Raw genomic sequence first — 57,671 nt, forward strand, 5'->3', positions numbered from 1 at the left:
CCATGGGTCCGCCGTCGTTGCCAGACCTCGGTTACGCCTGCCTAGCGGCGACCAGCATGGGCTGGAACTGCAACCTTGCAGTCGTGCCCGGGACCGGCTTCATCAACGGCGGACCGAACCATCGGCTGCCGCAAAGCGCTGAAGGCCCCGAGTCCACGTCCTTCTACGAGCGCATTCCGAGCCTGCGCAGTCGATACGACGCTGACGTCGTCGTGATCGACGGCGGCCGCAACGACGTGGTGTACGGCGCTGAAAACGTCGCCAATTCCTTTGTCTTCACAGTCGAGCAGGTCAAGGCTGCGTGGCCGAAGGCTCGCATCGTTGTCGTTGCTCCTTGGTACCTGCGTGATTCGGCGCTCAAGGCCACCAACAACTCCGGCGTCGCAGTCCCGATTGCGGACTGGTTGCAAAAGGCGCTTCGCGCCAAGCCCGACCTCAAAGATGTGGTGTTCATCGACCCCAACGCTCTCGGCTGGATCGCCGGAATCGATGTCGCGCCCCTGATCGGATCGGACAACGTCCATCCGAACGCGGCGGGTAGCCGCTTCCTCGGCGACAAGCTTGCCGCCACGCTCGCAGCTGATGGCCTCGGCGACACCAGATGATTCGATGAACGAAACGCTCGGCGAATACTTCAGGATCCTGCGTGATCGATGGCGGTGGGTTGTCCTCGTCATGCTGATCATCATCGGTGGAACCGCTGCACTGCTGCTGGTGCAACCCAAGCAGTACGAATCGGTGTCGTCGGTGTTCGTGTCCACTCCGCGCGACGACGCCGATACCTACTACCAGGGTCACCAGTTCGCCCGTGAGCGGTCGCCTTCCTACGTGGCGCTGCTGCAGAGCGAGCAGCTCGCCAGGCGGGTCATCGGTGATCTCGGCCTCGACATGGAACCTGCTGAGCTGATCGCGTCGACGAAAGCAGCCGCCATCCCGAGCACCGTGTTGATACAGCTGACGACGAAAGCGAAGTCCCCGGGGTTGGCGCGACAGATCAATCAGACCTATATCGACGAGCTCGAGGCAGAGGTCGCGTCGATCGAAACGATTCCGGGAGCCCTCACGCCCCGCGCGGAATTGATCGTCGTCGAGCCGCCCACACTCCCCGCGAAGCCGGGCGGGTTTCCGCCGATCTTGCTGCTTGCCGCAGCGACCGGCGCGGGACTCGCGGCGGGTGCAGGGTTGGCCGTCGTTCTGGCCTTGCTCGACACGAAGATTCGCCGGCCGGAGGATGCGGAAGAGGCCGCGGGCGCGCCCGTTCTCGCTGTACTTGCTCCCGACGCAGACCCGGTTGAGCCCTATCGGCAGCTGCGCGGCAATCTCACGACGACGGTCACGGAGGGTTCGGATGCAGATTCCCACGTCGTGCTCATCTGTTCGACCGAACCAGGCGCGGGCAAGACGTGGCTCGCGCTGGAACTCGCGCGCGTGTTTCGCGACGAGGGCTCGCGCCCAGCCGTGATCGATCTCGATGTGCGCAATTCCCTCGTTGCCAGTCTCACCCGGTCGCTGAACCCCGTCACCGTTGCCGATGTGGTCATAGACCGAACGTCGCCCAGCGACACCGAAAGCAACAGGCGCGATGGGATGACGATCGTTCCCGTCGGTGACGTCGGCGCTCACGGTGGACGCATGATCGACTCGCCCCGAGTCGGTCTGTTGTTGGACCGAGTCAAACTCACCAGCAACTGGCTTCTCATCGACACTGCTGCCGCTGCGAAATACAGTGACGCACTTCGACTCGCGCGGCATGCGGACTTCGTCCTGGTCGTCGCCCAAGCCGGCCGGACCCGCTTCGATCGGCTCTCGCGATTGGCCGGCGAGTTCCGCGAGGCCGGTCACCCCATTGGGGGAATTGTGTTCAACGATCTACCTCCGGCGAAGCGCGCAACTGCGCGAGCTGCCAGGCATGCACGTGTAAAGGAAACGACGGCCAAATAATGAACTCGAACAAGGCTTTTGCCGCGTTGCGCGATCGATGGTGGATACCGGTGGTCGCGATGGTGATCGGCATCGGTGTCGGCATCGGGTTGACCTTCGTGCTGACGCCGCAGTACACGTCGTCGGCAAAGTTGTTCGTCAGTACCACTGGCGGCACGACGTCGACCGAGTCGTTCCAGGGCGACCAGTTCTCGCAACAGCGTGCCGGCTCCTACGCCGACATGCTCAGCAGCGAGATCCTCGGCAAACGTGTGGTCGACGCGTTGCGGTTGCCGCTGAGCGGATCGGAGGTGGCGAGCAAGGTCACTGCCACCGCGGTGCCGAAAACGGTACTGATCAACGTCAGCGTCAAAGACGATTCTGCTCAGCGCTCCGCTGCGATCGCGAACAAGCTTGCCGAAGAATTCATCTCCTACATCACACCGCTGGAGACTCCTGCCGGGCAGGCCCAAGCTCGCGTGGTCGTCACACTTGTCAGTCCCGCAGCGGTCCCCGACAGCCCCACCTTTCCGAAATTGATTCCGTTCGCGCTGTACGGGGCGATCATCGGTCTCGTAATAGGGCTCGCATTCGTCGCGTTTCGGCATCTGACGGATCGGTCGGTCGGCAAGGTCGGCAAGCTCGCGGCGGCATCCGGACTGCCCGTTCTGGGTCCGGTGACAGTCGTCGACCGAAGTCCGGACGAGCGTCGCGCTCAGATGAATTCGTGGGACACCCCCGAGGCCGAGGCGTATCGGAAGGTGCGGGTTGCGTTGCAGTCGATGGACCCCGAGCCTCGGATTATCGTCGTCACGAGTTCGAAAACCGGTGAGTCGACGGTCCACGCAGCGCTCGACCTCGCTATCGCGTTCGCCGAGACCGACCGCTCGACAGTGTTGATCGAGACAGATTCGGCGAACCCGGTTCTCGCCAGCGAACTTTCGTTGGCTCCCAGCCCTGGTTTGATCGATCTGATCAGTGTGAACCTGACTCTCGATCACGTCGTGCAGAAGACGATCCAACACTGCCTCAGCGTCGTTCCGGTCGGCACTGGCCGCGACGTCGCCCCGCTACTGCCGTCGCATGTGGTCAGCCAAGCGTTGTTTTCGCTTCTGGCCGAGTACAACTACATCGTGATCGATACCCCACCGATGGACCGCAGCAGCGCTGCTTCGGTGTTGGCTGCTGTGTCGGACGGAACCTTGTTGGTCGTGGATCCGGACGTCGCGCGTCGCAAAGATGTTGTGCGCGCGACAAAAGAACTGCGAACCTCAGGTGCGCGCCCGCTCGGTGCGGTGCTGGTCGGTTAGCAGCGCGATCGGGTCGGTGGTCACCATCCGCAGTGCCGCCTCGATCTTCTCTCGGGGAAAGACGTTGTCGTGAAACGATGCCGAGAACGTCCGATCGTTGTCGATCACGGTGGCCATGATCGTGAGCGCTTCCGGTCCGGCGGTATCCAGCAACCCGGTCAGCATCCGCCCTTCATCGACGACCCATTTCGACTTCGCGAGCGTCGGTGGCCGGCCGAGGTCGGTGTACATCATGCGCATGCGGGGGTGCGCGGGAACCGTATCGACCGGAACGGTCACGACCTTGCGCCGCACGCGGGTCACAGCGGAGGCGAAACCGAGCCACGCCAACGGCAGTCCTGACTCGTAGGCAGCGGACAAGGCGGCAGCGGCGTCGTCGAGCGGCGTCTCGCTGTGTATCGGGACACTCATCCCGAGCACGAAGTTTCCGTTGACGACACTTTTTTTCGGCAGGTAGCGACGACAGTCCACGGCAACGACGAGGTCGTCGGTCGCGTGCAGACCGACTGCGCGAAATGCTTTGCGGAAGAGCATCATCGCCAGGAGCGCGCCGCTAACGTTGGGCGCGTTGTGCTTTCGCCACTGCCTGAGTTCGGTTTCGACGGAACCGGGGGAGACGGCGAAACTGACGGCGTGCGATGGCTGCCAGGGGAGCAGCCCGGTGTCGGTGGGCGGCTCGGAAGAACTCGCGGATCGCATCTCGCGGAACGCACTCCGCACGCGTACCAGTTGGCGTACATGCTTCGGCCGCACCACGAACCAGCGAAACACCGCTTTGGCCAACGCATGCCGGGTTTCCGGGGTGTCCGCCCACGCACCGAGCGTGCCCGTCGACGTGTACTCGTCGACGGCCGTAATCAAATCGACCAAGAGCTTTCCGTCGCCGAGACCGTGGTCGGTGTCGAAGAAGAGATAGTTGCCGCACAAGATCAACTGGAACGACGGCTTTGGGCCGGTCTCTCGACGGACCGACTCGGCGGCGGCGGACAGTCCCGCGACGTTGGACGGGCCGGGGATCTCGCGGACCGCGTCCCTTCGCAGTACTGGATCGAAGGCCCAGGTGGCGCTCGACTGGCTCGATCGCAGGCCGATTCGCGTCTGCGTTCCCGCTCGAGCGATTTCGACCAACGCTTTCCGCACCGACTCGACCGATCGCTGCTCCACCGGACCGGTTATGCCGATGTAGCGGCCGCCGGACATGAACAGGTCGCCGCCGGAGGCCTTGAAGCGTTTCGTCGACTCGGCCATCGACTCAATCTACCCATCGAACGGCTGTGTTCGAGGGTCAGGCTCCGAGCATGGCCTGAACTGCGGCAAGTGACGGCTTGGGTGAGTAATCCGTCCGCACCAGGCCGAAGTTGAATTCGACGTTCGGACTTCCGGTGTTGAGGTCGCGAAAGTCGAAAAGGAAGATCGGTCCGGCGTTGGGCAGCGATCGCAGGTAATTGATGCCGTCGACCAAGATCTCCGATTGTCTGGCTTCGGTCACTCCGTATGGCTGGGTGGCCGACGTCGGGGCGCCGAACTCGGTTGTCCACAGCCGTCTTCCGCCGTCGCCGAAGGCCGTCAGCAACCAATTGATGACGGTGATCGCGTTCTTCGACGAGTTCCAGTCCGCACCCTGGCTCAGCAGGCCGGGGGCGCTGTATGGATGGATGCCGAGGCCGTCCAAGCTGCCCTTGGCGCCCCACCAGTACATGTACTGAACGAACATGTAGGGGCTGATGTTCGTGCCGTCGTCCATGGACGGGGAAAGGCCGCCCGAAATGACGGTGGCACTCGAATCAACCGCCTTGATTGCTGCATAAGACAGTTTCAGCATTGTCGTGTATTTCGCGGGATCGGGCTTCGGCGCGAAACTGGCTTGGATATTCGGCTCGTTCCAGATCTCCCAGTTCTTGATCGAGCCCTTGTACCGCTGGGCGGCAAGCTTGACGAAGTTGGCGAACGTTGCGGGATCAGCCGGAGCCGGGTGGATGAAGTTCCTTCCCTCTGCCGTCGCTGCCCAGGCAGGCGTGTAGGTCAGGAGGCCGAGGATGTTCAAGCCGGCAGCAGCGGCGGCGTTGACCTTTTGATCGGTTGTAGCCCAGTTGAATACGCCCTTGACGTTCTCGACGTCGGGCCATTCGATCGATAGCCGGACCGCCTTGAATCGAGCATTGGTGACGGCCTGGAAGTCCCTGGTTTGCGACGCCGCAGCAGCGCCGGTCGTCGTCACCGCGGTCACGCCGACGAGTCCTGGCGCCATGGGTCCTGTTGCGGCCGAAGCGGTCGGAGGGGCGATGAAACCCGCAGCAACGATGGCGGTCGCCGCCGATACGATGGTTACGGTGCGCCTAGCCGAGCGAATACGGTGTCGTGTTCCATGCAGCAGGAACTTCACGGGAAAACCTCACTTTGGGGCAAATGCAGAATGGGAATACGTGCGGAATCGATAAGGGCGCCATCGCTCCTCGAAAGGATGAATGGTCGTGCGGCGAAATTCAAGCCCCTGCAAACCGGACAGTGGGGGTAATCGAATGCGTTTCGCTGATCTCGGAACTTTCAGACCGATCGGAATCGTCTTCGCGGTGACGGTTTCGGTGACATCCTGCGCGTCGGGCGCGCCCGAATTCAGTCCGCTTCCCAAGGCTGCGCCCACGGCCTCCGAGGTCTACGGAGATTTCTCGCAGCTGCCCGACGGACCGGCTCCAGCAACCTTTTCCAACGGCGCGCCAGCCCATGTGGCCGAGTCGGCCGATCCTGGGTCGACGCCCCGAATTATCAATGGTCAGTTGACGTTTCGTCCGACCGGGTCCGCCAGTCCTGCCGCCGGATACTTCCAGACCGATGCGTTGGAGCGGGCGGTGACGCGAATCGGTTTCCGGTGGATCATCTCGCCCGCGAAGGGGAAATCTCCCGGCGTTGCGGCGGCTGCGGTGACCGGTGAGCTTGCGCACTTCATCGACGGATCGTCGCCGGAAATGCCGCTGCACTTTATCGTCGACAGCGACAGTTGGAACTACTCGGTGGCACCAGAAAGAGATAAAGGCGGCGTCGAATTGTTATCAATTGCGTCCGGGACATTTAATCCGCCACTCGCCGAAGATGGCAAGACGATTCATTCGGTTGAAATATGCGTGGCGAAAGATACCGCGACTCTGTCACTGCCGGACGGAACCGAGCAGACCGTTAGGGATCCCCGGATCAAGGCATGGGCTTCTCGGTTCGCATTCTTCGAGCCGTTCTCCGCTTCGGGCGATCCGTCGTCGATTGCGGGCTTCACCGAGGTGTGGGCCGATTCCAAACCTTGTCGAAATTGATCGTCGAACCGTTACGAGATCTCGACTTCGGCAGAGACGATGACCGAGCTGTTCATCGGCAAGCTCGCGACGCCGATGGCGGTGCGAGCATGGGCGCCGATGTCCGGGCCGAACAGGACGAGCAGGAAATCGCTGAAGGCGTTCAGCACAACCGTCGACTGGGGGAAGCCGCTGTCCGCGTTGACCATCCCGCTCACTAATAGCCAGGCGGTTATCCGGTCGAGGTCGCCTATGGCGCGCGAGAGGCTGCCGAGCATCGAGACCGCAACCAGGCGGGCACTGTCGCACGCGGCGTCGACCGAGACTTCCGACGGGACCTTCCCGAACGGTCCGGCTAACGATCCGTCCGGGTTCTGCGCGCCGTGACCGGCCAGATAGACCCGATTTCCCCGCACACGCGCCCATTCGAAGGCGAACTGAAATCCGGGCGGTGGTTCAGGGGCAGGGGGGAGTGCGAATCCGAGGTCGGCGAGCTTGGTTTCGATGTGCATATGCGTTCCTGCCTCACACGTCGACGCCGTTGATCGAGTGCACCAGCCAACCGTCGTCGTCGATGCTCAGAGTGCTGACCGCGGCGTTCAGAATGCGCGGCGACCGCATGGTGTGCACTACGTCGATTATCGCGCGGATCACCCCGCCGTGGGTGACAACGATGATGGCGGAATCGGGGTTGTCCGTCGCAAGTGCGCTCAGGGTGCGCAGCCCGCGCTCCGCGACCGAGCTACGTGGTTCCAAGCCGGGATACCAACCATGCGGCCACTCGTGATAAGCCTCCCAATCGGTCATTCCTTCGGCCTCGCCGAAATGCCGTTCGGCCAGGTCGTCGTAGGTAGCCGACCGCGTCAACCCGATATGTTCGCCGATGATGTCGGCTGTTTCGCTGGCGCGGGAGAGCGGTGAGCTGACGAGTAGGTCCCAGTTTCGGTCGGTGAAGTGGTGAGCTGCCTCGCGCGCCTGCGCTCGCCCAGTGCGGTTGAGCGGGATATCGGATGACCCCTGCAACCGGCCGTGCAGGTTCCAGTCGGTCTCGCCATGTCGCACGAGAGCGATGAACGTCATGGCCGAAAACTCCGTCCGTCGAGCGCATAGTTATGGTGGCATTTGGCGGCTGTCCGGCCACCATAACTATGCGCTCGCGAGGGGCCACGATGAAACTTGCGCTGACTGACGAAGAAGTCGCCTTCCGCGACGATCTGCGAAAGTTCTATACGACGGAGATCCCCGCAGAAATCCGTGACCGAGTCGGCCGTGGGCTGGAACCGCGCAAGGAAGATTGGGTCACCACACAGCGAATCTTGAACGCTGCGGGTCTCGCGGTCCCGAACTGGCCGGTCGAATGGGGCGGTAAGGATTGGACGCCGATCCAGCACCACATCTGGCTCGATGAGATGCAGCTGGCCAACGTGCCGGAGCCGTTGACGTTCAACGCGAGCATGGTCGGTCCGGTCATCGCGCACTTCGGGTCGCAGGAGTTGAAGGAACGCTTCCTCCCGCCGACCGCGAACCTCGATATCTGGTGGTCGCAAGGGTTTTCCGAGCCCGATGCAGGTTCGGACCTGGCATCGCTGCGCACCACAGCGGTCCGCGATGGCGACAGCTACATCGTCAACGGCCAGAAGACGTGGACCACGCTCGGTCAGTACGGCGATTGGATCTTCAACCTCGTCCGCACCGATCCGAATGCGCCGAAGAAGCAGGCCGGTATTTCGTTCCTGCTGATCGACATGAAGTCGCCCGGCGTCACGGTCCGGCCGATCAAGTTGATCGACGGCAGTTACGAGGTCAACGAGGTGTTCTTCGAAGACGTTCGCGTCCCGGCAGATCAACTCGTCGGCGAGGAAAACCAGGGCTGGACCTACGCGAAGTTCCTGCTCGGCAACGAGCGCACGGGTATAACCGGTGTCGGACGCACCAAGGTGAAGCTCGCGCACGCCAAGGAGCACGCCGCGCAGACCAAGGTCGGCGGCGGAACGTTGCTGGAAGAGCCGTACTTCGCTGCGCGCCTCGCCGAGATCGAAAACGAGCTGCTCGCACTGGAATTGACTCAGCTTCGCGTTGTCGCGGGCTCGGCTGACGGCAAGCCCAATCCCGCATCGTCGGTGCTGAAACTGCGCGGCTCGCAGCTGCAGCAGGCCGCGACCGAGTTGCTGGTCGACGTCGCCGGTCCGGATTCGCTGCCGTACGAGGCGGGTGACGACCTGGCCTCCGCCGAGTGGGCGCAGCTGGCCGCACCGCGGTATCTGAACTATCGCAAGACGTCGATCTACGGCGGCAGCAACGAAGTGCAGCGCACCATCATTTCCTCGACGATTCTCGGACTGTGAGGCAGGACAATGGATTTCGAGTTCACTGAAGAGCAGGAACTGCTGCGCGACACCGCCCGCGACCTCCTTTCCCGCAGCTACGACCCCGAAAAGCGGCTGAAGGTCACCGAGACGGACCTCGGCTGGAGCAAGGAAGTCTGGGGAAAGCTCGCCGAAATCGGTTTGCTCGGTTTGAGTTTCAGCGAAGAAGACGGCGGCATGGGCGCTGGACCGGTCGAGACAATGGCCGTACTGGTCGAGGTCGGTCGGCGGTTGGCGCCGGAACCGATCATCGACGCGGTGTTGGTGCCGGGCGGCCTTGTCGCCGCGGCCGGTTCCGACGAGCAGCGTGCGCGTTTGCTCGGCGAGGTTGCCGAGGGAAACACGTTGCTGGCCTTCGCCCATGGCGAGCCGGGAACCAGGTGGCCGTATCCGGAGGTCACGACGACCGCTGCCCAAGACGGTGATTCGTGGACGCTGACCGGTAAGAAGCATCCGGTCCTGCACGGCGATTGCGCCGACGTGCTCGTTGTCAGTGCGCAGCTGCCTGGGGGAGGGGTCGGGCTGTTCCTGGTCGACGCCACCGCGTCCGGCGTTGTGCGGCGCAACTTCGCGACGTTCGACAGCCTGCGCGGAGCGCAGATCGAGTTCGACAACGCGTCTGCCGAGCCGCTCGGCGAAGCCGTCGACGCGAGTGCGCACATTCAGGCTGCGATCATCGGTGCCCAGGCGGCGACCGGTGCCGAAGCCGTCGGTGCGATGGAAGAAATGCTCCGTTTGACGACCGACTACCTACGCACACGTAAGCAGTTCGGCGTGACGTTGTCGAAGTTCCAGACGCTCACCCAGCGGGCCGCAGATATGTATGTGTCGCTCGAGCTGGCGCGCAGCATGAATCTGTACGCAACGATGGCGTTGGCTGAGGGCATCGTCGATCCGGTGATCGCGTCGCGCGCGAAGCTGCAGATCGGGCGCTCCGCTCGCCACATCGGTCAGGAAGCAATTCAGCTGCACGGCGGCATCGGTGTGACCGCCGAATATCCGGTCGGCCATTACCTCAGTCGACTAACTGCGATCGAGCGCACCTACGGCGGCACCGACGATCACTTGCGCGTCCTCGCCAGTGGCGTTGCCGACTACGGAATGGTCGAGCTCTAGTTTTCGTCGGGATCACTTGCCGCAGGCAGGCTGGTCCGCAGGGTCGTCGTCCTCGGTGTGTAGGTGTAGGGCGTCCGGGACGGCCGCGTCGTCGTCTCCGGCGGCCGCGGTCGTTCGGTGGTTTCGGGCGCGATCTGCCACGTCGGTGACGGCGGGACCGTCACCGCCGGCGTCGTCGATGCAGTGGTCAGCGAGACGGCTGACGACAACCCGGATTTGAGCGGCGGCGGGACGACGTGATCATTTGCGCCGTCGCCGCACGCTGCGAGTACGGCGATGCCGAGCGCGATGGCGGACGTCGCTATCGCTGGGCCTGCAGCACCCCGCCATCGTGCGCTCATGTTCGTCCATCCTGATTTCGAGTTGAACCACTCTAAGCAGCGTGGCGCCGCTAGCACACCCGAAGTCTCGGAACGGTATCGAATCACAAATCCGCGCGTCGTGTCGCGCCGAAGTTTGCCCAGGACAGTCGTAACCTCTGTTACAGAAGTGAACCACTGAGAATCTCAATGGACGAAATGATCGACTTATGTGAAGGAGCATTGGTCATGGGGTCCGCACACTACAAACCCGTGTACTGGTTCGTATTCCTGGTCGGCATGATCGGGGCGGCATTCGGAGTCGTCGAACTTCGGGCGGAGATGGCAGTCTTCGGCCTGATCGTCGCGTCGACGTCGGGTCTGCTCCTGCTCAGGATTCGTGCCGAGGCACTCGGCCGTCTCGATGGGCTGGACCACCTCGAGGCTCGCGGCCGCGCGATGGTCGGAACGCTGACCGCTCCCCGCGTCTAGTCGCGGAGCTTGCGGAGCGACCATCCAACACGTTTGGACGGGTCTCGAAGAATGAGAGACACGGCCTAGTTCACCGCGTCGCGTAGATACGCGATGTCGTCCGCCAAGCCCTCGGCGGGCGTCTCGAGGATGATCGGCGCATCAGCGGTCCGGCAGACCTCGGCGAGAAGCTCCGGGTCGATAGTGCCGTCGCTCAAGTTCGCGTGCCGGTCACGTGCCGAGTTGAACTCGTCGCGCGACGAGTTCAGGTGCACCAGGTCGATTCGACCGGTGATCGCCTTGATGCGGTCGACGATCCCGACAAGATCCTCACCGGCCGCCCATGCATGACAGGTGTCGAGACAGAACCCGGCACCGAATTCCCCGACTGCGTCCCACAACTTTGCGATCGAGTCGAAATACCGCGCCATCGCGTGGTCGCCGCCTGCGGTGTTCTCGATGAGGATCGGCACAGGAAAGCCACCCTTTTCGGCCTGACGCTCGAACAGCTTGCGCCAGTTGTCGATTCCCGCGTCGATCTCACTGTCGTTACGAACGTGCCCGCCGTGCACGACCAGCCCGAATGCACCCAGGTCCGCGGCAGCCTTGGCTTGCTGCGCGACCGCTTGCCGTGACGGCATTCGCAATCTGTTGTTCGTGCTCGCCACGTTGATCTGGTACGAGGAGTGCACCACGACATCCACGGGACTCGCGAGGATCTCCGCTGTCTTCGGATGCGCCGCCGGCTTCTCCCAACCCTGTGGGTCGATCACGAACATCTGAATGAGATCCGCCCCCAGGCGCTCCCCATAGCCGATCGGATCGCCATCGAGGCGGACATGGGCTCCAATTCGCATGCATTCACCTTATCGGCGCCCACCGACAGGGCGGCCGGGGCGGCAGCATCTCGCCGAGGGGGCTGTTGCGCAAGCATCGGCCGAGAAGGAAGTCGCATAGCCGCCCCCTCGGCATGCGAGCCGCCGAGAACCCCTGTGACCTACGTAACGACAGTGTCACGTTTGTCCTATATGGTCGTTCGCGTCCTGACGGGTGAGGCTAAGGAGCGGGACCGATATGCAGCGTGCGGTGAAGGCGCTTTTCTTGATTCTGATAGGCGTCTTGCTCGGCGCGATAGTGCAACCAAGCTCGGTCGGTGCGGAACCGTTGTATCTGCTCGACGATCCGGACCCGTTCTTTCATGCGCCGGAGGACATCGGGAACTACAAGCCAGGTGACGTGGTCCGCGTTCGGCGAATCGACACGTGGATGTACGCGGGCACAGAGGGCTGGCACGTCGCATTCCGCTCGACCAACTCCGCGGGCAACCCGATCATGGGCATGACCACAGTGTTCATGCCGGTCGGGATCACGAACCCGCCGCTGGTGTCCTACCAGGCGATCATCAATTCGCTCGGCGTGAAGTGCAATCCGTCGCGGTCGCTGTTCAACGCCGAACTCAACGACGCTCCTGGCATGTACCTGCCGATCGGGCGTGGGTGGGCAGTCTCAATTCCCGACCACCTCGGACCGACGGGTGCGTACGGCGCAGCCAGGCTCGGTGGACTGGTCACGCTCGACAGCGTCCGGGCAGTCAAGCAGGTCACCGAGCTGGGCCTGTCGAACGCGCCTGTGGTGCTGGCCGGCTACTCGGGCGGCGGCATGGCGAGTGCATGGGCGGCCGCGCTGCAGCCCAGTTATGCGCCTGAGTTGAAGCTCGACGGCGTCGTCGCAGGCGGAATTCCGGCGGACCTCGAGGAAATGGCCCGCGGGCTCGGCTTCGCACCGCACCCCGGCTTCGGGTTGGCGTTCGCCGCCGCGATGGGCCTCGAGCGCGAATACCCGGACCGGCTGCCGATCACGAGCCAGCTCAACGACCAAGGCATGTTCTTGCGCGCGTTCATGGCAAACGAGTGCCGCCGGTTCCTCATCTTCCACGGACTGTTCCGCAGCGCCGGAGACGTAGCCGGGCGCACGGACCTGATCACCAGCCCCGCGGCGCTCGCGGTGTTGCACGAGAACAGCCTGAAGTATTTCCCGGACATTCCGAAGGTGCCGATGATGATCTGGCACGGACTGTACGACGGACTGACTCCATTCGACGCGGTCGCTGACACAGCGCGCCGGTACTGCGCGGCGGGCGCTAATCTCGTCTTCTCGCCCTACGACATTTCTGAGCACATGACCTGCGCCGCACTCGGTTTCCCCGCAGCGTGGGAGTACGTCGAAGCTCGCTTCCGAGGGGAGCCCGCGCCCACCCAGTGCTGATTGCGGCAGACATCAGGGTCCTCCCCGATGCGGAGATCGTGTGAACCGGACACTATGGACTCCGACGCGTCCGATCAACGAAAGGCGAACATGGCTTCGCTCTCTGTCGCTGCCCGCTCGGTAGACCTCGTCAAGACGTACGGCTCAGGCGATACGCAGGTCCGTGCGCTCGACGGCGTGTCCGCGGAGTTCTACAAGGGCGAGTTCACCGCCATCATGGGACCGTCCGGGTCGGGCAAATCGACGCTCATGCACTGCCTCGCCGGGCTGGACAACGCGACGTCGGGTTCGGTGTCGATCGGCGACACCGAGTTGACGTCGCTCTCCGACAAGCAGATGACCAGGCTTCGCCGCGACCGCATCGGCTTCGTCTTCCAGGCGTTCAACCTGGTCCCGACGTTGACCGCGATCGAGAACATCACGCTGCCCCAAGACATTGCCGGACGCACCGCCGACGCGGAGTGGCTCGACACCGTGCTGACGCGGCTAGGCCTCAAGGACCGGCTCAAGCACCGTCCGGGTGAGCTGTCCGGCGGTCAGCAGCAGCGAGTCGCGTGCGCGCGAGCCCTTGCCGGCCAGCCGGAGATCATTTTCGGTGACGAGCCGACGGGCAACCTGGACTCGCGCTCCTCTGGCGAGGTGCTGTCGATTCTTCGGACCTCGGTCGACGAGTTCAAGCAGACCGTCGTCATCGTCACACACGACCCCCGCGCCGCGGCCTACTCGGACCGAGTCGTGTTCCTCGCTGACGGCAAGATCGTCGACGAATTGCGTGAGCCGACAGCAGAATCGGTGCTCGACCGGATGAAGTCGCTGGAAACGGTCTGACGATGGCTGGCTCACCCATGCGCAAGGTCTCCCTGCGCAACCTCGCCGCACACAAAGTTCGCCTCGCGCTGACTTTGCTGTCCGTCGTACTCGGAACTGCTTTCGTCACAGGGTCGTTCGTCTTCACCGACTCCCTGCAGAAGACGTTCGACGGCATCTTCGCCAACGTCGCGCAAGGCGTGGACGTGCGCGTCAGCCCCGAAGACGTGCGCTCGCCCGGTGTTTCGCTCAGCGACGTCGACACCATCACCAAGATCGACGGCGTGCGCGCAGTCGCTCCCGCCGAATTCGGCACCATCGTCCTGCTCACCAAGGCGGGCAAAGCGGTGCAGAACGGCGGCGCGCCGAGCATCGGCCAGTCCTATTTGCCGCCGGACAAGGCACTCGAGAAGCTCGACCCCTACGTAGCCGGCGGACCGCCGACGAAGCCGGGTGAGGTATCGCTGAATCAGGGGGCGGCGACGAGGGCCGATCTTCAAGTCGGCGACAAGACCAAGATCCTGTCGGCGCGGGGGCAGCTGGAAGTCACGATCACCGGCATCTATCAACCGGCCAGTGATACCGGCGGTTTCATCGGTGCGTTCTTCGACGAAACGCAAGCGCGCCAGCTGTTCACCGACGGCTCCCACGTCGCCTACATCGATGTCGCCGGAAATGGTGTGTCGGCGAACGAGCTTCGCGATCGGATCCAGAAGGCGTTTCCCGATCTGAAGGTGCAGAACGGCGACGAGGTCCGCGAGGACGCGAAGGCGCAGATCTCGCAAGCGCTCAGCTTCATCAACTACTTCCTGCTGGCCTTCGGTGCAATCGCTTTGCTCGTAGGCACTTTCATCATCTACAACACGTTTTCGATGATCGTGGCGCAGCGGCTGCGGGAACTCGCGTTGTTGCGCGCGGTCGGCGCGAGCCGCAGACAAGTCGGATTCTCGGTGGTCCTCGAGGCGCTGATCGTCGGGTTGATCGGCAGCGCATTGGGTTTGGCTGCCGGCGTCGGTCTCGCGCTGGGATTGACCGGTCTGCTCAACGCCTTCGATCTCGGTCTGCCGACCGGGTCGTTGCAACTCGCAACCCGGACCGTCGTCGTCGCGTTGGTCGTCGGCGTCGTCGTCACGACGCTCAGCGCCTATGCGCCCGCACGACGAGCGGCGAAGATCCCGCCCGTCGAGGCAATGCGCGAGGAGTTCGCGTCGACCGGCGATTCGTTGCGGATGCGGACGATCATCGGCGCTCTCCTAGCCGTCGCGGGTGTCGTCGCCGTTGTCATCGGTGCACAGTTCACCGGCGCGGAGGGTGCGTCGACCGTCGGCGGCGGTGCGCTGGCCTTGGTGTTGGCTGTCCTGTTGGCAGCGCCATCGTTGTCGCGACCCATCGTCAGCGCCCTTGGGTCGGTCGTGACGCGGCCGTTCGGCCCGATCGGTCGGCTGGCTCGTAGCAACGCGGTCCGGAATCCGAGGCGGACGGCGGCAACAGCTTTCGCGCTCACCCTCGGACTGATGCTGGTGTCGCTGATCGCGACCTTCGGCGCGTCGGCGAAGGCGAGCATCGACACGCTGGTCGACAAGGGCGTCAAGGCGGATTACATGCTGACCGGCCCGCAAGGGTTCGGTGTGGTCGTGCCCGCGGAAGACGCGGCACGCAAGGTCGACGGCGTGGACCTCGCGGTCGGGCTGCGCTTCGTCCCCGCGCAGGTCGGTGACGAAAACGCCGGCAACGGAGTCTCATTCAGTGGTCCGGTCGATCCTGTCCTCACCATGGATTTGGTGTCGGGCGAGCGGGACATCGCAGACGACGGCATGCTCGTGTCGGAAACCCAATCGGACAAGAAAGGCTGGAAGCTCGGCGACACAGTCGAATTGACGAATTACGCCGACGAGAAGTCAGCCGTCCATGTGAAGCTCAAGGTCACCGGCATCTTCGAAGATTCGCAGGTGCTCGGCGACTGGATCGTCTCGGACAAGACCTACCAGGCGATGACGCCGGCAGACCGGCGCGCCGACTTCCTGGTCCTGATCAAAGCCAAGTCCGGGGCTGACATGACGTCGCTGCGAACAGGTCTGGAGAAAGCGACCGACCCCTACGTCGTCGTCCAGGTGCTTGATCGCGAACAGTTCAAGGGCGAGCAGGGCAAACAGATCGACACTCTGCTGGCTGTGCTCTACGGGTTGCTGGCGTTGGCGATTGTGATTGCGATCCTCGGAATCATCAACACCCTGGCCCTGTCCGTCGTCGAACGGCGCCGAGAGATAGGCATGCTGCGCGCAGTCGGTATGGCGCGCAACCAAGTTCGTCGCACGATCTACCTGGAGTCGGTCCTCATCGCGGTGTTCGGCGCGATCGTCGGCGTCATATTGGGACTCGGCCTCGGCGCTGGGTTCATCCGCACCTTGCGCGACCAAGGCCTCGGCGAAATCGCAATTCCCTGGGCTCAGGTGATCGCCATGCTCATCGGGTCCGCCGTGGTCGGCGTGCTCGCCGCGTTGTGGCCCGCCGCTCGCGCCGCACGGACCAAGCCACTCGAAGCAATAGCCGACCTCTGACCTGCTCGTGAGTCTTTTCGGAGTCCCTGACTCCGAAAAGACTCACGAGTTCACTTGGCAGTGGTGCGCTTCATCCCACGCTCGACGGCGGCGACGATGCTCGGGCGCAGCGTTGCGGCCGGGACGATCGAGTGCACGGACCCGACCTCACGAGCGCGGTCGATGTTGTGGATCGCCTCGAACTCCTGAGCCACCTCACCGAGCTTGTCCGACCGGACCGCTGTGCGAGCGGCAGACAGCTCCACGCGCAGGTGCGCACGCTCGGCGTCGTCTGTCGATGCGGCCAGCCGCTCCTCCAACGCCTTGACGGCGGCGTCTGCAGCGGTGCGTGCGTTGACCTCTCGGGAGAACACGACAGCCGCGGCGGGCGCGCCACCGATGACCGAGGCGAACGAGCCCTCGACGGCGAGCACTTCCATGTTGTCGTTGAGCGCACCGGAGAAGACGACGAACGCGCCGCCGTGGTAGCGCGAGATCACGCAGAAGACGATCGGTCCGTCGAAATTGACGATGGCCCTACCGATTTCGGCGCCGTATTCGAGCTGGATATTGCGCAACGATTCCGGTGAACCGTCGAAGCCGGACAGGTTGGCGAGCACGACTAGCGGCCGGTTGCCGCTTGCCGCGTTGATCGCGCGCGCCGTCTTCTTCGACGACTGCGGGAACAACGTGCCCGAGGTCCACTGGTCGGGTCCGTCGGCGGGGAACCAGCCCTTGCGGGGGATGGTCCGCGATTCGATGCCGACGACAGTGGCGGGAATTCCGGCCAGGTGGGCGTCGAAGACGACTGCGGTCTCGGCGTCAGCCATGTCGGCCCAGCGTTCGAGAACCGGGTGGTCCTGGTCGACGACCGAGTGCATCACGGTGCGAATGTCGAAGGGCTTCTTGCGTTCTGGGTTCGTCTTCGACGAGAAGATGTCACCGACCGTCGTGAAGTCGCTCGACGGGTGCACATGCGGGTACGTGCAGACGTCGCGGTCCAGTGGGTCCTTGGAATGTGCCCGACGCGGGAAGCGTTCGCCCGGAGCAACATACGCGTGTTCGTAGTGCGTGAACAGGATGTCGCAGGCTGCGGCGAGGTTCGGCGCCCAGTACTGCGCTTCGCCGTTGGGGCCCATGACGCGGTCGTAGCCGCCGATACCGAAGTTGTCTTCGGCAGAGACGCCGCCCGAGTAGTCGAGAGATTGCTTGCCGGTCAACACCATTGCGCTGTCGGGGGTCATCACGAGGATGCCCTTGGTGTGCGTCAGCATCGTGGCTTCGGCGTTCCAGTACGGCTGCGCGCCGACGTTGATTCCTGCGACGACGACGTTGATCTCGCCGCCGGCTTGGGTGAACGTGATGATCCGGCGCAGTGCGCGCGAGACCCAGTCCATGTTCTCGGTACCGCTGTCCATGGAAATCGTTGCGCCAGAAGACAACGTGAACCATTCGACCGGAATCCCGCGCTCTTCGGCGAGATCGATCGCGGCGACAACGCGAGCACACTCCGCTTCGGCAACTGTGCCAAGGGCTTTCGTCGGATCGCCGAACATGGCGACGCGGGTCATGCCCTCCGGGTACCGCAGCGTCGGAGTCGTCACCAGGCCGACGATGAGGCCGGCCTTGTTCAAGCCGTACGGCCGGTCGACGGGCACGAGGTTGTTGGAATCGTCGAAGTCGAGCTCGGTGAACGACCCGTCTTCCTGCGTCAGCAGCGGGATCAACTCGTACGGGTACACCGTGCCGCGAGCACGGGACCGCTGCACCTTCTGCGTGTACTCGTCGAGCGGTCGCAGTGGCTCGGTCGGCGGCTCGGTCACGCGGACGTGGACGCCCGCGCCGGACCGATACGAGAACCGCAGCGCAACCTCACGCGGCGAGCTCAGTGGTGTCTCGCGCAGTCGCGCCAACAGCGTGACTTCCTCGAGTCCGGCGCCCATGGTGAGCGGCGCGATGTACTGACCGATCGAGGTCAGCTGCTCGACCGGCTCCTCGATGATGGGCCAGATGTACAGCGCGACACGGTTGTTGTCGAGTCTGCGAGCACCGCGCTTAGCCTGCTCGCGGCGAATGCCGTCCATGCAGGCAGACAGCGCGCGCTCGATCGCGGGGACGGCGACGATGTTGCCGCCGCCGTCGCGCTGAACGGTCTCCTCGCGAATCTCGGCGAACGCGATGAGTCGCTGATCGGCCGGATTGTCTTTGGCGGACAGCTGATACAGATGCGTGTCAGCCGCAGACGACAACCGGATGCCGTCGAAATTCTTCAGGCGCCAGAAGTCGAACCGCTGACCGGTCAACGGGTGCATGTCCCGAATGATGCGGTCTTCGATGAGGTCGGTTCCGGTGCCGCGCAACGTGATCAGCTGCACCGAGTTCGGTGCCGCAAAGACGGTTACGGTGATACGACGCCACGTCGCGGCCTTCGAATGCTGGGCAAGAAGGCCCCGCAGCGCGTCGGCCAACTCGTCGCCGTCCGACGGAGCATCGGCCCAGGCGAGGTAGAGGTCGACGGCGAGATCTTCCGGTGCCTCGCCCGCCAGGTCGTCGATGATGTCGAGAGTTCGTAGTAGACCAGCGAATTGGGTGATCATCGAGACGAGATGCACCCGCTCGCCGGCCTGATCGAACGTGCCTGTCACGATCGGTCGATGGTCGCGGGTGAAGGCCTTGATGTCGTCGAGCGTGTGAATCAGGTAGTACTGCCGCGTCAAGACCTCGAGCAGCACGCCGGGATTCGAAATGCGCTGTGCCAGCAGGCCGATCAGCGGCTCAGGAGTTGCCGCGAGGGCTTCCATTCGACGCGCGTAGTCGGGCGCATCGGGACGTTCGGCCAGGTAGGCCAGGTTGCCGCGGACGTTGTCGTAGGCACGGTTGCGAATGTCGTGAATGGCAGGCGCGTCGAAGAACCGGAAGCGCAGGTTTCGTGCGACGTCGCCGACCAGCGGGTAGCGGACCTGGGTGGCGTCGATCAGTCGATCGAGCACTTCCGCCAACTCCGGCGACGACTCGGGCGCGGCGTAATCGTCGGTGAGCCAACGTTCGAGCAGCCCGACGATGACCGGTACCTGATTCTCGATTCGCTGCAACGCGAGGAAGAGGCGATACACCGCTTCTTCCAGGAGCGGTCCGGGCTCGAGGTCGACCACGTCGTAGTGGCCGAGCGCGCGGGAAAGCTTGTTGCGGAACGATTCCGGGAGGCGCTGCACGTCGACGTCCATCGACAGCAGATACGAATGAAAGTGCTCGCGCGGGCTGTGCGCCTGCTCGTGTGTCTCTTCCTCGTCGAAGCCGGTCGGCTTGTTGCGCGACAGCTCGCAGATGTCGGCGAACGTCGTGAGCAGGTCCAGCTCGGGCCCGACGAGGACCGTGCGCGGCACCTCGGCCCGCAGCGCGTGGTACTCGGTGAGCAATTCGCGCGCACGCGCGCCGCCGACGTCGAAGCCGGTGATCACCGCGCGCAGTGCGTCGAGGCGGACGATCGCTTCGGTGTGGTTGTCGGTCTGCAGCGCGGACTGTGGTTTCGCGAACTCGACTCGCGGTGCCTTCGTCGTCACGGCACCGTCTTCGAGCGGATCGACCCGGAGCAGGGGAGCGCCGGCGTCGATCTGGGAGTTGACGACCGCCAGCACTTCGCGGACCTTGCCCGCAAACGGTGCGCGGACCGCGGTCTCCATCTTCATGGCCTCGAGCACGACCAGCGTTGCGCCCGCAGCGACCTCGTCGCCCGGCGCCACCGGCACCGCCACGACGACCGCCGGGGCGGGGGCACGGACCACGCCGGCCTCGTCCTGGCTGATCTGGTGGGTGACGCCGTCGACCTCGACGAGGTAGTGCGCAGTGCCTGCAACAGACACGACATGGAATCGCCTGTTGCCGACGATGATTCGGCTCTCGAACTCGCCGAGTCGGTCGACGCTGACCTCGAACTCGCCGCCTTCGGTCTCGACGTTGTAGCGATGGGGGTCGATCTGGCCGACCGTCAGCTGATACGCCTGACCTTGGTAGGTGAGCTCGACGGCGCGACCGATCGAGTGCGTCGCGCGTGGCCGACCACCGCGCGCGGACCGCAGGAATGCGGCACGCTCACGCGCCTCCTGGGCGTCGTAGGTGTCGATCGCGGCGGCGATCAGGGCGATGTCCGCGACGCGGGTCGGTCCGTCGGTTGTTCCCGCGCCCGTCCGGTCCAGCCAGCCGGTGTCGGCGTCGCCCGAGATCAGTTCTTCGCGATCGAGCAGTTCGAGCAGGAACGACTTGGTAGTCGTGCCACCGTCGAGGACGACGGTCGTTTCGCGCAGCGCGGTCCGCAGCCGGGCGAGCGCCTCGGAGCGGTCCTTGCCCCATGCGATGACCTTGGCGACCATCGAGTCGTAATCGGGCGGAATGACGTCGCCTTGCGCGATGCCGGTGTCGACGCGAAGGCCCGAGCCGAGCGGGAACTTCAGCAGCTTGACCGTGCCCGGTGCAGGCGCGAAACCGTTGTCGGCGTCTTCTGCGTTGAGGCGCGCTTCGACGGCGTGGCCGAATTCTGCCGGGCACTCACCTTCGAGGCGTCCGCCGTTGGCGACGTGAATCTGCAGCTTGACCAGGTCGAGGCCGGTCGTCACTTCGGTGATCGGGTGCTCGACCTGCAAACGTGTGTTGACCTCGAGGAAGGTGAACAGTTGTTGGTCGGGCTGGTAGAGGTATTCGACGGTTCCGGCGCCGCGGTAACCGGCGGCATGCACCAGCTCGCTGGAGGCGAAACGCAGATGGTCCGCCTGCTCCTTGGTGAGCACCGGCGAGGCCGATTCCTCGATGACCTTCTGGTTCTTGCGCTGGATGGAACAGTCGCGCACACCGGGCGCCCAGACGTTGCCGTAGTTGTCTGCGATGATCTGCACCTCGACGTGGCGCGCGTCGGTGACGAGACGCTCGAGGAAGACGACCGGGTCGCCGAACGAGCGCTCCGCTTCACCCTGCGTGCGCTCGAGCGCGAGCTCCAGCTCGTCTTCGGAATAGACCTTGCGGATACCGCGACCGCCGCCGCCGCTGCGGGCCTTGATGATCAACGGGTAACCGATGGCCTGAGCGTGACGACGCGCGTCAGACCGCGTCTCGACGGGCCCGCCACTCCAAGGCGCGACCGGAACGCCGACCTTCTCGGCCAGAATCTTGGCGGCGACCTTGTCGCCGAGCAGCTTCATCGCCTCGGGGGTGGGCCCGATGAAGGTGATGTTCAGTCGGCCGCAGAGTTCGGCGAACGCCGGGTCTTCGGCGACGAAGCCCCAACCGACCCACACCGCATCCGCTTTCGCTTCGAGCAGCGCGCGTTCGAGTTCGGTGTGGTTGAGGTACGGGCTGCCGGTGCCGGTCGAGCGCAGCGTGACCGCCTCGTCAGCCTGCCGGACGAACATCGCACGGCGCTCAGCGTCTGTGTGAAGCGCGACCGTGCGGATCCCGTAGTTGTGCTCGGCGTTGAGCTCGCGAACGGCCCTGATAAGGCGTACGGCGCTTTCGCCTCTGTTGACTACTGCAATCCGAGTGAACATATCTCTCAATCGTCCGTCTTTGCGGTTTCGTTTGCTGAGCCGTCTCGTGGCCTGTCTGACGTTAGGCCATCTAGCAGCATGCACCAGCAAGCGCGGTCGGTGTGTGCATTCACGCCGACCTGGGCTACATCGAAATTTATACGTCGTCTAACGCGTACTCGCGAGTAGTCGTGTGGCCCAGTGAGAGTCGCTCTTTTCGGCGTTTATAGAGAACTCCTAAAAGGCTCGCCACCTTTTAGAGGTTGCGCATAAGCGTGAGTGCGACGAGTTTGGCTGCCGCGTCGCACGGATCGGGACCGCCGTCGACGGACTGCACCCACCACGTGATTACTCCCGAGTAGGTTGCGGACACTCCGCAGGTGGGAGGGTCGCCAGGGCGCAACGCGGAGAACCCCGCCGTGTCGTCCACAGCGACCGTCGTGACTCGATATCCGAGCTTGGTCGCGACCTCGCGTTCATGCAGCAATGCGTTGTTCTCGAACCAGCCGAATGTGACGTCGATCTCTCCGAGCGACGTCGCGACCGTCCACATGCACACAGCACCGAAGAAATAGCGCGTCGCAGAGCCGCTGCCGACCGTCTCGGCGATCTGCTCAGGCGTCACCGCCTCGCATTCCTGCAGGAGGTTCTCGAACTGGTCGGACTTGGCTTGGGAGTGCGTTTTGGGGGTGTCGGCTGGGGTACTGCACCCCGTGAGGAGTGTGAAGGCGACGAGCGCCGTGATCAGCCGCTTCATTTCGACCTGGCGATCGTCAGCTTGGCGAGTTCGCGCGCCGGCGTACACACGTCGGTGGGCTGCGGACCCGAGCGGTAGCTGATCACCCAGTAGATGAAGTCGGCGTGGTCTTCGACGCCGATCTCGCAGGTGCCGGGCGCTGCGTTGCGCGACGTGTACGCGCGTCGACCCTCGAATTCGAACTGTTCGACGTCGCGACCGATGCGTTCGGATCCCATCCGTTCACGGTCGATCGGACTGCCGCGATACCAATTGAACATCACGTACTCCAGGCCGACGGCCCACCGGCATTTGATGCCGTTCTTACCCTCGACGCGAAGGTCCTGGATGCCCGTGATCTGGGCGACCTCGTCGTCTGTCACCGAACCGCACTCGCCGTAGAAGGAGCCGAAGACGGCGTTGGTGGGCTTGGGTGCCGGATCGCCTGCAGTGGGCGTGCCGTCGATTCGGGTGCAGGCGGCGATGGTCAGCAGAAAGGCGCATAGGGTTGCCAACCTGCCGCTGGGGGTCACCCTTGCCAGGTTATCGGCTTTGACCAGCATTGACCTGAGCCCAGCGTGCGACATCGCCCTTGTCGAGAGCCACAGCAAGGAGGTCCGGGAACTGGTCGGGCGTGCAGGCGAACGCCGGAACACCCAGCGCGGCAAGAGCCGCGGCGTTGTCGTGGTCGAAACTTGGTGCGCCGTCGTCCGAAAGCGCAAGGAGCACGACGACTTGCACACCGGACAGTTTCATCGCCCCGACGCGCCGCAGCATCTGATCCTGAACGCCGCCTTCGTAGAGATCCGAGACGAGGACGAACAACGTCTCGGTCGGCTTGGTCACCAGCGATTCGCAGTACGCGATCGCGCGATTGATGTCGGTGCCGCCGCCGAGTTGGGTCCCGAACAGTACGTCCACGGGATCGTCGAGTTTGTCGGTCAGGTCAACGACGGCCGTATCGAACACCACCATCGACGTTTTCAACGACCGCATCGACGCCAGAACCGCCCCGAAGACCGACGCGAAGACGACGCTGCTTGCCATCGAGCCGGACTGGTCGATGGCCAGGATCACGTCCCGCTGCACGGCCTGCGACCGACGGCCGTAACCGACAAGTCGCTGCGGCACAACGGTTTTGTACTCCGGCAGGTAGTGCGCGAGGTTGCGACGGATCGTCTGATTCCAGTCGATGTCGCGGTACTTCGGGCGCGAGGTCCGGGCGGCGCGGTTCAGCGCGCCCGTGACCGCCGCGACGGTGTGCTGCGCAATTCGCCGCTCGATTTCGCGGACCACCTTCTCGACGACCATGCGTGCTGTTGCCTTCGTGGTTTCGGGCATCACGCGGTTGAGGCTGAGCAGCGCGCCGACCAGGTGGACGTCAGGTTCGACGGCGTCGAGCAGCTCGGGTTCGAGCAGCAGCTGCGTCAGGTTCAGCCGTTCGACGGCATCCTTTTGCATCACCTGGACGACGCTGGTGGGGAAATAGGTCCGGATGTCGCCGAGCCAACGGGCAACCCGCGGCGCCGAGCCGCCGAGGCCGCCGGCTCGTTTGGTGCCGTCGCCACCAGTGCCGTTTTTATCCGAGTCGTACAGCGCGGCCAGCGCGCCGTCCATCGCTTTGTCGTCGCGGTCGCTCAGGCCGCCGGTGCCTTCTTCCGCTGCGTGGCCGAGGACGAGGCGCCATCGTCTGAGTCGATCGGGGCTGGTCATGAGACACCGAGGATTTCTAGGACGGCTTTTGTTGCTGTTTTGCCACGTTCTTCGTCGAGTGTGGTTGCCGTCGTTGGCTTGTTGTCGTTGTTCGGATCCCGGACGGCTTGGCCCACCGCTTGCCGTTCGCCTTGGTCGAACGAGCCGAAGGTGCGACGGAGTAGCGGCAGTGCGTCGGTGAAGTCCTGTTCGCCGAGGCCGGAGAGCCAATCGTCGATGAGCCGCAACAACTGTCGGTCGTGGACGAGCAGGAGGCCGCCGCCGGACAGGAAGCCGTCGACCCACGCTGCTTTGGCTGCGGGCTCGGCTCCCACCGACAGAGCTCTGGAAAGTCTTGCCTCGGAGTCTTGTTGAGTAATTCGGTCGGCGTCGCGCAGCAGGCGGACGATGCGCCCGATCAGCAGACCGTGCACATCCTCGCGGTGGCTGATGGAGTGCAGCGTCGTCAGCCATTGTTCGGAGGCTTCGTGGTCGTCGCGGGTCATGACCGAGCCATGGGCGTCGTCTATCAGCCTGCGCATCTCCGCGGCGTTGTCGTCGTCCAAGCTCGTGACAGCGGATGGCAGACCAGCGCTGATGCGGACGAGGAGGCTGTCGGTGACACGCGTGAGGGCTGTGGCATCGGTGCCGCGGACGTCGCCGTACCGGATTGTCCTGGTCAGCGGCGGTATTGCGGCGAGGAGGTGGGCGACGTCGTGGTCCAACGCTGCTGCCGACTCGACTAGTTTCAGGAGGCTTGCGAGCACATTCGTGAGGTCGGCGACGAGGGCCTTCTCCAGGAGTTTGGTGAGGTCGCCGAGGGTGGCGTCGTCTCTGTTGGCTTGGTCGAGCACCTTCGCCTCGGCTGCCGCCAGGACCGTCGTTCCCCACATCGATGCCTCGACGATCGCGACCGCGTACTCCGGCTGCCATTCGAGCGTCCACGATTCGCGGAACGTACCCGTGCTGCGGACCTCGCTCGCTGTGACTGTGCCCCAGCCGATTCCGAGGAGTCTTAGTCGGTGTAATAGGCGGGATTTGGCCAGGTCGTTGTCTTTGCGGAGGTCTAGGTCTAGTTTGCGGGCTGCGGCTTCTTGGTTGAGTCTCAGGGTTTTGGCTTTGGCCCGCAGGTCCGCGTCGAGTGGGACGGTCGGCGTTTCCTCCGGCACGGCACCGAGTTTCTCGCCGACGACGAGCCGTGCGGACACCAGTTCCAGCAGTACTTCGTCGCCGTCGCACAACACGGCGCGCGTCGCTTCGGTGACTTCCGATAGCCCGGCGAGCGGTCGGGATCGCATGGCGGCAAGGGTTTCCGTGAGCCGGGCCGCTTCGATGATGTGCGCACTCGAGACGGGAAGGTCCTCGGTCCGCAAGACGCGTGCGACCTTCGTCAGCCAGCGCGTGATCGGCTTGTCGGTCTCGGTGAACAGGTGGTGATACCAGCCGGGGGAGGTGATTCCGGCGCCGTAGCCGGACGACGTTGCCAGGCGTGAATGGGTCCATGGCACCCAGGTCAGCGAGGTCTTGGTTTTGGGAATGCCTTTGAGCAGTCTTGCGTCGTGGGCGGCCGGACCGAGTTGGTTCAGTGCCGGTGCATGCCAGGCGCCGCAGACGACGGCGAGGCGTTCGGAGCCGTCTTTGAGTGCCTTCCGCATTGTTTGGCGCATGTACGCCTCGCGTTGCAGGGTCCGTTCGTCGATCGTGGTCGATTCTCTTAGGGATGCCATCGCCTCGTTGAGGGCATCGAACGTTCCTGCGTCGGAAGTGGATTCGACGATCGCATCCCACCACCGCTCGGCGTCGTCGTAGCCGGCGGCTGCAGCCAGATCTTCGAGGGGGTCGCCTTTCTCGCGGTGACGGTCCTTGATGTCGAGGGTTTGGGACGCTGGAAGGTCGCAAAACTTAGCTGGCACTTCGTGTTCCGCTGCCCACTGCATTGCCTGCCATTCGGGTGAGAAGACAGCGAAAGGCCAGAATGCGGCCTTGGCCGGCTCGGCAGCGACGTAAGCGAGCAGGGCTATCGGCGGGATCATCTCGGCTGATGCCGTCAGTGCGACCAGTGGATCGGCGTCGGCCGGTCCCTCGATCAGGATGGTGTCCGGATCGAATTCGTCCAGAGCCGCGCGGAGGGATTTGGCCGAGCCCGGACCGTGGTGGCGGATGCCGTAGATGCGTGTCGTCATGTGGCCTCGCGGCAGGCGCGGTAGAAGTCGGCCCAGTCTTTGCGTTCGCGGACAACGGCTTCCAGATACTCGTTCCATACGACGGCGTCGGCAACCGGGTCCTTGATGACCGAACCGAGGATGCCTGCCGCGATGTCGGATGCGCGCAGCACGCCATCACCGAAGTGTGCAGACAGCGCCAGACCGCTAGTAATTACCGAGATCGCTTCCGCGGTCGAGAGTGTGCCGGATGGTGACTTGAGTTTCGTTCGACCGTCTGCCGTTGCCCCGGAACGCAATTCGCGGAACACGCTGACCACGCGTCGAATCTCTTCTGCCGCAGCAGGAACGGGCGGCAATTCGAGCGAGGCTCCCAATTGCTCGACCCGTCGCGTGACGATGTCGATCTCTTCCTCCTCGGTCGCGGGGAGCGGCAGGACGACGGTGTTGAAGCGGCGCCGCAGCGCGGAGGAGAGGTCGTTGACGCCGCGGTCACGGTCGTTGGCGGTGGCGATGACGTTGAATCCCTTGGCCGCCTGGACTTCCGTCGCCAGCTCCGGGATCGGCAGTGTCTTCTCGGAGAGGATCGTGATGAGTGCGTCTTGGACGTCGGCAGGGATTCGGGTGAGCTCCTCGACGCGTGCGATGCGGCCTTCCTGCATTGCCGTCATCACAGGTGAGGGCACCAGGGCGCCGGCCGTCGGGCCTTCCGCCAGTAGGCGCGCGTAGTTCCAGCCGTAGCGGATCGATTCCTCAGCGGTCCCTGATGTGCCTTGCACGAGTAGCGTCGACGATCCGCTGACCGCGGCGGAAAGGTGCTCGGAGACCCAAGTTTTCGCCGTTCCCGGTACTCCGAGCAGGAGGAGGGCGCGGTCGGTGGCCAGCGTTGCGACTGCCACTTCGATGAGGCGGCGGGGGCCAACGTATTTGGGTGAGATGACGGTGCCGCCAGGTAGGACGCCGCCGAGTAGATAGGTCACTGTGGCCCACGGCGACAGCTTCCACGACGGCGGTCGTGGCCGGTCGTCTTGGCGATCGAGGGCTTGGAGTTCCTCGGCATACTCTTGCTCGGCGTGCGGGCGGAGGAGTGTGGTCTGGTCGATGGCCTGGGTCATTGAAGCTCCTCGAGCATCGTTTTGCGTTGGATGAGGCTGTGGGCGATCTCGGTGAAGGTCTGTGCCCAGGCGGGGTCCGGGCAGTGGTCGGCGGAGGCGCGCGCCATCGGGTACGCGTCGATGGGTAAGTGCGCGCAAGCCAGTCGGATGGCGCGTTGGGCTTCGTGGCGTGCGCGGTCTCGTTGTCGGAATGGCAGTTTGGCGGCGTTGTCTGCGCGACGCAGCATTTGCTTGAGCACATGCGCGGAGACTTCGCGTGACCACGGATGGTTCAGCGTCGTAAGCGGATTGAACGGTCCGGCGGTGAGCAGTTCGTCGCCGAGGCTTCTGACATACCGTTCGCGGGTTTGTTGGCTGGCGACTGGAAGTAGGTGCTCGGCATGCTTGGAGCCGGGCAGCAGCACGTCGGCCCATTCCTGATTGCGTTGCACTGCAGCAGCTTCGGACCACGCATCGATGATCAGAGGGCGGTCTTCTTCGGAGATCGACGCGCGGATCGCCTTCTCCGCGGAGCCGAACATGTCGTTCCAAAGGCTGAGTGGTGCCGAGCTGACGATTTGCCTGACTACGCCCTCTTCCGTGAGCCCGTCGCGTCGGTCTTCGTCGTCCAGTGCTGTGGGCGGTTCGACGGTGACGGTGGTGCGCATGAGGGTGCGTTCGGCCTTTATGGCTCGCTTTGCTCGCTCGGCCATTCGGGCTGTGTACGCCGAATCTGGAAGTTGCCGAAGGAAGTTGGCTGCGATTCGTCGGACGTCCGCGCGGCGGTCATCGAGGGTCGCCTCGAGGAATGGTTCGTCTTGCGGGTTTAGGTTCGTTTCGAGAATGGCAAGCAGCGTGGCTCGGTCGTTTCCGTTCTCTTTGTCCCAGGTTTGTTGGAGGTAGTTGCGGGCTTCATTGGGGTCTTTGGCCCGGAGGTTGGTCAGCCAGCGTTTGCGTTCGTTGGTCGTGCCGTACGTCCAGATGTCGGGATTGTCGGTCGACGGCTTGACCAGATCTGCCCATTCCGGATTCTGCGCCGCGAGCCATTGGCCGCGAGAACCCGCCAGTCGCAGGATGCTTGCGCGGTGCTCCTGCAGTGCTTTGGCCTGCGCGACAAGTTGGGCTGTCATCGATTCCGGTGCGCGATAGTCGTACTTCTGGGCGGCGTGGAACCATTCCGGCAGCAGCGGCGATCTGATCGCCAGCAGCTCGATGATGCGTGGAATCGCTTCTGCGGGTAGGAGGTAGCGCGTGTCGTCTTCGGCTGGCGGTGGGATGGTTGCAGTTGTAGGGGTTTGGGCGCCCCGGTTGAAGGCGTGCTGCATTGCGGCGGCTTCGAGCAGGACGGTGGCGGGGTCGCCTTGGAGTCTCGCTTCTCGTCCTTCGTAGGTCGGTTGCTTTCGGGCGGTGCCTAGTAAGGCCGCCGACAGGAGTTCGTCGTTCACAGATTTACCACCCGACCTGCGGAGAAGACCGAGCTTGCGATCACTCCGCCGCTCGTCCACTCGCCGATCACGTTGAGCGGATGGCCGCCCGACAGGCCCAGCAGTTGCCACAGCGCGAGTTCATCGATACTTGTCGACAGTGGTATCGCCTGGCCGTTCGTGTCCACGAGATGCCATGTGCCGTTGGTTGTTACGGGTACGACGTCGGCGAGGCAGACCGGCCATGAGCGGAGCCACGGGTCGGTGCCGATGGCGTGGGCGAAGTCTTCCAGGGCGTTGTCGATGGTTGCGCCTGGCAGGGTGGTGAATGGTTCTGGGCGGCTGTGTCGGTCGCCAAGCTTTGCTCGCAGTGGCGCTGCGCCGGGGTAGTAATGGACGTTTGCCTCGATCAGCGAGCCCGGCGGTGGGGTGTCGACGGGGAAGCTAGGGCTGCCGTAGGAGAAGTCGAGCAGCACAGCCCATTTGCGTGATTCGCGACCCCGCAGCCAGACCTTGCGGCTGTACAGACTGTTCTCTTCGGTGCTTCGCAGGCCGAGGACCATCCAGCGGTCGCGAACCGGTTGATTTGCGAGAACACTCTCGGCGCTGACGGGGTAGCCGATGTGCGCGCGGACGCTCGCTGCCAGCGGCTCGGGCAGTTCCGCGATCCGACGATGCGCCTTGATCAGCAGGTGGAGTTGCGCGTACTCAGCGAGGAGACGTTCCGGCCAGTCGGTGTGCGTCGCGATCATGGCGGGCAGGCGCCGCAAGGTCGACGCAACACCCGGAGCTTGCGAGTCGACCATCCTTGCCGCGACGGTTTCGAAGGCGACCCAGGAGCGGTCCGCCTGGGCCAGTCCGGTGCGGATCTGGTCGGTGAGCCAAACGTCCAGATCCTCCAGTCCGGAGGTGACGCGTTCGATCCGCTGGATCGCAGTTTGCGGATTGGCGGTGCGGGCTTTGGGGTCGGCTCGCTGGGCTTTGGATTCGCGGGCTTCGAGCCACTCGGTCGCGTACGGAGGTGGTGAGTCCTGTTCGGGGACAGTCCCTTCCGCCCACATGAACATCAGACTCAACGCATGTTTGCACGGGAACTTGCGGCTCGGGCACGAGCATTTGTACGCAGGACCGGACAGGTCGACGACGGTTTGGTACGGCTTCGCCCCGCTGCCCTCGCACAGACCCCACAAAGCCGTGGCGTGTGTCCCCGTGCGCGACCACCTGGCGCCCAGGCGCCGCGCAGCCGTGAGCGAGGTTGCGTCGGGGGAGAGGGCCGCCACTTGGTCGGCCGTCAGAGCCGGCTGCGACATTCCCCGACACTATCGGAACGGTCTGACAGGTCAGGCTCCGATGACCGGAGGTGTGGTCTTCGGAATCGGCCCGATCAGCTCGTTCCCGTTTTCCTCGTTGACCAGATAGCTCGGTGTCTTGTGTTCTTTGTCCTCGCCACCTTGCCGCCCCGCGCCGTGGGGCATCAGGCCGCCGGGCGCGGCTGTGCTGGACCGTGGCGCCGCGCTCGTGCTGATCGGTCCGGCGGGGGTGTTGGGGTTACTGACGTTCTGGGTGCCGAGCGGTGAGGGTTGGAGAGTGCTCGGTCCGGGATTGGTGGTCGTCGTATTCGGGCTCAGACCTGGGCTGATCGGCGTCGGTCCGGTTGGTGTCGTGGCGGCCGGTCGGATCGAGTCTTCTTGGTTGGGGTTGAAGGAAGTCGGCGTGACCTTGGCGTCTTGGTCGTTGTTTGACGTGTCGGTAGCTGTGTCCGTCGTGGGCCTGTTATTCGCCAAGGTCTGGGGGTTCGTAGTCGTCGACTCGTTGTCGGTATTGACAGCCCTGTCGTTCGAAGTCAGCGCATTGGGGTCGGTCGACGTGGATGTCGTTGATGTTGAGTTCGTGCTCGATGGATTGTCGCCGGTCTGCGTCGTACTCGAGGTCGTCGAGTGCTCGGTTGCGAGGTTGCGCCCGTAGTCGATGACGCTCTCAGCGCGCGGCAGGCGAGCGCTCCTTGAGAACTCGAAGGTGAGCGGCGTTGTGTACCCGTTGGCCATCTCGACTTGCGCATCCTGCTCCGCGTCGGAGATGACCTTCTCGCGCTCCGACGAACCGTCCGATTCCGGAACGTTCGGAATGTTCGCCTTGGTCCGACTCACGGAGTCAGCAGCGGAATCGATGCTCTTCACGACTCTGTCGATAGCGTCGTTCAACTTCGACGATGATCGCGTGTAGTCGGTAATCGATGAAGTGGCCTTCTCCGCTGCGACACCCTGCCAAGCGGCATTTTGTGCGGTCGCAATCGCGGAGCGGAAGGTCTCCAGCGCCGCCGTCCACTGGGTACCGGCGGTGACCCAACTGTTGCGCGTGAGGGTCCGTGCACTCTCGGGATTCATGGCCTCAAACGCAGCCTTGATCTCCTTGTGCGTGAAGCTGTACGGATTCTCCGCATTCATCGGGGACCGCTCTCAATCTCGGTGTTCATTTCGCGCCACTTGGCCGCGAACTCCTCATCGGTGCGGATGTAGTCGTCCCGGATCACTTGAAACAACGTCTGCATTTCCTGCGCAACCTTGTAGTGCTCTTCTAGCACCGCGTGCATGCTGTTGCTGTCGCCGGTAGCAAGCTCGCGGTACTTCGCGACGAGGTCAATTGCCGAGGAAAGGCGCCCGTTGTCTTCGCCGAGTCCCCACTGTGCGCCCGCCCTCCCAGCCTGCTGCATCGTGACTTGCACCCCGCGAATTGCGTCCTTGAACGCGACGCATGCCGCGTCCAGCGCGGAAAACTCAGTTGGGTTCAGCGCAACCGAAAGCGAACCCGCGCGCGCTTCGCCCGCGAGTTCGCGAAACGCGACCAGTGCCTCGGGATCTGGTTCCGCCATCAAGGCCCCTTCGCTTGAGTGCTGTTTGTTCTGTTAGACGGTCGCTGCACCGATTCGGTTCCATGTCGGCCCTATCCCGTTCTAAGCGGTCGGAAGCAGAGCAGCGACGTTCGTTGCTATGTCGCGGCTGATAGCGCACGTGTCTAAGTTGCCGGTCTTCTTGTTCGAACGCTCATTAAGTACGTCGAAGTCGACACTGCCTGCGCCCAGCTCGATGTTTACAAGACAGTTCGCGTCGCCGTAGTTCGGTTGGTCTCGGTACGTGACTGACGGCCGACCAGCGACAGAAATCTCTTTGTAGTCGTTGAACTTCTCGGATTTGATCTGGGCGAGAGTCAGATTGGTGGCCGCGATGCTCACGCTGTACCCGTCCGACATGAACCAAGTGCATCCGTGCCAAACGATTTTTCCGTCGACGGACTTGTTGTCGAACGGCTTTCCGACGCCATCGTTGACGGAAAGTCCTTGCCCCCGCATGAACTCGGCTGAAATGTCTTTGCAGGGATCAAAGAGTGTCGCCGGATCGACGGTTGAGATGGGGGTCGCAGTGATTGCTGCAGTCGGGTGGCCATCCATCCCAGTGCCACAGGATGTCGTCGCCATAATCAGCGCGCCAATGGCCGCCACGGTTCGCAAATGAGTCATCGCACCCCCCTCCCCAGAAGTTCTCTGCGCTGGACGATACCCGACTGACCTGGGTCGCCAGGAATTCGCGGGACCCGCCCGCCTAGTCGAACAGCCCCCGAATGTCGTCAGCGCTGAGGCTCGAGCTGAGCATGCTGTCGGCATCCATGACGCTTGAGAAGAGCTTGGCCTTCTTCGCTTTCAGTGCCATCACCTTCTCTTCGATCGTGTCTTTGGCGATCAGCCGGTAGACCATCACGTTGCGCGTCTGACCGATCCGGTGTGTGCGGTCGACCGCTTGCGCCTCGGATGCGGGGTTCCACCACGGATCGAGGATGAAGACGTAGTCGGCCTCGGTGAGGTTCAGCCCGAAGCCGCCGGCCTTCAGGCTGATGAGGAAGACAGGGACGTCGCCGTTCTTGAATTCCTCGACGACCTGCCCGCGATCGCGAGTGGAGCCGTCGAGGTAGCAGTACTTCACGCCCTCGGCGTCGAGTTGGGCCTTCACCTTCGCCAGGAACCCGGTGAACTGGCTGAAGATGAGTGCCCGGTGACCGCCGTCGATCACGTCGTACAACTGCTCGACCATCGCGTCGATCTTGGCCGACGGCACAGCCCCGTGTTGGTCGTCGACGAGACTGACGTCGAGGCTGAGCTGCCGCAGCAACGTGAGCGATCGGAAGATCGTGAAGCGGTTCTTGTCCATGTCGTCGATGAGGCCGAGGATCTTGGCCCGCTCGCGTTGTAGATGGGTTTGGTAGATCTTCTGGTGGCGTGGATGCAGCTCGAGTTCGAGTACCTGCTCCTGCTTCGCTGGAAGGTCGGCTGCCACTTGGTCTTTGGTGCGCCGCAACACCAGCGGCTTGATCCGGCGACGGAGCTGCGCGAGAAGCTCTGCGTCGCCTTGCTTTTCGATCGGCTTGCGGTAGTAGTCGCCGAACCGCTTGATGCTGGGAAACAGTCCGGGCGCGGTGATCGACAGCAGCGACCACAGTTCCAGCAGATTGTTTTCCATCGGCGTGCCCGTGATCGCGAGCTTGAATGGCGCGTGCAAACGGCGAACGGCCTGGTACGCCTTCGACTGGTGATTCTTGACGAACTGCGCCTCGTCCAAAATCAACGCTGACCAGGGCATTTCGTTGTAGGTGTCGAAGTCGAGTCGGAAGCGGGTGTAGGACGTGACCACCACGTCCGCGTCGACGATCTCACCCTTCAACTTCTCGTTGACCGCGACGACCTTCAGCCCAGGCGCGAACCGCGCGCACTCCGCGGCCCAGTTCGGCACCACGCTTGTCGGCGCGATGATGAGGAACGGGGGAGCGTACGGATCCGCTTCTCGCGCATGACATATCAACGCCAGCGACTGGATCGTCTTGCCGAGGCCCATGTCGTCTGCCAGGATCCCGCCGAGCTGGTGTTGCCACAGGAACGTCAGCCAGCGGAAGCCGTCCAGCTGGTAGGGCCGCAGATCTGCGTCGAGGGATGCGGGCGGTTGCGTCGACTCGACCGAGCCGAGCGTCAACAATCCCTGGACCTGCTGACGCCACGCATACGCCTGCTCTTCGACGACTCCGAGCTTCGCGAACTCGTCCCACAGTCCAGCTTGGAAACGACTGAGCCGTAGCGGTCCGTCAGCGTTGTCCTGCAAGCCTTTCGCCTCGTCGATGAGCCGCTTCAACGCCTGCAGCTCCGGCTTCTCCAACGAGAAGTAGGCGCCGTTCGGCAGGAGGAGATGCGTGTTTTCGAGCGACAGTGCAGTGAACAAGTCGGCGAACGGAATTCGGTTGCCTTCGACAGAGATGGTCAGGCCGAGGTCGAACCAGTCCGCATCCTTGCCTGTCGCTGTAGTCGACACGCCGATCTGCACGGAGTCGCCGGCTTCGCGGTAATCGGCTGGTGTTCCGTCGATGTCGACGAGGACGCCGTCGATGCCCGAGAGCAGAGGCAGCAGTTCAGTGGTGAATCGCATGGTGTCGATGCCGCCGAGCTCGCTGTGGGCACCGTAGTGCCCGAGCGGGAGGTCCAGTCGCGCAAGGACTTCGCGTTCACGGTCGAGGTCGCGGAATGCCGAGCCGGCTCCGCGCGAGTCGAGCGGCGCGCGCAGGTCGTGGTCACCGATTCGGTAGGCCCATTCCCAGTCGACAACGAGGTCGTGGTTGTCGCCGTACTTCGCTCGCATCGCCAGCACGGGATCGGAAATCTGTGGCGTCGTGAAGGTTTCGTCCGACGACACCAACGTCGCGGACCGCCTCAACGACGGAAAATACGTCGTCAAGAATCGTTCTTCTTCATCGACGGGGATGTCGAGCACCTGGCCGTCGATCATCATCTGCTGCAGCCGTGGCGGAACAGGGGTAGCGAACTTGGCCAGGCGAAGGCGAAGGTTGTTGGCCTTGGTCACCAGTCCGTGCCCGTTGTCACCGATGAAGGCAAGCGAGGTCGGCCCGATCAACTCACCGTCGATTCGGATGGCGGGCGTGATGAGCAGCGACGTCGAAGTTCGACGGACGTCGAGGCAGAATTCCGCTTCGGAGTTGTGGGCAACTGTTCCTAGTGGTCTGACGCTGTTGATCAACTCGATCCCAGCGGCAGTCGCCTCGTCGAGCAGCGGCCACAGTTGGCGACTGTCGAAAGTCGTGAGGTCGATGTCTCGCTGATCGCCGTATTGGTAGTAGTACGAACGGTTTCGGCTCGACGTGAAGACCGCGTACAGCTCGCGCAGGATCCGCAGCTGCTCGGCGGGATGGCCGGCTTGGGAGTGGATCTGCCCGATGCCGGACCACGACAACCCGCCGTTGATCCACCCGTTCTTGCCCTGCTTCATCAGCCGCGCATGCAGCGACGAGCGGCCATGGATCGCATCCGGCATCGACAACTCGATGGCGATCGGATTCGACTTCGTATGCCATTCATGGTCTGCCGGACCAAGGGGGAGCAACGGTTTCAGCGCCTGCTCCCATGTCGGCTTCGGCGGTGGCGCGGGCTTGGCCTTCCGTGTGTTCGCACCCATCGCCATCAGCACCAAGGCGACGACGTGCTTGCAGTTCTCGCCGACCGGGCACGAGCACTCGCCATGCCCGAAGAACAACTCCGTCGACCCCGGAAATTGGTCGAAGTAGGCCGTCGCTTCGTAGAGGTCGCCGCCACTACCACGCACCACGCCATCGAGTTCCTTGGTGGCAGGCGTCCACTGCGCACCGATCGCGGCCTCTGAATCGGCCAGGTGCGCTCCGCGTATGAACGTGGGTGACCCGACGACGTCCTCCAAGTCGGCTGGGTCGAAGTACTGGAACGGGGTGCGGGCCATGGGAGGACGGTAGAGCGGGGCACCGACAGAAACGACCCGGCGCGCGGTCGCGCCCGGAATCTGGTAGTCGAGTCAACTCGTGTGGCGGCAGAGGTCAGGCAGTATTGGTCGCAGTCTGTGAACGCGATGGCGAAGGAGCAAGCATGCTGATCGATCTGAGTGGCAAGACGGCGTTGGTGACCGGTTCGACGCAGGGGATCGGCTTCGCGATTGCGAAGGGGCTGGCCGCTTCTGGTGCGCGGGTGGGTCTGAATGGCCGGACGGCCTCGCGCGTCGAGAAGGCCGCAGACGAATTGCGGGCCGCGGTTGATGGCGCCGACGTGGTGGTTGTCGATGCCGACGTATCGACGGCGGAGGGCGCGGACCGTGCGGTCGAACTGCTGCCAAACGTCGACATCCTGATCAACAATCTCGGGATCTTCGGCACTGCGGATCCCTTGAGCATTTCCGACGACGAATGGCGGAAGTACTTCGAAGTGAATGTGCTTGCGGCGGTGCGTCTGACGCGGCTCTATCTGCCGGGGATGATCGAACGTGGCTGGGGGAGAGTGCAGTACATCGCGAGTGACTCCGCCATCGTGATTCCGGCGGAGATGATTCACTACGGAGTCTCGAAGACCGCGCTGCTGGGTGTGTCGCGAGGGTTCGCGAAAGTTGCGGCGGGGACGGGAGTCACGGTGAACTCCGTGATTGCGGGTCCGACTCACACGGGCGGGGTGGAGGACTTCGTCTACGAGTTGGTGGACAAGTCCCTCGACTGGGACGCCGCGCAGCGGGAGTTCATGCGACTGCATCGGCCGCAATCACTGATCCAGCGGCTGATCGAGCCGGAGGAGATCGCCAACATGGTGGTGTATTTGGCGTCGGAGTTGGCGTCCGCCACCACAGGTGGGGCCGTGCGCGTCGACGGCGGATATGTGGATGGGATTTTGCCCTGACCACCGCCGAGCGCAAGGCCGTCGAGGTCAGGCGTCGGGCATCGCCTGTGCGCGGTCGGACTCGGAGAAGCCTTCGACAGCGGCTCCCTTCGGTGCAGCGCGCAGCCGACTCGTGTACTTCGCCGCGGCTGCGAACGCGCCGGACACTCCGGCCGGTGACGGTGCATACGTGATCGAACTGGCTGGATTGAAGCCGAGTTGTTGGCCGATCGCGACGGCGTCGATGTTCGCGCCGAGGAAGACGAACTGCCATCCATAATCGCGTTCCTGGTGAGTGATGACCTCTCGCACGGCGGTGTGCGTCCAATCTTTGCTGGCGTTCTCGTGGCCGTCGGTCAGGACGACGACGATCACCGTTCCAGGCCGCTCTTGCTCGGGCTTGGCCGCCAACTCCTCACCGATTTCGGTTGTGAGACGACCGATCCCGTCGTACAGCGCCGTCACGCCGCGGGGTTGGAGGTCGAGCGGCGGGACTTTCTCGATCGGGGTGTTGGTGTAGACGCGGTCGTAGTGGTCGTCGAACTGGGCGAGCGTCACGACGACGTCGCCGGACTGCTTGCGCTGCTCGGCGATGTAGGCGTCGAACCCGCCCTCGGTGTCGGACTTGATCGAGTGCATGCTGCCTGAACGGTCCAGGAGCACGGCGATAAGCGTCAGATTGGGATTGGTCATGCGGCGGCTCCTGGGTCGTGGTGGTCTAACTCCACAGTGCCTGCAGGTCCGGATTGGTGCCACAAGGTTTTCGGGCTACTGGAGCCAGGAGGAGCGCCGGTAGTACGCGTCCTCATCCTCGGGCGGCGTCGTTCGCCGCGGCGACGGTGCGGTTGGCAGCGGCTTGGCCATCGCATCCTTCATGTCCGAAATTGCTTCGGCAACACGAGAATCGGACTTGACCTCGGCCAAAGCCCCAACGCTTTGTTCGCGCGCACGACTGAGCGCCTCTCGCACGAGAGTTGTGAGTTCAGCGGCTAAGCGCTCGCCATCACCGGACGCAAGCGAATCGTCGATGAACACGATCTCGATCTGGCCTGCCGCAGTCGCCTCGACGACCACAGATCGAAACGGGTTGGACGCTTCGCTGCGAGCAACAAGCAGGGTGTCGTTCAGACGTTGCAGACTCGTCGACAGTGGGTCAGTTGCATTGGTCCATTGAGATCGTGCGTCAGTCAATTTTCTCCCCCGAGGTAATTGCGGACCGTTGCCGCAATGTTGCTAAGATCCTACCGAGCAAGCCGGGGGCGGACTGTCAATTGGGGGGCGTAATGGGCGACCAGCTATTTGTTGTGCGCGACGAGGTCGGGGCGCTGGCTACGCGTACTTCGGGATCAGTGAATTCGGCGTCGGGGGTGACGTTCGATACCGCGGCACCTGCTGTGACGGCAGGACTGCACGGCGCGCAGGTCGGGGAGGTGTGCGCGGCAGTCGGTGCCGCAGCCGATGCGGCCGCCAAAGGATTGTCGGCCAAACTCCTCGCCCTTTCGGACAAGTCGATCGCCTCGGTCGAGAAGCTGGTAACCGTTGACGCAATCACGGTCCGCGATCTGAACAACGTCAATCCCGGCTCCCAGGAGCGTTGGGCCTGATGCCGGTTCCGACGAAAACGCAAGCGAAGACTTGGCGGGTCGATCCCTTGTACGCGCAAGCGCTGGAGTGGGAGACAGCCAGCACGAGCGTCGAAACTGCCACGAAGTCGGTCGTGCGGGACTACGCCGGTTCGACCGGGTACTGGTCAGGTACTTTGGGCGACACTGCACGTGACGACGCTGCTGCACTGGGCACCGAAATTCAGCGATTGCTCGACGTGCTCGATGCGGGTGCAGAAACTGCGCGCGCAGGTGCGGATGACATCGCCAGAGCTCAGCAGGTGGCGGTCTCGGCAATAGACGCCGCAGAATCGCGGACGTTTACGGTCGCGGAGGATGGCGCCGTAGCAGCGCCCGATGCAGCCATGTTGATGCCCGGTGCGTCATCCGAAGATGTGGTGACCGCCCAAGCGTCGCTGAATGCCGAAGCCGACGCTCACGAGCTGAAGATTCGGGCGGCTCTTGCAAACCTCGGTACTGCCGAAGAGAACGCATCGAAGGCCATCAAAACTGCGTTCACCGACTTGCCGTCGGCCGGCCACAGCAAGACCGAGTTCAGCTTCGTCGACAGGAAGACCGAGAAGCCGAACGATGCCGAGCTGTCGGCCGAGCAGGGGGAGGAGGACGGCCACACGGTTGCCGACGGAAAGCTATCCGACGAAGAAATCGAACGTGTCGCGAACAATCTCGCGAGGGCGGGTTTGACTCCCGAACAACTGGCGGCGCTCGAACGAGGCGAACAGGCCACGCTGCCCGCATCGACACTTGCGTACCTCGACAAGTTCTACAACGAAGCGGGTCGCGACGGCCTGCTCGAGGTGTCCGAGAAGCTGAGGAAGGATGGATCGCCGGACGCGTTGAAGTTCCGCGAGAACTTGGCCAACGGACTGCTGACAGTCTCGAACGAGAACGTCGTGTCGAAGGAACGAAATTCGAGCGGCTCTCCGGTCGCACGTGGCAGCTGGGACAAGCTCGATCCAGAAATCCGTGAACTTGTAAGTACCAGGCCGAATTTCGACAACGAGGTCTTTGGCTACAACGGCGCCCCGGACGCGAATACGCGCGACCTCCCCGATGACTACCGCGGCTTTCCGGAAAACGAGACCGGAGCTTGGTACGAGGACATGGGTCGCTTCAGCGATCTACTCAGCAGTTCTAATCCCGACTACCAACCCGGTGCGAAGTTCGGGTTCGAACTGGAACGTCAAGGCGCGCATCAGGCGTGGATCCTCGACAACAAGGACCTCGATATCGGCCTCGACCCGCAGCGTGGATGGCACAACCTTGTCGAACACAACGCTGAGCGTCTGGTGGACGTCGGCTCGCGAAATCATGAAGCTTCCCAAGCCTTGCTGACCGGCACGGACACCGCAAACATCGACGTGGAGAAGGGCTTCCAGCGCGACAAGGTTTTCATGCCGCTCTTCAACCACGAATGGGCCGACGAGGGTGCGGCGTTGCGCGGCGTCTACGACTGGATTCCCGACGACGCCAAGGTCGAGAACGCGACCGATCCATCCGACGTCGCGCGCGCCGAGAACGCCGGAAAGTCGGCTTATGCGTTGTCGCAGATTCTTGCCGACTCGGAAAACTACTCCAGCTTGATGAACATGCCGCACAGTGGCAACGAATCGCTCGGATATGTGAATCCGATAGCGGTGCAGGGGCTTTCCGACGCTCTTTCGCCCTACATCGGCAACATCGCCGGTGTTGCGCCGGAGCACTTGGCAACGCGCGGCTTTGGAGTCCTCGACAACGACGCTGCGTCACGCCTCTTCACAGTCATCGACACAGACCCCGAGGCCGCCAAGAAGTTCAACGGCGACGGATACGCGACGATCGCGGAACTCGAGGCCCGCTTTGCCACTTCAGTATTGGCGAACCCACAAGACGCTGCCTTCGAACTCGGCAACCCCGCAGGCCGGATCCAGGGGTACATCGAGGAGGGGTACGCGGCCGAAGCTGCAGATCGTGGGGCTGACGCGGAGTCGCAGAAGGAAGCGAGACAGAAGGCGTTCGACTTCGCGGTGGAATCGGGTGAGACTGCGTTGTCAGCCGTGCCTGGCAGCGACTATGCCGAACCACTGATTGGACTTCTGACGGGATCGCTCGAAGACACGATTGTTGGTGACGCCGATCATGCCGTTCCTCGCGACGAGGTCGCTGCGAATCAAGCCGACGCGATCCAGACCTACAACATCCTGAGGGCGCTCGAAGCGCAACAGCAGCTTGTGCCTTCGCCCTTGCCGGACGCCTATCGAGGTCCGGACGGCAGCCTTCTCCCGTACGACGAGGCGATTCAGGCGAATAATCCACTCGGGGATCCGCGAACTGGAAGTGACCAAGTCGGCGCCGCGGCATTGAATTACCTGCGAAGCCAGAACTTCCCGACGATCGAGTTTCTCGCGTCGATACGCGCCGGACGAGACGATGTACTTCGGTGATGAAGTCAGCAGGTCTGCGGAACGCCACGTCTGGAATTCTGTTGCTGTGCCTCCTAATTGCGAGTTTGGTGGCGTGTCATCGTTCGGACAGTCCACCTGGCTTCGATTCAGGGTGTCTTTTCCGCGAGGGTGATTCGGCGTTGTTCTATGGCGTCGTCGTCGACCGCGCAGCCGACGGTCAGCTTCAGCGATTTCCGAGCTTGGAGCCGTACTTCGGCGCGGACGGCAAGTTAGTCCCGTTTGCCGACGCGATCTGGATAGACAATCCTCTGCGGGATCCGCGCACTGGCCGCGACAAGGTAGGCGCGGCGTCGCTGAATTACCTGCGCTACAACGATTTTCCGACCGCGGCATTCGGGAACGCCTACTACGACATTCGCAATCGCACTGAGCAGGCCAAGTTGGACGATGCGGAGGTCTACTTTGCGCTTGCGCAGAGCCTCGAGCTCGACAAAAGGCTTCCTCAATCCGATTCGGCGACTCCGTACCTGACCGATTCGGGCACGCTCAAGAGGTACCAAGATGCACTTGGCGTGAACAATCCAGAGGGTGACCCGCTGATTGGCAGCACGAACATCAGCCGAGTGTTTGGAAACCTGTTCAATTCCAACGGCATTCCTGCGGACGCTCTCGTAGACGCATACGTGCAGCGTTACCGCGAATGCGCCGCGTAGGGAGTGGAGAGTGGGATCGTTCTCGAAAGTGAGTCAGCTAGCGTGCGCAGCCGGGCTGGTGGTCGTAATCATCTTCGCTGCTGCGTCGTCGATCGTTGGATGTGGGCGTCCATCCGAGGGATCGCGAATCGACAACGGTTGTTTGCTCTCGGATGGCAACGCGGCGCTGTACTACAACTTGACCATCGAAATGCAAGAACGGGGTCCGCTGGCGCAGTTCCCGCCCCTCCAGCCATATTTCGGCAGCGACGGCAGACTGGTCTCATTCGATGAGGCTCTAAAGATCGACAACCCGCGGGGCGGGCGGGAAGCAGGGGTAGCGGCGGTAAGCGAGGTCACGGAAAACTACCTTCGCGCACAAGGTTTCGCACAGAAGTCGTTCGGTGATGCATATCAGGATATCTTGCGGTTAACATCCGACGCTACCGTCGACGATGCGGTCATCTCCTATCGTCTGGCCGAGAAGCTGGCGACGGACGAGAGGCTTCCAGATGCGGAGTCCATCAGGAGGTATCGCGCTGGCGCCGGCATGCTGGTGAATTACGACGTTGCGCTCGAGCGTACCGAGGGGGATAAGTCGTCCGCCGCTGATAATCTTCGCCGGGCGTTCGGTGACATCTACGACACGAACGCCATCCCGATCAACGTGCTGGTCGACACCTACGACCAGCAGTACAGAAAGTGCGCAGCGAAAAGCGCGAACGAATAGGGCGAGAAGCGAACGGTTGCCTCTGGGAAGGCGTGCACGCCGAGCGCTACGCAATTAGTCCCGCGCGAAACGCCACGAGCGCCGCTTCGACGCGGTTCCGCGCGCCGAGCTTTCCGAAGACAGATGAGATGTGAGTCTTCACTGTCGTCTCGCTCAGATACAACTGTGCGGAAATCTCGGCGTTGGTGGCACCGGATGCGATGGCGCACAATATCTCTCGTTCGCGCGAGCTGAGGTTGGTTAGCGTCGAGGGAGCCGCTGCTGCAACCGGTGGCGACGATTGAACGATCCGTCTGAGTGCGTCGGCGCTGAACAAAGTGTTGTCGCTGACCACAGCTCGAACCGACAAATAGAACGACTCCGGGCTCGCGTCCTTGTTGAGAAAGCTATGCGCGCCAGCGGAAATAGCCTGCACGACAAGGTCGTCGACGTCCATAGCGGTCATCGCAATGACCTTGGCTGGCCGCGGCATCTGCATCACCTGTCGCGTCGCCTCCAAGCCGCCCATCCGGCGCATATTGAGGTCCATCAAGATCGCATGTGGGCGAAACCGTGAGACTGCCTGTGCCACTTTGTCGCCGTCGTCAACATCCGCGACGACGCGGATATCAGGCGTCGCGTTCAAGATGTCGGCGATGCCCCGCCGAACGAACGGATCGTCGTCGGCGACGAGCACGGTGATCATGGGCAGAGCTTAGAGTGCGGCACCGACAATCTGGTCCAGTCAAGGCCGCCACGGGAGCCAGCACGACACGACGAATTGACCTGGCCATTCGCGCGCGTCGAAGGTCCCACCAACACCGTGAACTTGTTCAGCGAGGCCGATCAAGCCAGTCCTCGATCCGTAGTTGGCAGTGGAGACGCCGATGTTGACCGAATTGCGGACATCGACGCGAACCCCAGTCTCGGCGGAGGCGTACACCGCCACGGAGACTGGCGAACCGTTCGCGTGCTTTTGCGCGTTCGTCAACGCTTCCTGCACAACTCGGTACGCGACGCGGCTGGCGTTGCTGCCCGGTTGTCCGTTCGCGACATCCGTGTACAACGTGACTCGCATGCCCGATTGCCGCGCGGACGACACCAAGTCGGGAAGATCCGCCATGCTTCGCGTTCCAGTGGAACCGGCGTCGTTGCCATCGCTCCGCAGCACACCGATGATTCGGCGTAGGTCGTCCAATGCGTTGTGGGCGGTGTCATGGATCAGCGTGGCTTGCGCGGCCACCTTCACCGATCCTTCGTTGCTGTTGACCTGAAGTCCACCGGCGAACAACGAGATTCGGCTCAGACTTGCTGCGAGCGTGTCGTGCATATCGCGGGCGATTCGGGCCCGTTCCGCAGTTCGGGCCATTTCTTCGCGCATGTTGTTGGACTCATGCGTTGCGCGGTCAAGCGTCAGCTCGGCTGCGGCTAGGTCGGATTGGGTCTTGCGGAGGAGTCCCAATCCAACGACAGCCAACACCATCATCACCGCGACGAACCACGGAATCCACAGCGGCAGATTCCACTCGGGTACTGGTTGACCCTCTTCGATCTTGCCGTGCCCGATCGTCAGCACCGAGTAGTCGCGTCGTCGAAAGGCGTCGTAGGTCAAAGAAACTCCGCACGCCAGGAACGTCACGGCGGCGGCTGCCGCGAGTTTCCACCCGCGAACGAACGCCGTGATGGCGAATAGTGCGAACAGAGATGCCGTTGCGTCGGTTTCGAAGACAATCGGCCCAGCGACCGCGAGAGCCAACGCGTGCCATGGGTACTGGTATCGCCACACCAGCATCACCGCCGCAGCGATGTTGAGCAAGGCTCCGAATGTCTGATTCCAACCCGGGGAATTTCCCGAGATCGACGCGAGAGCGACGGTCATCATCGTGCAGCAAATGCATAGCGACACGACCAGCGTCGTACATAGGCGCCGGCGAATTTTCGCCTTGGAGGTCGTGGTCACGTCGAGGAGAGTACGGCCGCCCACCGACAGGTCGGATCCGACGATCGGCCCGACCTTAATCAACCACCGACCAAAAGTATGAGGACGAGGGCCCTTACGGCCGACGCCGCGACGGTGGCACCTGCGATGAGCTGACCGGGCAAATATCCGATGAGAGGAATCGTTATGTCACACCCGCAGATGCCGTATCCGCCGCACTACCCACCGGTCGCGCCGCCGGCGCCCAAGAAGAACTGGTTCGCACGGCACAAGGTGCTCACAGTGCTCGCATTCTTGCTGTTGATCATCGTGATCGCCGTCGCGAGCGGTGGTGGCGAGAAGGCGGGGGATGACTCCGGACCGGGCGCCCAGGCCAAACCCAAACCGGGCATCGGTGTGCCAGTGCGGGACGGCAAGTTCGAGTTCGTCGTTCAATCGGTCGAGGCAGGAGTGGCAAGCGTGGGAGCGAGCTACGCCACCGAGTCGGCACAAGGTCAGTTCGTGCTGGTGAAGCTGTCGGTCCGCAATGTCGGGGATCGTGAGCAGAGCTTCTCGATGTCAGCGCAGAAGCTGCTCGACGGTGGGGGACGCCAATATTCGGTCGACGACATGGCCACGATCACCCTCGACAAGGGAACCGTCTACGAGCAGATCAATCCTGGCAATTCCGTTGACGCGACCATCGTGTTCGACGTCCCCGCGGGTACGATTCCTTCCCAGATCGAACTCCATGACTCCGTGTTCTCCGGCGGCACAACGGTGGCGCTGAAGTGAACCCGCCGCCCACCCTGGCGAGGGGTCGGGGTGGGCGGACTATTGAGTTGAATCGCGTCGGGGCTGACTGATTCGGGCAAATGCCGCACTCATGTCGAGCTTCGATACCGCCGGGTTGCTCAAGAGCGCAGTAGTCAATGTAATGATCCGGCCATTGACGTAGGCGCGATGGGGAAACAATGACTCGACGGTAGGTCGCGTCATCTTCAGCGTCTCCGTCAGGCCGAAGTCCGCGTCGAACACCACCACAACCACCGAGTCGTAGTCGGCGTCGCGAATTGCGCTGAGATTTCGTCGCTTGGTCGTCGCGGTCTTGCGCATTCCCTTCACCTGAACACGCTCTCCATCTGGAGTCCTTATGTCCCAACCCTTTTGGCTGAATCCTGCACGCTCTCCTCCCATGTGCGCGTGGACAATTGCTTCTGCAAGGTCGCCAACGGGATTGTTGTTAGTCCTGACCAACTCTCTGTCCTGTAACTCGGACATCGTCCCGGACCAAAGTTTGAGCAGCTCAGGAACTGTCAATGCGGCGAGATCGATGGCCATCATTGCAGTGTAGGGAGGTTCGTGGATGGGAGGCGCTTGCGGTCTACGACTGGCACGACATTCGACATCCGTGTTCGGGCATCGGTCAACTAGATTCACGACATCAGCCCGAAATGTTCTCCCTGCGTGTTGAATAGGCCAATTGATAGGCAAGGGATTGTTAGCGGAGAAGGACACTGATGCCTGCAACGCAACCGGCCAATCCGCGTTTCGCGAATGGCGCGGAGAAGCAGGTGTGGCGCGCGCTCGTCGATCAGCTCGGCGACGATGACTTCGTCGCTGCTGGCCAGCGGGTCACCGACCATTTGAAGGATCACGAGGCCGACTTCGTGGTCGCGATCGAAGGTGCCGGCATTGTCTGCATCGAGGTCAAGGGCGGTGAGGTTTGGCACGACGGCAGGAGCTGGCGCCAATTCCGTGGCGGGCGCGAAGTTGACATCGACCCCGTCCGACAGGCGCGCGACGCGTGTTACGCGCTGCGGAGTTTCGTCGAGTCCGACCCGCGTTGGAAAAAAGGACGCGTGCGATGGGATCACGTCGTTGTTTTGCCGAATACTGAACTCTCACCGGACTTCGCCCTGCCTGACTGTCCTCGATGGAAGGTCGTCGACCGCACTCAGCTTGGGCAACTCGTGTCCTTGCTGGGCGACGTTCTGAAGCAGCAGAAGCTGAATCGGCCGCTCCTGGGGTGGGTGGGGATAGAGCAATTGGAGACCGCGCTGAGTGGGCGAGGGCTACCTCAACGCGACGTTGTTTCGCGGGCAATCGCCAACGAAGATGCTGTGGATATCTTGACGGCGAATCAAGCAACGATCCTCGATGCGACGAAGTTATTGAACCGCGTGGAGGTACGGGGCGGTGCGGGGAGTGGGAAGACGTTACTTGCGCTCGAGCAAGCGCGGCGACTCTCTCGCGCAGGCAATCGTGTTGCGCTCATTTGCTATTCGCACGGACTTGCGTCCTATCTCGAACGTTTGACGGATGGCTGGTCGAGAAGGGAGCGGCCAGCGTACGTCGGCGAATTTCACGCACTCGGACTCCAGTGGGGTGCGCCGGTCGGGCCAGACGAGTCTGTGCGAAATTCCGACACAGTGCGGTTTTGGGAGCACGACCTACCGCTTCAGATGGCCGAGCTGGCCGCCACTTTGGATGTCAAGAACCGTTTCGACGCGGTTGTTATCGACGAGGCTCAAGATTTCGCGGACTCCTGGTGGGAACCAATTTTGGCGTCGCTCAGAGATCACGAGATCGGTGGGATCTACCTATTTAGCGACGAGGGCCAACGCGTTTTCGACCGGCAGGGTTCGCCGCCAGTTCAACTCGTGCCCTTGGTGTTAGACCACAACATTCGAAACACTCGACAGATTGCCGATGCGTTCACTCCGCTTGTAGGGCAACGTATGCGGCTGCTTGGTGGCGAAGGTCCAGACGTCACATTCGTTCCGTCTGCCGCTACGGACGCTCTCGATGCTGCCGACGATCAGATCGACAAGCTGATGGATGTCGGCTGGCGGCCAGAGGACATCGCGTTGCTCACGACGGGAAGCCGGCATCCCGAACAGGTTTCGCGTCAAACCGAAGGCCACGAGTCCTACTGGGCGAGCTTCTGGGACAACGAGCAGGTGTTCTACGGCCACGTGCTTGGATTCAAAGGGTTGGAGCGCCGTGCCGTTGTTGTTGCGGTCAACGAGACGACTATTCACGTGCGATCTCGCGAGCGCCTCTATGTCGGTCTGTCGCGGGCGCGAGACCAACTCGTTGTCTGCGGAGACCCAGCGTTTGTTCGGGACGTCGGCGGCCATGAGCTGGCCTCGAAGCTCGGGCTATAGCCTGCGGGATTGTCGATTCGGGGCTTTCGGTTCGTAGGCGAAACCGCAGCTGAATGTGTGACGACGGGTCATAGCCCGCGTCCGCCTTCACACCGGCAACCCACCGGAATTGACCGCCCCGTTCGTGGCGCCACAGACACTCGTGGATCGAATCCGGAGTTCGCCCGGCTTCGGCGTCCAGGCCGAACGCCCTCGTGCTCCGGGTCGCGGCGGAGACGCTTGACGCGTACAACTCGCGGGCGCTATGTGAAGCATTCGCGGACGAGCACACAGGTTTCTGCCGTTCGTCGTCAAGTATGCCCGAACACACTGCGCTTCGGTGCGCTGTCAAGGTTCCACGGGCAATGGCAAGATGCGGTATGCACCGTCGCCCTCGACTCTTGACAATGTGGGTCTGTCGATACCGAACGATGTCGCCGAGTGTGGCTAGAGTGAGGGCCTGGGGCCACCGCATAGACGGGTCGACAAAGAGTAACTCGCGAGTCCTCAAAGCCCTTCCGATCGCAGACATCCAGATGGGACACCGTTGATGGCCTTACCGAAGATCGTGAGCTTGTTCTCCGGCGCCGGTGGCCTCGATCTAGGGTTCTATGATACGGGCTACCCGATAGTTCTCGCGGTGGACAATTCTAGTGCGGCTGTAAAAACGCATAAACGAAACTTTCCGACCACTGCCTCGATTATGGCCGACCTCGCGCAGCTAGGGCCGACAGGTGTTCTGGATCATCTCAAGGATCTGCTCATTCCGGGCGAGCGGATCGGCGTTATCGGCGGTCCACCATGCCAGGGATTCTCTCGGGCCAACACGGCCTCGGTTGCAAACGACCCGCGAAACGAATTGCCCCTCCTATATCTGGAAATTGTTGAGGCATTGCAGGCTCGCTACGATGTCCAATTCGTTCTCTTTGAGAATGTATTGGGTATTCGAGACGCGAAACACTCCACCGTTTTTGAGGGAATTTTGTCCAAGTTTGAACAGATCGGCTTTGCTGCGAAGGCGGAGAAGTTCTCTGCCCTGGATTATGGGGTGCCGCAGACGCGAAACCGCATCATAATTTCGGGTTTCAGCGATCAACTGACCGCTGCTGCATTTCTTCCCATCCCCGTTATCGGAAAAGATATGACAGTCCGATCGGTCATCGGTGCTCTCCCGGCGCCGACGTTTTACTCCCGGGGGCTTCTCGCAACCGATATACCCCATCATGAGAACCACTGGACGATGCGTCCGCTGTCGAGACGATTTTCTGAGCAGGAGCACGAACGGAGGCCTAGTAGATGCTTTCGGCGCTTAGAGTGGGACAAACCGAGCCCAACGGTTGCATATGGTCATCGAGAGATTCATGTGCACCCCGACGGGCGACGTCGTCTGAGCATTTATGAGGCAATGTTGCTTCAGGGTTTTCCGTCCGAGTTCGTACTCGAGGGAACGCTTTCCGCGCAAGTCGAACAGGTGTCAAACGCCGTTCCGCCTCCGTTGGCGCGAGCTCTGGCCGACGCAATCGCGACGGCGATGAGCGCAGCAAGATTCAAGGCGGGCTCAGGTGAACGCCGACTGACCGCCTGACGCGCACTACGACCGCGTAGGCAACGACAATGTCGCGTGCTGCTGGCAATCGTGTGACAAAGTGCAATTATTTCTCGAGCGCACTATTACATCGGTATGGTCGAACTAGGATGGGGAGCAGATTTGGGCTCTCTCTCATCAAATCATGAAAGATGGCAATACCTCCGGTGAGCGCCAACATCTGGCAACGACACAGTGAGAATCCGGGAAGCTCAGAAATGATCGAATCGACCGACCGAATGCACCACCGCATAGTCGGTGGCAATGTAGTTTGTTGGAGTTCGCGCCTCAGACTGGCGAGTTTCAACAGGTCGGAGGCCAACAACGCGAACATAATCGCCGACCTCTGACTGAACGTGCGGTGGCAGTCGGGTGACCCAGGACGTACCCTCCCAAGTGTTCAGAAGGACGGCAGACGATTCGTTCTCTGCCTTAACCATTCGTTCCACGGTTCCTTCAACAGCATCTCGGCGTTTCCACAATCGGAGGGCTTGCCAACTGGGATCACAAATTGGGCGGATTCTGCAGCCGCTGCAAGTCCGGGGAGATGGTGTTGCTGGTCGAGCGCCGGCCATCCACGCCGAACGAACCCGAACTACGCGTTGCACGGCTTCATCTACTTCGTTGGAATCGACACGGAAAGTGGAAAGGCCGTCTTTCAGGCTAAACACGTCAGCGACAGCGGGAAGAACGCCGTAGGTTATGCGTACCAAATGGGCGTACAGCAACATACGGAATCGGATCCCAAGATCAGCCTGAAGATCGTTCCGAACATGTTCACCTGTTTTGAGGTCCACTAGCTGCGTGCGATGTCGGTCGATGACGACAACATCCGGACGGCCCCAGACGAAAAGCTTTGAGTCTTGCAGAATCGACTCGCAACGAAAGATCGCTGTACCCGAGGCGGATGCGAAAAGGGTGGCCAAACCACGTGCGCGCCGTTGAAGTCTCATCTGTGTCAATCGACCGGCGCGCAAGCGCGCCACATCGGCGCCCGCCTGCGCAACATTCACAAGGAAGCGATCAACAAGGCCGTCGCCGCTTACATCGTTTCGCCATTCCCCAGATTCGATCCACAGCTTGAGCGCGGCGTGCGCGATCGAACCCGAGTCAGCCGACATCGAGGCAGGGGGGAGCGAAGGCGGCCCCCATGTCGGCGCGCGAGCTTGGCACTCTAACAACGCGACCGCAGAGGTGGGTGTTAGCCAGCCCGGCCGAGTGTCGACCATGATCAGCTCCGGTCGGCCTTCTCTGCAAGTTTACGTACGGCGGCAGGATCACGGTCAAGCACGAAGCTATCAACCGCATAGATTGGGCAACTCGCGCCGAGAAGCTCCTCAGCGGCTGCGAAGGCAGTTGCCATCCGTGGAGAGATTAAGGCATTCTCGCCATGCTCGGCGGCCTCTAGAGGGTGTCTGACGATCACGGCCTCGCGTCCGTAAACGTTCGTCTCAAGAACTGCCAATGCCACCGGAACGTCAAATGACGCGACGACCTCGGCTCCGTAACCCTCGGCCCACACGCCGAGCACTGCGCGCTCCTCGGATAGGCGGTCAGGTAACGGTCGTCCGCGCAGACATCCAAACAAATCTGCCGCAAGCCTCCAATCGAGGAGCGCGTGGTAGGCCATATTTCCGTAGTCACGCAAGCATCTGTAGCAGGACGAGTTACATATAGATGAGTGCTCTGCCTGTCCGAGCTCTTCCAGATATTGTTCGACCTTGTCGAGAAACTTGGGTAGCTCAATCGAGGATCCTAGATGGCTGCTGAAACCGGCACCGTTCTCAAGCGTATCCGCGATGAAGGCGAACAACGACGGCTCTCCGTTCTCGAGTCCCGAATATATTCCTGCAGTCAGTTCAGCCGGCTGCAGGTCGAGGTATGCGGCTGCCACCGTCCGAAGCAAGAACGCCAGGGAATACCAAGCGGCGCGGCGTCCCTCAGATAGGTCAGGGGAACCTGACGGTTGTCGAGCTGCCCCGTGTAGATTGAGCCGGACTCCTGTGTCAGCGTTGGTAGGCGAAACCGACCCAAGAAACATGAAATCGGTTGGCTGAACAGAGCCGAGCGCTACGAGTTTCGGAGCTCCGGTGAGTGAACTGTCGCTGATGTCACCACGGCGGACTGCGTCGACGGAAACGTATCCGCCCCAGTACCCGTTGTCTTTTCTAAATTCGAATAGCTTGCCGCCTCGATCGTTCAATACAAATCGGTAGCCCGAACCTGAATACGCAACTGCGTCCCCGATCGGTTCGCGAGCGAGGCGGTCAAGGTCCGTCATGGCACGTGCAGCGGCCGCGCGGGAACTCCACGCAAAGTTACCGTCGAAGTCACGCTTCCGACCTGCGCGATACCCGAGCGGCTCATACATCGGAATTGTCTGAAACGAACCTGGTTCCGCACCGCAGCGCGGACATGGTCCAGATTCAGCGTCTCGATCAGCTGGCCGATCTGCCATGAACGAGCAGACTCGGCAGACGTCGAGTGGACGTAGTTCGCCAAGCGCATCGCCGTCTTCAGCGACCCGCGGACCAGCTGGCTTGAAGGCTGCGATGCCGACAACCGGATGCACCGATCCGTCTTTCACGAGTTCGCTCGTCGGGGAGAACTGCGAAACTGCCATAGCTGAATCTCGGTCGATGATGTTTCGCGGCGGCCATGGATACGCAACTGTCGGCCTTTTTAGGTATAGGTAGCGCACTTTAGATGGAAATCCGAACATGGGGAGTAGCCCGTGTTCGGCAAGTCGTTGGCTCAAGTGCTCCGATCCGGGTTTCGTTACCACCTCGTCGATCTCGCGCACCAACGCGTTCTGGCTTCGATCGACAAACTCATCGCACTTGGACTCAAGGCCCGATCGCTCGGCTAGCGCGCGCGTTACGTCCGCGAGTGCTTCACGGTGTTGCGACAGCCACGTCTGAACTAGAGCACTGACGGTCGGCCACTCAACTGCTGCGCCAAATTGGCCATGAGTGTTAGTGCCCACACCCGAGTAACCATCGAGGCTCGCCAACTCGTCTGACAGCCCAGCGAATGCCATGCGCAGCGATTCAGCGTTAAGGACCCGCTGAAGGATCGATTCTTGGCCAAGCGTCAGATATGGCGCCGGGGTGGCGTCGTTGGTGATCCGGTGTGGCCGATCGAAGTAGTACTCGTCGTGACTCCGTCCGCGACAGACTGTTAAGGCAATCGCGACGGGTGAATCCCGCCGCCCAGCACGTCCGACACGCTGTTGATAGTTAAAGCGACTGGGGGGCATGTTGCCGAGAACGACGGCCTCCAGCGAGCCAATGTCTACCCCCGCTTCCATTGTCGTCGTAACTGAAAGCAGGTCGACGGCGTCCGCTAGTTCATGCTGTCCCTCGTCCAGGAACACTCCCTGGAATCGCGCCTGGCGCGATTGCGCATCGAGACGGTCTGTCTGACCAGTCAACTCGGCGGTAGACAATCGAAATCTTCCGATGTGGTTCGTTGCCTTCCAGCCGTAGTATTCATCCGCAAGTTGAACTGGAACTGAATCGACTGGCAATCGGCGGGCACATCGGGTGCAAAGGCCCGCCCCTCTATGCAGATGCGGGCGGCGGCATTTTTCGCAGATCCACCATGCCGGCGACGGTGCGCGGAGAACGGCCAACTCATCGTTAATCAAGAATTCCTGGACCCCGTTGCTCCATTGTCGAAGTACCCGCTCCTGGACTTCCTCAAATGTCAGCGAGTGTTCTCGTCCAAGGGCTTCCCAGAACTTCTTCAGTTTGGCTGGTGGGTTGACTGCGGGATTGCGGAGACCAAAGAAGCGTCGCATATCACCTAGTACCCGCAAACTCGAGCGCGCAAGTGCAACACCAGAGGCTGGCTCTACTGCATCGCTCAGGGTGTCGAACTCGAACGCGAGCCACCCCAAACCTAGCGACTCGAAATCCCTCCCAGCGCCCGAGAACAGTCCGTCAAGTACTTCCTCTCGAAGTGACTGATCGATATCCCCGAGCAGGCTTTGTTCAAGAGATCCGAGTTGGGCCCTCGCACGGGGAGGGCCCGCAGTTCGCCAGTCGTATAGAGCTGGCCACCTTGTAGGTTTTTGAGCGATGATGCGGGTCTTCGTTCGAGGAGGCTCCGTGGCCGCCAGCGATGGCTTCGGACCACCCGGGTTGATTCCCATGATCAACAGCTGGTCGCGCACCGCCAAGGAAAGCGACGATAGCCTTGCCGGGCCTGTAAACCGGCGGACAAGCGATGCAACCTCCTCGTCAGTGGAAGTCTCGACGTCTTCCCAGTGGTCACGCAGCTTGTCGAGAGCGTCTCTATCGACTTCACGAAGTGCTCGCACCGCATCTGCTGTTTCGGATGATCTTTCGCCGTCCACGAATCGTCTACGTGCCGCGTCGATCAGAATCTGGCGGTCTGTCGATTCCCCTAAGGACTCGTGAAGAAGAATCCGAAGTAAGTCCTGGTAGTGTCTAAGCCCGATTCCAGAGGATAGTTTCGCCGCGTCTTGCCTGCTGTCGGTGAAAACAATCAGCCTTCTCTCTGGCTCCGGAAGTTGCTGAGCGAGCTCTGTGATCAGGACCTGATTTATCTTTTCGAAACCTGTTCTCATCGTCCGAATGGGCGAGCGCAGCCGTATTGGGTCGGTCAATTCTACAGCCCCCCGCTTCGAATACTTGACCTCCCGATCGTCGCTACAGTTCGGGCATTTCGTCGGCAAACCAGGAAGGCGGCTCGGATCGACTTTGTAGTCCCCGGCGTTTGGGCCCGACCTGTGCCGCTTGACGCTGATCCGAAACGTCCAACCAGTTTGCTTTTTTGGTCCCGCCGTTAGCTCGCCAGTCGATGCATTAAGACGGCAGGGAAGAAACGAGAACTCGACATCTCCGCCTTGTGCGGTCCATGTATAACCGACGTCCTCCACCTCGGGTCTCTTGGTCCGCGGCCAGTAGATCAAGTAGTTACTAGATGTCCTCTCTTGTCCGACCTGGTCAGGCAACTTGCTTAGGTCAGGGATATCCGCTAAAAGCTGGGCACGTAATTCCTTCTGCTGCGTCACCCCCTCGGCAGTAAAGCCTCCGAGGAACACATCGCCGCAGTTCTGACAGTAAAGCAATTCAAGGACCCGCGCCCCACACTCACACCGAGTTCGTGGCTCGCCGAACAGCTTTCCAACAGTACGATCTTCGTACGATCCGGAAGGTATGCGATCGCATCGCGAATCGCTGCACGCCCACACGCCGGGAACATTTCGGAAGAAGAGGTGGCTGCGCATGCGAGGCCAGTCGCCGTCTTCCGATGCAGCGCGAGCAAGCAGACGGTGAACATCAGCTATTCCCTCGGCCTGCACTTTATGGGGAGACAGGATTGCTGCCAACTCTGCTTCGGATTTCGCCTCGGTTGTCCGCTGCATTTGACGGTTCGCGTCAAAACGGAACGCATTCTCAAGCGCGACTCCGGGAGCGCTCTCAAAGTCGAGCTGCCTTGGATCGGACGGATTCTTCAAGTCACCTTCGAGGAACTCGAAACTTGCGGCGTCTACCCCGAAGAATTGTTCGAGATAAGCGCGGTCTCTCCTAGCATCTAGAGATGCTGATGCGGCGAGGACGCGCAGTTTCTCCGGCTTGCCCGCTATTCCCAGCCTGTGCTTTAGATTTCGTATGAGCAGTGCTACCTCGGTGCCGGCGGTGCCGCGGTATGAGTGCAACTCGTCGACCACTAGAGTAAATCTGTTCTCAGGTTTTTCGAAAAGCCATTCCCGAGTGCTCCGGAAGAAATGTGCGTCCCTTTGTCGGAGCAACATCACGTTGAGCATCGAGTAGTTCGTGATTAGAATGTCGGGTGGATAATCCTCCATGTCCCACCGCGAAGGCAGCTCGGCACCCCCAAAGCGCGGAACAAAGTATCGATGGCTCTCTTCAGCCGACTTTGCGGCCTGGTCGGCGAGCTTCGCGGTCTCCCGCATATATTTTGCCAGATTGTCCAGGTTCGGTTTCTGGTCGCGCGCGCCTGTAACCGGCGTCGCGCCAGTGTATCGGCCGAAATAGAACCGGTGGCCGCGACGATGCTCGTCTAGCCATAGCCTCGCCTCATTGCTGTCGAGGGCATTTCGCAGGCGGATGAGCTGATCATCAACTAATGCGTTCATCGGGTAAAGAATCATCGCGCGGACGGCAGCTCGTCTCCCGGTTTCTCCGGACCGCTGAGCTTCGAACGATCGACCTGTCATCGACCACCAACGGCGCTCACCCCGCGCTCCGCTCCCAGTCCACGACCTTGATTCGTCCACTAAACTCGCAATGATGGGTAGCAGAAACGACTCCGTCTTACCCGATCCGGTTCCCGCAGTTATGACTACATTCCGGCCGACCGTGGAGCCAAGGATGAGAGACTGTTCCTGGTGAGTGTATAAAGGGCGGCCCGGAGGAATGAGGCCCGTCGTTAGAAAGCTCGCACACTCGCCAGGTAATCCAGCGGTTGCAATGGACTCGGCGAGACTGCTAGTGGCGATTTGGTACTGGGGACGAACCTCAATCAGAGGCCGTCTGTAGATTCCCCCGGGCCGGTCGAACAGGTCGCGCCGCTCGTTCTGCAATCTTTCGTCCGCTAGCCCGAAAGGCGAATCATAGTAGCGAAAGAACGCCTCACGGAGAGCCTCGAACGTTCCGATTGCATCCAGTTGTTGCATTTTGCTCGCCATCTCGCCCTTCTTAATTCGCGACAGACATGATTTTTAATCGATGACCCAGGCTTTCAGTGACTTTTTCAGCAATATCACGCGGAATGTTCTCGTAAATCGCATTCTCGGAATACTCGCTTATTGATGGGCTGAGTCCTGAGCACATTCCCAATACTCTTCGATGACTGTCGGGGAGCGGTACCCCACTGTCGACGTATACCCGACCAATCCAGTCTCGGCCGACTTTGGATTCGGGACGCCATCTAACAAAGTCCATTGACATCCCCGTGGATGATAGATAAACGCCTTCTGAATAGCTCGTTCGGAACCATTTGTTCCCGACAAGCAAAGAGTACAGCGCCCGGCCGTTGACTTCCTGCCGGTACAAGCCACTTCCAGTCCTCGTCGGGTCGTCTACCGAGAATGCTCGCTTTGCCGGGCTCCATCGTTCAATCGGTGCCCCGCTGCGAACGGGAGGTGGACAAGGCGGTCCTGGTTTCAAAGGCGCCAGGTGGTCGGCTAGTAGCTGATACACCTGGGGAATGAACTGGACGTCCAGCATAGAGGATGCTGCTTCCAAGTCATAGATGGACAAGTACTCGATAAAGATTGACGATGGCGTCTCAAGGTCGCCGGATCGGGGTACCGCACTTACAGTTCGTCTGAAAATGTCGCTCCTGTCTGCCGCGTCTCCAAGCAACCGATCAAGTTTCATTGTTCGGCCGCCGACGAGAACCGCATATCCATCACCTGACGGAATTGTTGTTAAGATCGGGTCGGCGGCCTCCCACGTATCAACTTCCCAGTTCACGTCAAGACGTCCGACCGTCACATTGTCTCGAATCCACCGCCCGACGGCCTGTCGGAGCCTTCGGTCTGGCGCCGATCCGGATCCTGCGAACCAGCAGACCTGGTCTCGCAGTCTGCGCAGTGAACCTCGCTCGACTTCACTGATCCAGTTCAGCAGCACGTCAGCGTCCATTGGTATTCCACCTTAAAAAGGCCTCGACATGAAATCGTAGCTTTTGATCAGTTGTGTTTTTGCACTCATCCGCAATTAGATTCCAAAGCTTCCGCGAAACTAGGTTGAGATCTTGGAACTGCGGAGTTTGCGTTGCGGCAATGTCTATCATCCGAATGTTCGTACCGCGCTTGCGAACGATCCAGGCAGTATGTGGTTCAATATGAGGCTCGAAGAACGCCGGACTAATACCGCGTGATTCCATCCACGTTGCTACTGCAGATGCCTTTATCTCAATCGCGTGACCCAAAGAATTGACTGCCCAGGTTTCTGTGGATGTGTCCCGAGAAAATACAGGAGGGATGGTGCGTCGATGGGTATCCAAGCAAATTTCGGCAGTCCATTTACGCAAATGTTTTGCCTTCTCGTTCGCTGGCCTTCCTAGTGCTGAAACCCGCTCGCAAGTGTGAAACACAAGCGTACGACCATCTGCAACCAGTACATGCCGTCCAGGCGAGAGAGGGATCGTGCCTCGCAAACTAATCGGAAAGTCGCTGGTCATGAAGGTCTGCTCTATTCCGTCGAGCGACGCCGTCACGCGGCGCGGAGTCGCTCCGAGCGGAAGCAGAAGATCTGGCTCCCCTCCGCAAATGTATTGGTGATCGGAGAGCGTGGTTGCCAGCTTCAGCCCGTTGGCGAGGCGGGGCATCGGCGCGCGGTCTGGGCGGATTTGTTCACGTAGCGATGGGTCGACGCGCCGCATCGCTACAGCGAACGCGGATGAACTCGAAAATGAAACGTTCCGAAAGATCGTTGCACCGGCTACCAAAGGATTCGAAGGGAGCTGAGGTACCTTCCTCCATCCGTGATCGGCTGTCTGGTTAAGGAGATTCTCGACGTCGTGAGACAGCCCGCCGGTCACCACGAGCAGATGCGCCTCAAACGGTTCGATGCCAGTGGTCTCGATCCACTTGCCTTCAGACGGCTCGAAGGTTAGGACATAGATCGACTTCGCTTTATGCATCGCAACCGCATTGTCGCCGTCTGCTCTGAACCGCGTCATTAGCATTTCCGCGACCGACGGCAGATCGCCGTCGATTTCGTAGAAGGAACCCCACTCAGGTCTTGAGATACTTACACTCGTGCCGTCGCGAAATCGGAGTAAATCGCCTTCTAACCCGGCACGGATCTTCACAACCCATGACGCTTCCCCTTCTTCGAGATCGACTGCCAATCGAAACGGGAGCCAATGTCGGCCCCCGGATGCGACGACGGTG

General features: G+C 62.0%; 44 protein-coding genes (2 of these 44 cut by a window edge). 18 read left to right on the plus strand and 26 right to left on the minus strand.

Features of this window, described 5'->3' with window-relative positions:
- The 3 genes in view from FGL95_RS22480 to FGL95_RS22490 are tightly spaced (at most 4 nt apart) and all read left to right on the plus strand, a layout consistent with a single transcriptional unit that may run on beyond the window.
- Positions 1-605 carry the 3' portion of an SGNH/GDSL hydrolase family protein gene (locus FGL95_RS22480; protein ID WP_169590939.1) on the plus strand. It extends 202 nt beyond the left edge of the window, so 605 of the gene's 807 nt are visible here — the last part of the coding sequence; the start codon falls outside the window, past its left edge; the stop codon is at positions 603-605.
- Positions 606-609: 4 nt separating this feature from the next.
- Positions 610-1,941 carry a tyrosine-protein kinase domain-containing protein gene (locus FGL95_RS22485; protein WP_169590941.1) on the plus strand — a complete coding sequence of 444 codons (1,332 nt, stop codon included), beginning with the start codon at positions 610-612 and terminating at the stop codon, positions 1,939-1,941.
- A complete protein-coding gene (locus FGL95_RS22490; protein ID WP_169590944.1) occupies positions 1,941-3,230 on the plus strand; it encodes a tyrosine-protein kinase domain-containing protein in 1,290 nt (429 codons plus the stop codon). Before FGL95_RS22485 ends, FGL95_RS22490 begins: the two co-directional genes overlap by 1 nt.
- Here FGL95_RS22490 and FGL95_RS22495 read toward each other — a convergent pair.
- Both FGL95_RS22495 and FGL95_RS22500 read right to left on the minus strand, forming a co-directional pair.
- Positions 3,192-4,478, minus strand: a complete 1,287-nt coding sequence (locus FGL95_RS22495) for a hypothetical protein (RefSeq protein WP_169590946.1) — start codon at positions 4,476-4,478, stop codon at positions 3,192-3,194. The genes FGL95_RS22490 and FGL95_RS22495 overlap by 39 nt on opposite strands.
- A gap of 37 nt (positions 4,479-4,515) precedes the next feature.
- The gene (locus tag FGL95_RS22500) at positions 4,516-5,478 is read right to left on the minus strand and encodes a cellulase family glycosylhydrolase (RefSeq protein ID WP_169590948.1); all 963 of its coding nucleotides are present in this window, start codon (positions 5,476-5,478) and stop codon (positions 4,516-4,518) included.
- Positions 5,479-6,076: 598 nt separating this feature from the next.
- Between FGL95_RS22500 and FGL95_RS22505 the strand changes: the two genes are divergently transcribed.
- On the plus strand, positions 6,077-6,532 hold the full coding sequence (locus tag FGL95_RS22505; protein WP_169590951.1) for a hypothetical protein: 456 nt from the start codon (positions 6,077-6,079) through the stop codon (positions 6,530-6,532).
- A gap of 11 nt (positions 6,533-6,543) precedes the next feature.
- Here the strand turns inward: FGL95_RS22505 and FGL95_RS22510 are convergent, their stop codons facing one another.
- Together FGL95_RS22510 and FGL95_RS22515 are read right to left on the minus strand one after the other, a co-directional pair.
- Positions 6,544-7,023, minus strand: a complete 480-nt coding sequence (locus tag FGL95_RS22510; RefSeq protein WP_169590953.1) for a RidA family protein — start codon at positions 7,021-7,023, stop codon at positions 6,544-6,546.
- A 13-nt stretch (positions 7,024-7,036) separates the two neighbouring features.
- Complete coding sequence (locus FGL95_RS22515) at positions 7,037-7,591, minus strand: histidine phosphatase family protein (protein WP_169590955.1); 555 nt, start codon at positions 7,589-7,591, stop codon at positions 7,037-7,039.
- Between the two features lie 89 nt (positions 7,592-7,680).
- Here FGL95_RS22515 and FGL95_RS22520 point away from each other — a divergent pair, with 89 nt between their 5' ends.
- Positions 7,681-8,856 (plus strand): acyl-CoA dehydrogenase family protein, encoded by a 1,176-nt coding sequence (locus FGL95_RS22520; protein ID WP_169590958.1) that lies wholly within the window; start codon positions 7,681-7,683, stop codon positions 8,854-8,856.
- 9 nt (positions 8,857-8,865) lie between these two features.
- Positions 8,866-9,993 (plus strand): acyl-CoA dehydrogenase family protein, encoded by a 1,128-nt coding sequence (locus tag FGL95_RS22525; RefSeq protein WP_169590961.1) that lies wholly within the window; start codon positions 8,866-8,868, stop codon positions 9,991-9,993.
- On the opposite strand, the gene FGL95_RS22530 is transcribed toward FGL95_RS22525, so the two are convergent.
- Entirely contained in the window at positions 9,990-10,334 is a 345-nt protein-coding gene (locus FGL95_RS22530; protein ID WP_169590964.1) for a hypothetical protein, read from the minus strand. The genes FGL95_RS22525 and FGL95_RS22530 overlap by 4 nt on opposite strands.
- 207 nt (positions 10,335-10,541) lie before the next feature.
- Here FGL95_RS22530 and FGL95_RS22535 point away from each other — a divergent pair, with 207 nt between their 5' ends.
- Positions 10,542-10,784 carry a hypothetical protein gene (locus FGL95_RS22535; RefSeq protein ID WP_169590966.1) on the plus strand — a complete coding sequence of 81 codons (243 nt, stop codon included), beginning with the start codon at positions 10,542-10,544 and terminating at the stop codon, positions 10,782-10,784.
- 65 nt (positions 10,785-10,849) lie between these two features.
- On the opposite strand, the gene FGL95_RS22540 is transcribed toward FGL95_RS22535, so the two are convergent.
- Complete coding sequence (locus FGL95_RS22540; protein ID WP_169590969.1) at positions 10,850-11,620, minus strand: deoxyribonuclease IV; 771 nt, start codon at positions 11,618-11,620, stop codon at positions 10,850-10,852.
- 217 nt (positions 11,621-11,837) lie between these two features.
- Here FGL95_RS22540 and FGL95_RS22545 point away from each other — a divergent pair, with 217 nt between their 5' ends.
- The 3 genes from FGL95_RS22545 (at position 11,838) to FGL95_RS22555 (ending at position 16,393) form a co-directional block, all read left to right on the plus strand.
- The gene (locus FGL95_RS22545; protein WP_169590972.1) at positions 11,838-13,028 is read left to right on the plus strand and encodes a lipase family protein; all 1,191 of its coding nucleotides are present in this window, start codon (positions 11,838-11,840) and stop codon (positions 13,026-13,028) included.
- Between the two features lie 90 nt (positions 13,029-13,118).
- Positions 13,119-13,856 (plus strand): ABC transporter ATP-binding protein, encoded by a 738-nt coding sequence (locus FGL95_RS22550; protein WP_169590974.1) that lies wholly within the window; start codon positions 13,119-13,121, stop codon positions 13,854-13,856.
- A gap of 2 nt (positions 13,857-13,858) precedes the next feature.
- Positions 13,859-16,393, plus strand: a complete 2,535-nt coding sequence (locus FGL95_RS22555) for an ABC transporter permease (protein WP_169590977.1) — start codon at positions 13,859-13,861, stop codon at positions 16,391-16,393.
- Between the two features lie 50 nt (positions 16,394-16,443).
- Here FGL95_RS22555 and FGL95_RS22560 read toward each other — a convergent pair whose 3' ends face one another.
- The 12 genes from FGL95_RS22560 to FGL95_RS22615 all read right to left on the minus strand — a co-directional run bounded on the left by FGL95_RS22560 (position 16,444) and on the right by FGL95_RS22615 (position 35,793).
- Complete coding sequence (locus FGL95_RS22560) at positions 16,444-21,906, minus strand: ATP-binding protein (RefSeq protein ID WP_169590979.1); 5,463 nt, start codon at positions 21,904-21,906, stop codon at positions 16,444-16,446.
- Between the two features lie 235 nt (positions 21,907-22,141).
- Complete coding sequence (locus FGL95_RS22565) at positions 22,142-22,642, minus strand: DUF3558 domain-containing protein (RefSeq protein WP_169590982.1); 501 nt, start codon at positions 22,640-22,642, stop codon at positions 22,142-22,144.
- Positions 22,639-23,154 (minus strand): DUF3558 family protein, encoded by a 516-nt coding sequence (locus FGL95_RS22570; protein ID WP_169590985.1) that lies wholly within the window; start codon positions 23,152-23,154, stop codon positions 22,639-22,641. Before FGL95_RS22570 ends, FGL95_RS22565 begins: the two co-directional genes overlap by 4 nt.
- A gap of 10 nt (positions 23,155-23,164) precedes the next feature.
- A complete protein-coding gene (locus tag FGL95_RS22575) occupies positions 23,165-24,334 on the minus strand; it encodes a VWA domain-containing protein (protein ID WP_169590987.1) in 1,170 nt (389 codons plus the stop codon).
- Entirely contained in the window at positions 24,331-26,496 is a 2,166-nt protein-coding gene (locus FGL95_RS22580; RefSeq protein WP_169590990.1) for a DUF5682 family protein, read from the minus strand. Before FGL95_RS22580 ends, FGL95_RS22575 begins: the two co-directional genes overlap by 4 nt.
- Positions 26,493-27,590, minus strand: a complete 1,098-nt coding sequence (locus tag FGL95_RS22585; protein ID WP_169590993.1) for an ATP-binding protein — start codon at positions 27,588-27,590, stop codon at positions 26,493-26,495. Before FGL95_RS22585 ends, FGL95_RS22580 begins: the two co-directional genes overlap by 4 nt.
- Complete coding sequence (locus tag FGL95_RS22590) at positions 27,587-29,014, minus strand: DUF5691 domain-containing protein (RefSeq protein WP_169590995.1); 1,428 nt, start codon at positions 29,012-29,014, stop codon at positions 27,587-27,589. The genes FGL95_RS22585 and FGL95_RS22590 overlap by 4 nt, the downstream gene beginning before the upstream one ends.
- A complete protein-coding gene (locus tag FGL95_RS22595) occupies positions 29,011-30,303 on the minus strand; it encodes an SWIM zinc finger family protein (RefSeq protein WP_169590997.1) in 1,293 nt (430 codons plus the stop codon). The genes FGL95_RS22590 and FGL95_RS22595 overlap by 4 nt, the downstream gene beginning before the upstream one ends.
- A gap of 30 nt (positions 30,304-30,333) precedes the next feature.
- Positions 30,334-31,437 (minus strand): WXG100 family type VII secretion target, encoded by a 1,104-nt coding sequence (locus FGL95_RS22600; RefSeq protein WP_169591000.1) that lies wholly within the window; start codon positions 31,435-31,437, stop codon positions 30,334-30,336.
- Positions 31,434-31,862, minus strand: coding sequence for a hypothetical protein (locus FGL95_RS22605; protein ID WP_169591002.1), 429 nt, complete (start codon positions 31,860-31,862; stop codon positions 31,434-31,436). Before FGL95_RS22605 ends, FGL95_RS22600 begins: the two co-directional genes overlap by 4 nt.
- 81 nt (positions 31,863-31,943) lie before the next feature.
- Complete coding sequence (locus tag FGL95_RS22610) at positions 31,944-32,507, minus strand: DUF3558 domain-containing protein (RefSeq protein ID WP_169591005.1); 564 nt, start codon at positions 32,505-32,507, stop codon at positions 31,944-31,946.
- An 82-nt stretch (positions 32,508-32,589) separates the two neighbouring features.
- A complete protein-coding gene (locus FGL95_RS22615) occupies positions 32,590-35,793 on the minus strand; it encodes a DEAD/DEAH box helicase (RefSeq protein WP_169591008.1) in 3,204 nt (1,067 codons plus the stop codon).
- 143 nt (positions 35,794-35,936) lie between these two features.
- Here FGL95_RS22615 and FGL95_RS22620 point away from each other — a divergent pair, with 143 nt between their 5' ends.
- On the plus strand, positions 35,937-36,731 hold the full coding sequence (locus tag FGL95_RS22620) for an SDR family NAD(P)-dependent oxidoreductase (protein WP_169591010.1): 795 nt from the start codon (positions 35,937-35,939) through the stop codon (positions 36,729-36,731).
- Positions 36,732-36,758: 27 nt separating this feature from the next.
- Here the strand turns inward: FGL95_RS22620 and FGL95_RS22625 are convergent, their stop codons facing one another.
- Positions 36,759-37,403: a vWA domain-containing protein gene (locus FGL95_RS22625; RefSeq protein ID WP_206072187.1), complete on the minus strand. Its 645-nt coding sequence runs from the start codon at positions 37,401-37,403 to the stop codon at positions 36,759-36,761.
- A 75-nt stretch (positions 37,404-37,478) separates the two neighbouring features.
- Positions 37,479-37,901 (minus strand): hypothetical protein, encoded by a 423-nt coding sequence (locus FGL95_RS22630; protein ID WP_169591013.1) that lies wholly within the window; start codon positions 37,899-37,901, stop codon positions 37,479-37,481.
- Between the two features lie 92 nt (positions 37,902-37,993).
- Between FGL95_RS22630 and FGL95_RS22635 the strand changes: the two genes are divergently transcribed.
- Genes FGL95_RS22635 through FGL95_RS22650 form a run of 4 tightly spaced genes read left to right on the plus strand, consistent with a single transcriptional unit; the run spans position 37,994 to position 42,141 of the window.
- A complete protein-coding gene (locus tag FGL95_RS22635) occupies positions 37,994-38,314 on the plus strand; it encodes a hypothetical protein (protein WP_169591014.1) in 321 nt (106 codons plus the stop codon).
- Positions 38,314-40,758, plus strand: a complete 2,445-nt coding sequence (locus FGL95_RS22640) for a TPR repeat domain-containing protein (RefSeq protein ID WP_169591017.1) — start codon at positions 38,314-38,316, stop codon at positions 40,756-40,758. The genes FGL95_RS22635 and FGL95_RS22640 overlap by 1 nt, the downstream gene beginning before the upstream one ends.
- Positions 40,758-41,432 carry a hypothetical protein gene (locus FGL95_RS22645; RefSeq protein ID WP_169591019.1) on the plus strand — a complete coding sequence of 225 codons (675 nt, stop codon included), beginning with the start codon at positions 40,758-40,760 and terminating at the stop codon, positions 41,430-41,432. The genes FGL95_RS22640 and FGL95_RS22645 overlap by 1 nt, the downstream gene beginning before the upstream one ends.
- 10 nt (positions 41,433-41,442) lie before the next feature.
- A complete protein-coding gene (locus FGL95_RS22650) occupies positions 41,443-42,141 on the plus strand; it encodes a hypothetical protein (RefSeq protein WP_169591021.1) in 699 nt (232 codons plus the stop codon).
- A 46-nt stretch (positions 42,142-42,187) separates the two neighbouring features.
- On the opposite strand, the gene FGL95_RS22655 is transcribed toward FGL95_RS22650, so the two are convergent.
- On the minus strand, positions 42,188-42,826 hold the full coding sequence (locus tag FGL95_RS22655) for a response regulator transcription factor (RefSeq protein ID WP_169591023.1): 639 nt from the start codon (positions 42,824-42,826) through the stop codon (positions 42,188-42,190).
- 39 nt (positions 42,827-42,865) lie between these two features.
- Complete coding sequence (locus FGL95_RS22660) at positions 42,866-44,080, minus strand: sensor histidine kinase (RefSeq protein WP_338079980.1); 1,215 nt, start codon at positions 44,078-44,080, stop codon at positions 42,866-42,868.
- Positions 44,081-44,245: 165 nt separating this feature from the next.
- On the opposite strand from FGL95_RS22660, the gene FGL95_RS22665 reads away from it, so the two are divergent.
- Positions 44,246-44,833 carry a DUF4352 domain-containing protein gene (locus FGL95_RS22665; protein WP_169591026.1) on the plus strand — a complete coding sequence of 196 codons (588 nt, stop codon included), beginning with the start codon at positions 44,246-44,248 and terminating at the stop codon, positions 44,831-44,833.
- Between the two features lie 39 nt (positions 44,834-44,872).
- Here FGL95_RS22665 and FGL95_RS22670 read toward each other — a convergent pair whose 3' ends face one another.
- Positions 44,873-45,379, minus strand: coding sequence for a hypothetical protein (locus tag FGL95_RS22670; protein ID WP_169591028.1), 507 nt, complete (start codon positions 45,377-45,379; stop codon positions 44,873-44,875).
- Between the two features lie 179 nt (positions 45,380-45,558).
- On the opposite strand from FGL95_RS22670, the gene FGL95_RS22675 reads away from it, so the two are divergent.
- Together FGL95_RS22675 and FGL95_RS22680 are read left to right on the plus strand one after the other, a co-directional pair.
- Entirely contained in the window at positions 45,559-47,208 is a 1,650-nt protein-coding gene (locus FGL95_RS22675) for a nuclease-related domain-containing DEAD/DEAH box helicase (RefSeq protein WP_169591031.1), read from the plus strand.
- A gap of 529 nt (positions 47,209-47,737) precedes the next feature.
- On the plus strand, positions 47,738-48,772 hold the full coding sequence (locus FGL95_RS22680) for a DNA cytosine methyltransferase (protein ID WP_169591034.1): 1,035 nt from the start codon (positions 47,738-47,740) through the stop codon (positions 48,770-48,772).
- A 212-nt stretch (positions 48,773-48,984) separates the two neighbouring features.
- Here the strand turns inward: FGL95_RS22680 and FGL95_RS22685 are convergent, their stop codons facing one another.
- The 3 genes from FGL95_RS22685 to FGL95_RS22695 all read right to left on the minus strand — a co-directional run.
- Positions 48,985-50,001, minus strand: coding sequence for a PD-(D/E)XK nuclease family protein (locus tag FGL95_RS22685; protein ID WP_420838075.1), 1,017 nt, complete (start codon positions 49,999-50,001; stop codon positions 48,985-48,987).
- A gap of 2 nt (positions 50,002-50,003) precedes the next feature.
- A complete protein-coding gene (locus FGL95_RS22690) occupies positions 50,004-55,454 on the minus strand; it encodes a DEAD/DEAH box helicase (protein WP_169591040.1) in 5,451 nt (1,816 codons plus the stop codon).
- 950 nt (positions 55,455-56,404) lie between these two features.
- Positions 56,405-57,671: the 3' portion of a hypothetical protein gene (locus FGL95_RS22695; RefSeq protein ID WP_169591043.1), read on the minus strand. Its footprint extends 764 nt past the window's final position; 1,267 of the gene's 2,031 nt are visible here — the last part of the coding sequence; its start codon lies beyond the right edge, outside the window; its stop codon occupies positions 56,405-56,407.

The organism is Antrihabitans stalactiti, assembly GCF_012932915.1.
Lineage (GTDB): Bacteria > Actinomycetota > Actinomycetes > Mycobacteriales > Mycobacteriaceae > Antrihabitans > Antrihabitans stalactiti.

Bases quoted from the DNA above. Each gene is read 5' to 3' on its own strand.
- FGL95_RS22665 (WP_169591026.1), top strand. From the start codon at position 44,246: ATGTCACACCCGCAGATGCCGTATCCGCCGCACTACCCACCGGTCGCG.
- FGL95_RS22545 (WP_169590972.1), top strand. From the start codon at position 11,838: ATGCAGCGTGCGGTGAAGGCGCTTTTCTTGATTCTGATAGGCGTCTTG.
- FGL95_RS22550 (WP_169590974.1), top strand. From the start codon at position 13,119: ATGGCTTCGCTCTCTGTCGCTGCCCGCTCGGTAGACCTCGTCAAGACG.
- FGL95_RS22605 (WP_169591002.1), bottom strand. From the start codon at position 31,862: ATGGCGGAACCAGATCCCGAGGCACTGGTCGCGTTTCGCGAACTCGCG.
- FGL95_RS22675 (WP_169591031.1), top strand. From the start codon at position 45,559: ATGCCTGCAACGCAACCGGCCAATCCGCGTTTCGCGAATGGCGCGGAG.
- FGL95_RS22615 (WP_169591008.1), bottom strand. From the start codon at position 35,793: ATGGCCCGCACCCCGTTCCAGTACTTCGACCCAGCCGACTTGGAGGAC.
- FGL95_RS22610 (WP_169591005.1), bottom strand. From the start codon at position 32,507: ATGACTCATTTGCGAACCGTGGCGGCCATTGGCGCGCTGATTATGGCG.
- FGL95_RS22575 (WP_169590987.1), bottom strand. From the start codon at position 24,334: ATGACCAGCCCCGATCGACTCAGACGATGGCGCCTCGTCCTCGGCCAC.
- FGL95_RS22645 (WP_169591019.1), top strand. From the start codon at position 40,758: ATGAAGTCAGCAGGTCTGCGGAACGCCACGTCTGGAATTCTGTTGCTG.
- FGL95_RS22680 (WP_169591034.1), top strand. From the start codon at position 47,738: ATGGCCTTACCGAAGATCGTGAGCTTGTTCTCCGGCGCCGGTGGCCTC.
- FGL95_RS22635 (WP_169591014.1), top strand. From the start codon at position 37,994: ATGGGCGACCAGCTATTTGTTGTGCGCGACGAGGTCGGGGCGCTGGCT.
- FGL95_RS22655 (WP_169591023.1), bottom strand. From the start codon at position 42,826: ATGATCACCGTGCTCGTCGCCGACGACGATCCGTTCGTTCGGCGGGGC.
- FGL95_RS22510 (WP_169590953.1), bottom strand. From the start codon at position 7,023: ATGCACATCGAAACCAAGCTCGCCGACCTCGGATTCGCACTCCCCCCT.
- FGL95_RS22565 (WP_169590982.1), bottom strand. From the start codon at position 22,642: ATGAAGCGGCTGATCACGGCGCTCGTCGCCTTCACACTCCTCACGGGG.
- FGL95_RS22670 (WP_169591028.1), bottom strand. From the start codon at position 45,379: ATGGCCATCGATCTCGCCGCATTGACAGTTCCTGAGCTGCTCAAACTT.
- FGL95_RS22585 (WP_169590993.1), bottom strand. From the start codon at position 27,590: ATGACCCAGGCCATCGACCAGACCACACTCCTCCGCCCGCACGCCGAG.
- FGL95_RS22690 (WP_169591040.1), bottom strand. From the start codon at position 55,454: ATGGCGAGCAAAATGCAACAACTGGATGCAATCGGAACGTTCGAGGCT.
- FGL95_RS22495 (WP_169590946.1), bottom strand. From the start codon at position 4,478: ATGGCCGAGTCGACGAAACGCTTCAAGGCCTCCGGCGGCGACCTGTTC.
- FGL95_RS22520 (WP_169590958.1), top strand. From the start codon at position 7,681: ATGAAACTTGCGCTGACTGACGAAGAAGTCGCCTTCCGCGACGATCTG.
- FGL95_RS22560 (WP_169590979.1), bottom strand. From the start codon at position 21,906: ATGTTCACTCGGATTGCAGTAGTCAACAGAGGCGAAAGCGCCGTACGC.
- FGL95_RS22625 (WP_206072187.1), bottom strand. From the start codon at position 37,403: ATGACCAATCCCAATCTGACGCTTATCGCCGTGCTCCTGGACCGTTCA.
- FGL95_RS22600 (WP_169591000.1), bottom strand. From the start codon at position 31,437: ATGAATGCGGAGAATCCGTACAGCTTCACGCACAAGGAGATCAAGGCT.
- FGL95_RS22555 (WP_169590977.1), top strand. From the start codon at position 13,859: ATGGCTGGCTCACCCATGCGCAAGGTCTCCCTGCGCAACCTCGCCGCA.
- FGL95_RS22535 (WP_169590966.1), top strand. From the start codon at position 10,542: ATGGGGTCCGCACACTACAAACCCGTGTACTGGTTCGTATTCCTGGTC.
- FGL95_RS22580 (WP_169590990.1), bottom strand. From the start codon at position 26,496: ATGACGACACGCATCTACGGCATCCGCCACCACGGTCCGGGCTCGGCC.
- FGL95_RS22490 (WP_169590944.1), top strand. From the start codon at position 1,941: ATGAACTCGAACAAGGCTTTTGCCGCGTTGCGCGATCGATGGTGGATA.
- FGL95_RS22485 (WP_169590941.1), top strand. From the start codon at position 610: ATGAACGAAACGCTCGGCGAATACTTCAGGATCCTGCGTGATCGATGG.
- FGL95_RS22595 (WP_169590997.1), bottom strand. From the start codon at position 30,303: ATGTCGCAGCCGGCTCTGACGGCCGACCAAGTGGCGGCCCTCTCCCCC.
- FGL95_RS22530 (WP_169590964.1), bottom strand. From the start codon at position 10,334: ATGAGCGCACGATGGCGGGGTGCTGCAGGCCCAGCGATAGCGACGTCC.
- FGL95_RS22685 (WP_420838075.1), bottom strand. From the start codon at position 50,001: ATGGTCGACACTCGGCCGGGCTGGCTAACACCCACCTCTGCGGTCGCG.
- FGL95_RS22620 (WP_169591010.1), top strand. From the start codon at position 35,937: ATGCTGATCGATCTGAGTGGCAAGACGGCGTTGGTGACCGGTTCGACG.
- FGL95_RS22500 (WP_169590948.1), bottom strand. From the start codon at position 5,478: ATGGCGCCAGGACTCGTCGGCGTGACCGCGGTGACGACGACCGGCGCT.
- FGL95_RS22640 (WP_169591017.1), top strand. From the start codon at position 38,314: ATGCCGGTTCCGACGAAAACGCAAGCGAAGACTTGGCGGGTCGATCCC.
- FGL95_RS22515 (WP_169590955.1), bottom strand. From the start codon at position 7,591: ATGACGTTCATCGCTCTCGTGCGACATGGCGAGACCGACTGGAACCTG.
- FGL95_RS22540 (WP_169590969.1), bottom strand. From the start codon at position 11,620: ATGCGAATTGGAGCCCATGTCCGCCTCGATGGCGATCCGATCGGCTAT.
- FGL95_RS22525 (WP_169590961.1), top strand. From the start codon at position 8,866: ATGGATTTCGAGTTCACTGAAGAGCAGGAACTGCTGCGCGACACCGCC.